The 57,671-nt window shown below is 64.4% G+C and carries 48 protein-coding genes (2 of these 48 running past the window's edge); 21 read left to right on the forward strand and 27 right to left on the reverse strand.

Features of this window, described 5'->3' with window-relative positions; all coding sequences use genetic code 11:
- Positions 1-739, forward strand: partial view of an SDR family NAD(P)-dependent oxidoreductase gene (locus tag ACZY0X_RS04630; RefSeq protein ID WP_463768409.1) — the 3' portion only. 62 nt of this gene lie to the left of the window's left edge; 739 of the gene's 801 nt are visible here — the last part of the coding sequence; its start codon lies beyond the left edge, outside the window; it ends in the stop codon at positions 737-739.
- Positions 740-868: 129 nt separating this feature from the next.
- On the opposite strand, the gene ACZY0X_RS04635 is transcribed toward ACZY0X_RS04630, so the two are convergent.
- The 6 genes from ACZY0X_RS04635 to ACZY0X_RS04660 form a co-directional block, all read right to left on the reverse strand.
- Positions 869-2,464 (reverse strand): PucR family transcriptional regulator, encoded by a 1,596-nt coding sequence (locus ACZY0X_RS04635; protein ID WP_463768411.1) that lies wholly within the window; start codon positions 2,462-2,464, stop codon positions 869-871.
- Positions 2,465-2,604: 140 nt separating this feature from the next.
- Positions 2,605-3,621, reverse strand: a complete 1,017-nt coding sequence (locus ACZY0X_RS04640; RefSeq protein ID WP_463768412.1) for a ferritin family protein — start codon at positions 3,619-3,621, stop codon at positions 2,605-2,607.
- 60 nt (positions 3,622-3,681) lie between these two features.
- Positions 3,682-3,987, reverse strand: coding sequence for an MmoB/DmpM family protein (locus ACZY0X_RS04645; protein ID WP_463768413.1), 306 nt, complete (start codon positions 3,985-3,987; stop codon positions 3,682-3,684).
- Between the two features lie 57 nt (positions 3,988-4,044).
- Complete coding sequence (locus ACZY0X_RS04650) at positions 4,045-4,386, reverse strand: Rieske 2Fe-2S domain-containing protein (protein ID WP_463768414.1); 342 nt, start codon at positions 4,384-4,386, stop codon at positions 4,045-4,047.
- 82 nt (positions 4,387-4,468) lie between these two features.
- Positions 4,469-4,741, reverse strand: coding sequence for a toluene-4-monooxygenase system B family protein (locus ACZY0X_RS04655; RefSeq protein ID WP_463768415.1), 273 nt, complete (start codon positions 4,739-4,741; stop codon positions 4,469-4,471).
- Between the two features lie 80 nt (positions 4,742-4,821).
- A complete protein-coding gene (locus tag ACZY0X_RS04660; protein ID WP_463768416.1) occupies positions 4,822-6,330 on the reverse strand; it encodes a YHS domain-containing protein in 1,509 nt (502 codons plus the stop codon).
- A 755-nt stretch (positions 6,331-7,085) separates the two neighbouring features.
- On the opposite strand from ACZY0X_RS04660, the gene ACZY0X_RS04665 reads away from it, so the two are divergent.
- From ACZY0X_RS04665 to ACZY0X_RS04675, 3 genes are all read left to right on the forward strand, one after another.
- Positions 7,086-8,600, forward strand: a complete 1,515-nt coding sequence (locus ACZY0X_RS04665; protein WP_463768417.1) for a purine-cytosine permease family protein — start codon at positions 7,086-7,088, stop codon at positions 8,598-8,600.
- A gap of 89 nt (positions 8,601-8,689) precedes the next feature.
- Entirely contained in the window at positions 8,690-10,126 is a 1,437-nt protein-coding gene (locus ACZY0X_RS04670) for an NAD-dependent succinate-semialdehyde dehydrogenase (RefSeq protein WP_463768418.1), read from the forward strand.
- 395 nt (positions 10,127-10,521) lie between these two features.
- A complete protein-coding gene (locus ACZY0X_RS04675; RefSeq protein ID WP_463768419.1) occupies positions 10,522-10,857 on the forward strand; it encodes a WhiB family transcriptional regulator in 336 nt (111 codons plus the stop codon).
- Positions 10,858-10,946: 89 nt separating this feature from the next.
- Here ACZY0X_RS04675 and ACZY0X_RS04680 read toward each other — a convergent pair whose 3' ends face one another.
- From ACZY0X_RS04680 to ACZY0X_RS04715, 8 genes are all read right to left on the reverse strand, one after another.
- Positions 10,947-14,345 (reverse strand): molybdopterin-dependent oxidoreductase, encoded by a 3,399-nt coding sequence (locus ACZY0X_RS04680; protein WP_463768420.1) that lies wholly within the window; start codon positions 14,343-14,345, stop codon positions 10,947-10,949.
- Positions 14,346-14,387: 42 nt separating this feature from the next.
- Positions 14,388-15,500 carry an ABC transporter substrate-binding protein gene (locus tag ACZY0X_RS04685; protein WP_463768421.1) on the reverse strand — a complete coding sequence of 371 codons (1,113 nt, stop codon included), beginning with the start codon at positions 15,498-15,500 and terminating at the stop codon, positions 14,388-14,390.
- A 254-nt stretch (positions 15,501-15,754) separates the two neighbouring features.
- Positions 15,755-16,981: an MFS transporter gene (locus ACZY0X_RS04690; RefSeq protein WP_463768422.1), complete on the reverse strand. Its 1,227-nt coding sequence runs from the start codon at positions 16,979-16,981 to the stop codon at positions 15,755-15,757.
- 413 nt (positions 16,982-17,394) lie between these two features.
- Positions 17,395-19,410 (reverse strand): hydantoinase B/oxoprolinase family protein, encoded by a 2,016-nt coding sequence (locus tag ACZY0X_RS04695; protein WP_463768423.1) that lies wholly within the window; start codon positions 19,408-19,410, stop codon positions 17,395-17,397.
- Complete coding sequence (locus tag ACZY0X_RS04700; RefSeq protein WP_463768424.1) at positions 19,407-21,443, reverse strand: hydantoinase/oxoprolinase family protein; 2,037 nt, start codon at positions 21,441-21,443, stop codon at positions 19,407-19,409. The genes ACZY0X_RS04695 and ACZY0X_RS04700 overlap by 4 nt, the downstream gene beginning before the upstream one ends.
- A 211-nt stretch (positions 21,444-21,654) precedes the next feature.
- Positions 21,655-22,674, reverse strand: a complete 1,020-nt coding sequence (locus tag ACZY0X_RS04705) for a TAXI family TRAP transporter solute-binding subunit (RefSeq protein ID WP_463768425.1) — start codon at positions 22,672-22,674, stop codon at positions 21,655-21,657.
- Positions 22,671-24,662: a TRAP transporter permease gene (locus ACZY0X_RS04710; protein ID WP_463768426.1), complete on the reverse strand. Its 1,992-nt coding sequence runs from the start codon at positions 24,660-24,662 to the stop codon at positions 22,671-22,673. The genes ACZY0X_RS04705 and ACZY0X_RS04710 overlap by 4 nt, the downstream gene beginning before the upstream one ends.
- A gap of 109 nt (positions 24,663-24,771) precedes the next feature.
- Positions 24,772-28,221, reverse strand: coding sequence for an indolepyruvate ferredoxin oxidoreductase family protein (locus ACZY0X_RS04715; protein WP_463768428.1), 3,450 nt, complete (start codon positions 28,219-28,221; stop codon positions 24,772-24,774).
- A 142-nt stretch (positions 28,222-28,363) separates the two neighbouring features.
- On the opposite strand from ACZY0X_RS04715, the gene ACZY0X_RS04720 reads away from it, so the two are divergent.
- Entirely contained in the window at positions 28,364-28,837 is a 474-nt protein-coding gene (locus ACZY0X_RS04720; protein ID WP_241401482.1) for an Lrp/AsnC family transcriptional regulator, read from the forward strand.
- A gap of 3 nt (positions 28,838-28,840) precedes the next feature.
- Here the strand turns inward: ACZY0X_RS04720 and ACZY0X_RS04725 are convergent, their stop codons facing one another.
- The gene (locus ACZY0X_RS04725) at positions 28,841-29,707 is read right to left on the reverse strand and encodes a LysR family transcriptional regulator ArgP (protein ID WP_463768430.1); all 867 of its coding nucleotides are present in this window, start codon (positions 29,705-29,707) and stop codon (positions 28,841-28,843) included.
- 49 nt (positions 29,708-29,756) lie between these two features.
- Positions 29,757-30,296, reverse strand: coding sequence for a TetR/AcrR family transcriptional regulator (locus ACZY0X_RS04730; protein WP_463768431.1), 540 nt, complete (start codon positions 30,294-30,296; stop codon positions 29,757-29,759).
- 77 nt (positions 30,297-30,373) lie between these two features.
- Between ACZY0X_RS04730 and ACZY0X_RS04735 the strand changes: the two genes are divergently transcribed.
- On the forward strand, positions 30,374-31,603 hold the full coding sequence (locus ACZY0X_RS04735; RefSeq protein ID WP_463768432.1) for an MFS transporter: 1,230 nt from the start codon (positions 30,374-30,376) through the stop codon (positions 31,601-31,603).
- A 3-nt stretch (positions 31,604-31,606) separates the two neighbouring features.
- On the opposite strand, the gene ACZY0X_RS04740 is transcribed toward ACZY0X_RS04735, so the two are convergent.
- On the reverse strand, positions 31,607-32,242 hold the full coding sequence (locus tag ACZY0X_RS04740; protein WP_463768434.1) for a TetR/AcrR family transcriptional regulator: 636 nt from the start codon (positions 32,240-32,242) through the stop codon (positions 31,607-31,609).
- 160 nt (positions 32,243-32,402) lie between these two features.
- Between ACZY0X_RS04740 and ACZY0X_RS04745 the strand changes: the two genes are divergently transcribed.
- The gene (locus tag ACZY0X_RS04745) at positions 32,403-32,900 is read left to right on the forward strand and encodes a hypothetical protein (protein ID WP_463768435.1); all 498 of its coding nucleotides are present in this window, start codon (positions 32,403-32,405) and stop codon (positions 32,898-32,900) included.
- A 4-nt stretch (positions 32,901-32,904) separates the two neighbouring features.
- Here the strand turns inward: ACZY0X_RS04745 and ACZY0X_RS04750 are convergent, their stop codons facing one another.
- Positions 32,905-33,564: a hypothetical protein gene (locus ACZY0X_RS04750; RefSeq protein ID WP_463768436.1), complete on the reverse strand. Its 660-nt coding sequence runs from the start codon at positions 33,562-33,564 to the stop codon at positions 32,905-32,907.
- 82 nt (positions 33,565-33,646) lie between these two features.
- Here ACZY0X_RS04750 and ACZY0X_RS04755 point away from each other — a divergent pair, with 82 nt between their 5' ends.
- Positions 33,647-35,059 carry an NCS2 family permease gene (locus tag ACZY0X_RS04755; RefSeq protein ID WP_463768438.1) on the forward strand — a complete coding sequence of 471 codons (1,413 nt, stop codon included), beginning with the start codon at positions 33,647-33,649 and terminating at the stop codon, positions 35,057-35,059.
- A gap of 24 nt (positions 35,060-35,083) precedes the next feature.
- Here the strand turns inward: ACZY0X_RS04755 and ACZY0X_RS04760 are convergent, their stop codons facing one another.
- Positions 35,084-37,432 carry a glycoside hydrolase family 65 protein gene (locus ACZY0X_RS04760; RefSeq protein ID WP_463768439.1) on the reverse strand — a complete coding sequence of 783 codons (2,349 nt, stop codon included), beginning with the start codon at positions 37,430-37,432 and terminating at the stop codon, positions 35,084-35,086.
- Positions 37,429-38,184 (reverse strand): beta-phosphoglucomutase family hydrolase, encoded by a 756-nt coding sequence (locus ACZY0X_RS04765; protein WP_463768440.1) that lies wholly within the window; start codon positions 38,182-38,184, stop codon positions 37,429-37,431. The genes ACZY0X_RS04760 and ACZY0X_RS04765 overlap by 4 nt, the downstream gene beginning before the upstream one ends.
- A gap of 104 nt (positions 38,185-38,288) precedes the next feature.
- Between ACZY0X_RS04765 and ACZY0X_RS04770 the strand changes: the two genes are divergently transcribed.
- Positions 38,289-39,323, forward strand: coding sequence for a CobW family GTP-binding protein (locus ACZY0X_RS04770; RefSeq protein ID WP_463768441.1), 1,035 nt, complete (start codon positions 38,289-38,291; stop codon positions 39,321-39,323).
- A gap of 43 nt (positions 39,324-39,366) precedes the next feature.
- Positions 39,367-40,311 carry a DUF808 domain-containing protein gene (locus tag ACZY0X_RS04775; RefSeq protein ID WP_463768442.1) on the forward strand — a complete coding sequence of 315 codons (945 nt, stop codon included), beginning with the start codon at positions 39,367-39,369 and terminating at the stop codon, positions 40,309-40,311.
- A 10-nt stretch (positions 40,312-40,321) separates the two neighbouring features.
- On the opposite strand, the gene ACZY0X_RS04780 is transcribed toward ACZY0X_RS04775, so the two are convergent.
- Positions 40,322-41,464 (reverse strand): helix-turn-helix domain-containing protein, encoded by a 1,143-nt coding sequence (locus ACZY0X_RS04780; RefSeq protein WP_463768443.1) that lies wholly within the window; start codon positions 41,462-41,464, stop codon positions 40,322-40,324.
- 209 nt (positions 41,465-41,673) lie between these two features.
- Between ACZY0X_RS04780 and hydA the strand changes: the two genes are divergently transcribed.
- The 6 genes from hydA (at position 41,674) to ACZY0X_RS04810 (ending at position 48,745) form a co-directional block, all read left to right on the forward strand.
- Entirely contained in the window at positions 41,674-43,092 is a 1,419-nt protein-coding gene (gene hydA / locus ACZY0X_RS04785) for a dihydropyrimidinase (protein ID WP_463768444.1), read from the forward strand.
- A gap of 73 nt (positions 43,093-43,165) precedes the next feature.
- Positions 43,166-44,485 (forward strand): M20 family metallo-hydrolase, encoded by a 1,320-nt coding sequence (locus ACZY0X_RS04790; RefSeq protein WP_463768445.1) that lies wholly within the window; start codon positions 43,166-43,168, stop codon positions 44,483-44,485.
- A gap of 54 nt (positions 44,486-44,539) precedes the next feature.
- Positions 44,540-45,328 (forward strand): SDR family NAD(P)-dependent oxidoreductase, encoded by a 789-nt coding sequence (locus tag ACZY0X_RS04795; RefSeq protein ID WP_463768446.1) that lies wholly within the window; start codon positions 44,540-44,542, stop codon positions 45,326-45,328.
- A 25-nt stretch (positions 45,329-45,353) separates the two neighbouring features.
- Positions 45,354-46,073, forward strand: a complete 720-nt coding sequence (locus ACZY0X_RS04800; RefSeq protein ID WP_463768448.1) for a maleate cis-trans isomerase family protein — start codon at positions 45,354-45,356, stop codon at positions 46,071-46,073.
- Between the two features lie 3 nt (positions 46,074-46,076).
- On the forward strand, positions 46,077-47,216 hold the full coding sequence (locus ACZY0X_RS04805) for a PucR family transcriptional regulator (RefSeq protein ID WP_463768450.1): 1,140 nt from the start codon (positions 46,077-46,079) through the stop codon (positions 47,214-47,216).
- Between the two features lie 143 nt (positions 47,217-47,359).
- Positions 47,360-48,745: an MFS transporter gene (locus ACZY0X_RS04810; RefSeq protein ID WP_463768451.1), complete on the forward strand. Its 1,386-nt coding sequence runs from the start codon at positions 47,360-47,362 to the stop codon at positions 48,743-48,745.
- A gap of 73 nt (positions 48,746-48,818) precedes the next feature.
- Here ACZY0X_RS04810 and ACZY0X_RS04815 read toward each other — a convergent pair whose 3' ends face one another.
- On the reverse strand, positions 48,819-49,307 hold the full coding sequence (locus ACZY0X_RS04815; protein WP_463768452.1) for a hypothetical protein: 489 nt from the start codon (positions 49,305-49,307) through the stop codon (positions 48,819-48,821).
- A 189-nt stretch (positions 49,308-49,496) separates the two neighbouring features.
- On the opposite strand from ACZY0X_RS04815, the gene ACZY0X_RS04820 reads away from it, so the two are divergent.
- Positions 49,497-50,330, forward strand: a complete 834-nt coding sequence (locus ACZY0X_RS04820) for a class I SAM-dependent methyltransferase (RefSeq protein WP_463768774.1) — start codon at positions 49,497-49,499, stop codon at positions 50,328-50,330.
- Positions 50,331-50,344: 14 nt separating this feature from the next.
- Here ACZY0X_RS04820 and ACZY0X_RS04825 read toward each other — a convergent pair whose 3' ends face one another.
- The gene (locus tag ACZY0X_RS04825) at positions 50,345-51,319 is read right to left on the reverse strand and encodes an SDR family NAD(P)-dependent oxidoreductase (RefSeq protein WP_463768453.1); all 975 of its coding nucleotides are present in this window, start codon (positions 51,317-51,319) and stop codon (positions 50,345-50,347) included.
- Between the two features lie 222 nt (positions 51,320-51,541).
- Between ACZY0X_RS04825 and ACZY0X_RS04830 the strand changes: the two genes are divergently transcribed.
- A complete protein-coding gene (locus tag ACZY0X_RS04830) occupies positions 51,542-52,513 on the forward strand; it encodes a helix-turn-helix domain-containing protein (RefSeq protein ID WP_463768455.1) in 972 nt (323 codons plus the stop codon).
- Here ACZY0X_RS04830 and ACZY0X_RS04835 read toward each other — a convergent pair.
- Positions 52,504-53,262 carry an SDR family oxidoreductase gene (locus ACZY0X_RS04835; RefSeq protein ID WP_463768457.1) on the reverse strand — a complete coding sequence of 253 codons (759 nt, stop codon included), beginning with the start codon at positions 53,260-53,262 and terminating at the stop codon, positions 52,504-52,506. The genes ACZY0X_RS04830 and ACZY0X_RS04835 overlap by 10 nt on opposite strands.
- A gap of 184 nt (positions 53,263-53,446) precedes the next feature.
- Between ACZY0X_RS04835 and ACZY0X_RS04840 the strand changes: the two genes are divergently transcribed.
- The 3 genes from ACZY0X_RS04840 to ACZY0X_RS04850 are packed head-to-tail and all read left to right on the forward strand — an operon-like array spanning position 53,447 to position 55,388.
- Complete coding sequence (locus tag ACZY0X_RS04840; RefSeq protein ID WP_463768458.1) at positions 53,447-53,875, forward strand: cupin domain-containing protein; 429 nt, start codon at positions 53,447-53,449, stop codon at positions 53,873-53,875.
- A 15-nt stretch (positions 53,876-53,890) separates the two neighbouring features.
- Positions 53,891-54,781, forward strand: coding sequence for a hypothetical protein (locus ACZY0X_RS04845; RefSeq protein WP_463768460.1), 891 nt, complete (start codon positions 53,891-53,893; stop codon positions 54,779-54,781).
- 7 nt (positions 54,782-54,788) lie between these two features.
- Positions 54,789-55,388, forward strand: a complete 600-nt coding sequence (locus tag ACZY0X_RS04850) for a class I SAM-dependent methyltransferase (protein ID WP_463768775.1) — start codon at positions 54,789-54,791, stop codon at positions 55,386-55,388.
- An 18-nt stretch (positions 55,389-55,406) separates the two neighbouring features.
- On the opposite strand, the gene ACZY0X_RS04855 is transcribed toward ACZY0X_RS04850, so the two are convergent.
- The 3 genes from ACZY0X_RS04855 to ACZY0X_RS04865 all read right to left on the reverse strand — a co-directional run.
- Positions 55,407-55,793: a limonene-1,2-epoxide hydrolase family protein gene (locus tag ACZY0X_RS04855; RefSeq protein ID WP_463768461.1), complete on the reverse strand. Its 387-nt coding sequence runs from the start codon at positions 55,791-55,793 to the stop codon at positions 55,407-55,409.
- A 63-nt stretch (positions 55,794-55,856) separates the two neighbouring features.
- A complete protein-coding gene (locus ACZY0X_RS04860; RefSeq protein ID WP_463768462.1) occupies positions 55,857-57,065 on the reverse strand; it encodes a cytochrome P450 in 1,209 nt (402 codons plus the stop codon).
- Positions 57,066-57,106: 41 nt separating this feature from the next.
- Positions 57,107-57,671, reverse strand: the 3' portion of a protein-coding gene (locus ACZY0X_RS04865; RefSeq protein WP_463768463.1) for an SDR family oxidoreductase. 188 nt of this gene lie beyond the right edge of the window; the window shows 565 of its 753 coding nt (coding positions 189-753); the start codon falls outside the window, past its right edge — the gene reads right to left on this strand; the stop codon is at positions 57,107-57,109.

Here is a 57,671-nt window from a genome sequence, read left to right on the forward strand (position 1 = left end):
CACGGTGCGACGGCTGCTGGCCGAGGGCGCGACGGTGGTGGGCATCGATCTCGCATCCGACGCACCCGACACAGGTGCGGACGAGCGGTTCACCTATCGACGTGTTGATGTACTCGACGGTGACGGTGTCGGCGCCGCAGTGGCCGCCGTGGTTGCGCTCGCCGGTCGACTCGACGGTGTCGTGCACTCTGCCGGCGTGGCTGGCGGTGGCCCCATGCACCTGTTGCCAGACACCGAGTGGGACAGAGTGATCGCCATCAACCTCAAGGGCACGTTCATCGTCAACCGTGCGGCGTTGAGCCAGATGATGCAGCAGGACCGGGTCGCCGGTGAGCGGGGCGCCATCGTCAATCTGTCCAGTATCGAGGGCCTGGAGGGCACCGCGGGCGGCAGCTCGTACAACGCCTCCAAGGGTGGCGTCGTGCTGCTCACCAAGAACGCCGCCATCGACTACGGGCCGAGCGGGATCCGAGCCAATGCCATCTGCCCCGGTTTCATCGAGACGCCGCTGCTCGACTCGGTCGTCGGACTGCCGGGTATGGAGCACGCCCGCGAGGGGCTCCGCCACGAGCACAAGCTTCGCCGCTTCGGCCTGCCCGACGAGGTAGCCGCCGTCGCGGTGTTCCTGCTCTCGCCCGACGCGAGTTTCGTGAGTGGCCAGGCGATCGCGGTGGACGGCGGCTACACCGCAGGACGCGATCACCACATCACCGAGATGATGGGTCTGGGCGAGCAGTAGGCGTAGCCCGGCGGCGCCCATGACCCAGCTCAACGGGTGGCGCATTGTCGGCATGACACAAATGGCGCGCACCCGCAGTGCACTGGCGACACGCAAAATAGCTGCCCACAACGCCAATCCCCCCTGAAGCTACCGTTGCGCTGGCCGGCTGTCGATACGCGCGGCACCCTTTCGCCCGCGTTCGGCAACTTGTAGAGCCAGGTAGACATCGACAATGGTCGGCAATTCACGCAGCGATCCGCCGATAAGTTCCTCAGCACGGCCAATTCTGTAGCGCACCGAGTTCGGATGAATGTTGAGCGCTTGCGCCGTGTCGTTGACGCTCAGATGGTTCTCCAGGTAAACAACGAGGGTCTCCAGGATGGGCTCGCTGCCCTCGATCTTGGCAAGCAGGTCCAAGGACCGACGCTGAAGCTGATCTTCGTCACCGGTGCTAATGGCAACGTCGGCGATCGCGAATTCTTCGAACCGCTGGACCGCGGGAGCAGCACTGCCCCGCGATAATGCGCGGGTCAGCGCAAGCCGTGCATCACGGTAGCTGTTGACGACGTCTGGCAGGGACGCGACTTTACGGCCCACTCCCCCGCAGACCGCGAGATCTCGGGTTCCTAGCACCGATACGCATTCGTCAACAGGTTGCGTGTCCGGTGCCTGGAGAAGAACGACAACGACACCATCAATGGCAGCGACGAGGTGCGGGGCTGAAGAGTTCGCGATCAAAGCGCGCACGTTCTGCAGCACGTCTCGCAACTGCTTGTTGTGCAACTCCGAGTCCAGGCGCCGCTCTTTCCACTCCGGCAGGGCAATCGCTGCGACGTAGCAGGGCCTGTGCGGCCTGAATCCGTGTGGACGTACCTGATCCCACCCGAATTGGCGGCCCGCGTTGGACACCAAGCGAATCAGTACGTCTGCTCGTTGCTGCGCCTCCTCGTTCGCGGCGGCTCGTCTACTCATCGCGATGACGCTCAGCAACTGCTCGACCGTCTCCACCAATGGAGATACGAGTTCGTCCGAAGTCGGCGTGCCTCGTTTCGCCAACACGATCCAACGATGTGTGTCCTCAGGGCCACGAATGGGCGACGCGACGACGTGCCACTGGCCAACCATGAAGTGCTGTCGGCCTCGCAACTCCTTGTCAATGCGTTGCCAGATGACTTCGGTCGGTCCATCCCCCGTCACTGCGAGCAATCGCCCGTCCGGGTAGTACAGAATGACCGTGCTGTGTACAACTGAGCCCAGTCGACGCAAGAGGGACTCAGTTGAGTCCGGAGCTGTGACTGCCGAGATCAGGCTTGACTGAAGCGCGAGCAGTCGTTGGTACAGACGTAGATCCGCACGCGCAACTCGTTCGTTGACGGCCTCTTTGATCCCTCTCAGGGACGCTCCCGTGGGCGCCGTTAGCAGCGGAAAGTCGACAGTCTCCGCAGCCGCCTTCAGCGATTCCCACGCCAGTGACCGATCCTCATCGGCCGCGGCGAGAACAATGCCGGCTACGCCTGCAGATTGCGCGGCGTGCATGAGCTGTAGTGCGCCCTCGGTCTCGTTCTGACCGCTGAGGTCGCCACTGGTCAACACCAGGAACGAGCGGTGCTCGCCCGAGGGCTGCTGACCGATCTCCAACACAGCCGCCCCTGAGACCTCGGCGCTGTCGAGTCCGCTGCCCCCTGCGCACAGCTGGAGGCCGAGATCGTTCTGCCGCAAGATGTCTGCCACTGTGAGTGTCATCTGCTCCCCAGTGCCGCGGTGACGTGCGGAAGTTGTTGACACTAGCAGTGACAACAACTTCCGTCTCAAGAATCGTATGTCCCCAAGCTGGACCGGCCAGTTGCAACGGCCGGTCCAGTTCAGGGGCCCAGAACGGCGTTCTACCTAATCGTCACTGTGTTCTGCTGAAACAGCGACTCCCGGTGCTCCGCGAGGTTCTGCGTGAGCAGCCTGTGGTCGAGATCGGGTACAAGTGCTCGGCAGTAGGCTTCGACTGCGACGTCACCCAACGGTGCCCATTTGTCGAACCAGCCCCGCACCGTTGCCCGGTTCTCCTCGCCATACTCGGCAGAGTCGAAGGCGTAGGCGAGCAAGGCCTCCGACCATCGCTTGGTCCGATCACTGTCAACCAACTGGGCCCGTGCCAAAAGCGCCAGCAGCGTGTCGCCCTCAGCCTGGGCAGTGACGGAGAGCGACCGCAGCACGGCAGTGTCTATCGCCGGCTTGACGATCAGATTCAGCACCACGAACTGTTCGGCCCAGTCCCAGGTGATCAGGGTGCACTCCATTAGCTCCCGAAAGCCCTGCCACGCACTGTCATTCTCCCAGACCGCGCGCTCCTGCTTGCCGAAGTCACGGTCTGGATGGTGCGCGCGGAGCTCTGCGGTTCGGTAGGCCACGCGTGACACCCAGCGCAGCTGATCACCCGATTCGAAGATGAAGCAATTCTCGATGGTGCTGGCCGGGGACAACGCTGCCAGGTAGGCTGCCGACATCTGCACGGTGTGATACAGATACTTCGCCGGAGTATAGTGACGCGCTAGTTTGCCGACCCATTCAGCACTCAAGCCGCTGTCGTGCTCGTTGCCACTGTGGTCGTCAAGTAGACCGTCGACATGTGACTCTTGCCCGTCCTGGATCATGTTGTAAGTGCGGTACACCATTTGGTCTGGGTCCCTAAAGCCGTCCCAGTCCTCGTGCCGCAACGGGCTGTTGTTCCGGTACTCGATGTACCACTTACTCAACGGAATGTCGGGGCCCATCGCCCAAGGCGTATCGTCGTCTGTGCTCCACAGTAGATTGGTGGACACGATCTCGTACTCAGTTGGGCGGCGACGGTTGTTCGCCAAATGGCTCCAGGTCCTGAGTGGCTTAAGAGCTTTCTCGTCGGTCGTCATTGACGCTCCTTAGTTTAGTTTATGAGGTAAACGGGAGACTTCCCGTTTGTCTCAGGTCGATCATTGCTTAATGAAGTACCAGCGAATCTGATCGTCGCGAGTATCGATTTGGCCTGAGTAGCCGGTCAGCCAGACTTCGAGTTCCTGCATCTCGAATTTCCGGCCGAGCATTCGCTCCATTGTCTCTCGCCGGATGATCAGGCCCCCTTCCGCCTCTACTCGCAGGTAGGTACGATGATCTTCAACCAGGACCTCCTTCTCCGGGTTGTCCTCGATGATCGCGTCTACCGCGACAGCGGCAATCTCGCCTCCGCGTAGGAGCGGCCCAGCGAGCTTTCCTGCTGCGCTAACGGGCGCTTTTATCATTGGACTTGCCTTTCATGAACACATTTTGACCATTAATGGCCGTTGGCAACAACACATTCAGGCGTGGGAATAGAAGGGTGCAACATCGTCGACCGATATATAGATCATCCCGTCTCGCTCCTCGACTGGATACCGGGCGAGCTTGGCATCGTCTGGGTTGATGCTGCGACCGCTGTCCACATCGAACTCCCACAAGTGCGCCGAACAAATCAGCGAGCATCCGTCGAACTCGCCGTACTCGAGTAAGATCTGTTGATGGGGACATTCGGCCTGGACGGCGCGCACTGCTTCATCATTCATGCGTAGCAGCAGGATCCGAGTGTCCTCGACGTGAACGACCCGCATCTCCCCGGCCCACAGTTCGTGTGAGCCGCACACTGGGACAAAGCGTGATGTCATCGGCTGCTCCTTAACACACCTATCTCCTGAGCCACCCGGGTTGCTCGCGAATGGTTGCGCGAGCAACCCGAGGCTGCGCTCCCTATTCCTCTGAGACGTAAATATCGATCTGCTGGAAATGCCTCAGCTGAGCCTCTTTCACGGTCATCCCGCGAGGGAAGGGTTCGGCATCGTCACCGTCGGTGGTCAACCGCACCCGCAGACTTGCCCCCGGCTTCGGGTGCCGGGCTTGGTACCCCACCGCGGGCGCCAAGCACGCCACAACGACCTCATCCATCGTGAAATCGGTGTCCACGTCAATGATGCGCGTGTGAAAGTCCCGCTCCAAGCGGCCAATCACGGCAAGAGCACCCATTTCTACCTCCGGTCCTTGGGTGCGGCAAGCACCTCTAGTTCGATATGCGGACAATCTGTTAGCCGCCACATGCTGACTCCCTAATGGCTAACGGCTGGGAGCGCCGACAAATCGTAGGCCTTCGCCCACTCCAGATCGTGGGCATCGCGCCCACCGTCACTGATGACTCCAGAACCCATGTAGCGCAAGATGTTCTCGGGAGTGTTCGGTGAGATCTCGCCGTTGTACATCCGGTCAGCGATCGTGTTGAAGGTCTTGTACCGGTCGGGTTCGAGCTCGAAGATCCACTTACAGACCGTGCTGCAGAAGCTGTACAGACGGCCTTCATGGTCAAGTTGGTACGCCCGCGCCTTCCACAATGTGCCACCCTTGTTCGAGATCGGGATCTGGCACATGTTGCACATGGCCGGCATCCCGACGGCCTCGGTCCGTTCCGGGTGGCCGGATTGAACATTCTCGATGATGACGTCCCAGTACTGCCCAAAGGTATCGCCCCATCCTGGGTACTTCTCCTCCAGCCAAGCGCGTTCAGCCTTGCCGACATTGCCAGTCGGGTTCCACCACAACGTGTTTCGCCATGCCCATGTCGCTGCGGCCTGGCAATGATGATGAGTTTCGACGTCCTCGAGAAAGATGTCCCAGTACCACGGGCGCTCGAGTCCGAGATCGAGCAGCTGCCGCTCGAACTGCACACCGACGAACTCGGCCATGTACTCCTTGAACGACCGATCCCGCTTCTCCAGCGGGATCCAGTAGTCCATCGGAATCCCTGTCAGCATTGCGAACAATCGATGGATCCGCCAGAACGCGATGTCGACGGCCTGCTGAGCCTCGGCCTTACGGCCGTTGCGCACCATAATCTCCAAAAGCGGAGTAGCAATCTGGGCGTGTCGGGCCTCGTCGGATTGGATGCTTGTGATCAGGTTCGAAAATGTGAAGTCGCCCATGTTCGCCGCGTCTGCAGATAGCCCGATCATCTGGACATTAGTGAGACCGGTTTCGAAGCAGAAGTTAAGCATCACCGAGGTTGTCACTACGTCGCGCGTCATCATCACATCATCGAGCGCATGCCGGCCGACGAGTGTCGCCCAGTTCTTAGTATGGTGCGCCTGGTGCGCCCAGTCGAATTGCCTGTCCAGCGACGTCAGTTGGTGTGGAAAGTACAGCTGAATCTGCCCGTGACGCAACTCATCAAGCATCCCGAATGTCGCCATGTTGCGCATGCCGGGTGCCTTTGCAAACCGCGTCATACGTGCATCAGACTGGCACGCCGCATACTCGGAGAGCGCAATGTTGCCGTAGTGATTTTTGAGTATGCTCATATAAGCTGGATCGGCATTCTCATAATAGTTTGATCGCGCTAGCGCAGCCTTGACGGAGTAAGCTCCGGCGTCTTTCTCGCGCTGCACGTTGACGTACTCTCGATACGAGACCTTATACGGCTCATCAAACGTTTCCCACTCCGAGAGTGGAATTCCATACGGGTCGCTGTGATCCGGCGGGAAGAGTTCGTCCTCGGATACGTAGCAGGGGGTCCAGTTTGTATCCCGCGCTATGTCATACCACGCTGAACGCTCAAGTAGAGTCATCCTGTTTCACTCCTATTCTTTCTTTGTTGCAGAGTTTCTTTTCGTCCCGATATGGACTGCAACGGCCGTCGCCTCATTCAAGAGCCACGTTCACCGTGTACGTCAGGAAAAAGCGTTCGGTGATCTTGGCGATTTCAAGAAGCACCCGAGCTGGCAATCACCTTGGCTTCGACGCCCCTCAATTCTCATCAGCTGACTGCCCTGAGAGCAATAGGAGGAACTAAAATCCGCCTGGCAAGATATTGTTAGAATTCCCACGGAGTTTCTCCTCGCCGTCAGCAACTGCCAGGCAGGATGTATCACCGCCGCTAGGCGGTCACAGCCTTGTAGATCTTATGAATTCGTGGCTCGCGATTGTGTGTGCCTACATGGAAGCCCTGCGCAGGACTCCACCAGCAGCCAATTTGTGGAAGACACAAGGCACGTCCACGCGATTTGTCGAAATTGAGGGTTGCCCACACTCCCCAAATTGTGGAAATAATTCAGCGCGCGTCAGTTCAATAACCTAGCGCGCCCCGACTCCGATGTGTGAACTCCTGATGTGCAGGCCGGAGCGATCGCGGGCGACTGATTCTCCCATTCAACGGTGAACAACAATGGAGGTTCGCATGTCTGAACAGGCTCGAGCGAGGGACATAGCCCCGCTCCAAGTGTCCTTTCAGGACGACCCAAACGTCCTTCGGAGCGCGTCCACCGAGGACTATGCACTCCACGCGGCGCCCATGACGTGGAGATCTGGCCGGGTGTCGCTAATGATGGCTTGGTACGCATTCGCCAGCGCCATGTTCTGGCTAATCGTGGGCGCAACGGTTTCCCTGAGCGTGGGCACCATCAACACCCTGATTGGCCTGGTGCTGTCGGTGTGCGTCTACAGCCTGATTGGAACGAGGATCAGCCGTCAGGCAGCGCGGACAGGGATTTCGAGCGCATTGTTCTCCCGCGCGCTATTCGGCTACCTCGGTGCCGCGGTGGCGCCCTTCATCATCGGTGCGACAGCCCTCTACTACGCGGTCTTCGAGGGTTCCATCGTCGCAGCGGTATTTCACCAGTACACCGGGGTTGGTTCTGTCGAGATCTGGTACGCGATCGTGGCGGCCTACAGCGTGCCCATCGTGATCGGCGGCGTGCGCACGTGGCTCGACAAGATCAACGGCTTCCTGCTGCCCTTCTACTACATCGGGCTCACCGTGGCCGTGGTGTGGACAATCGTCAAGTACGGCTACAGCAACGACTGGCTCACCGCGCCACCGGTCCACCAAATGGATCTGCATGCACCTGGATGGGTCTTTGCGTTCACCGCCTACATGGGCATCTGGATCATGATCCCCTTCACATGGGATTACGCCCGACTCGCCAAGACCGACGACGCCACGTTCCACAGCCGTTACACCTTCGGCCCGCTGTTCTACGTCTTGACCCTGGTCGTCAATGCAGTCGTGGGAATCTTCCTCGCGCACAGCCTCGCCACAACCGGCGCATTAAGTGAGCTCTCCGCCGTCCAAGCCATTATCGGGCTGACCGGCATCTTCGGTGTGGCCCTGGTCTGGGTCAGCCAGACACGCATCAACACCGCGAACTACTACCTAGCCAGCATCAATGCTGAGAGCTTCTTCGCACGTGTGTTCCGACTCCATCTGCCCCGGCGAGTCTGGGTCGTGATTGTCGGTGTGGCGGCATTCTGCCTGATGCTCACCGACGCAGTCTCCTACTTGCTCAAGGCCCTCCAATGGCAGGGCGTAGTAGTGGTCGCCTGGGTCGCTATCGCGCTGTGCTACTTCGCTTTCGCCCGCCGCGACAAGCGCAGCGCCGAGCACTTCGAGTTCCGCCCAGGACGCGTCCCAGCATTCAATGTCATCGGTCTGGTCGCGTGGCTCTGCGCGTCGGTGACTGGCATCGTCCTCGTGCAGACCACCGGCACCTTCGGGGCAACTTGGTCGGCCCCAATCACGTTCGTCATTGCCGCCGTCATCTACTCCGGTGGCCGGCTCCTGACAGGAGAACGACACGTCGTGCTCAATCGCCCGCACGACCCACGCGCGGAGGTCGACAATCCCTGGGAAGCAAGGATCCTGTGCGCGTCGTGCTCACGCTCGTACATCGCACAGGAAATGGACCGCAATCCCGCATCTGCAGATCTGTCGCCGATCTGCGCCGAGTGCGGCAGCAACGACCGCGACTACCTACTCGCCTCATACGCCGAAGCTCGCAGCCTCAACACTGCGGCACGAACGGCACAGGGCGACCTGATCATTGCCGAACCACAGCCATGACCGCAACGACAGAGAAGAGCCAAGACATGGAATCCGTGACGATCTCGACCACACCTGTGGACGTGAAGCTACCCGACGGATGGCAGACAATGTCTGTCCCACGTGGCCTGCTGGTCGGCGGATTGTGGCAGGAGACGCGATCGTCCGCCGAGTTCAAGGTCGAGGATCCCGCGACCGGTACGCTGATCGCCACGGTCGCCGATGCTGGACCCGATGACGCAACGGACTTGGTCGATGCGGCAGCGACTGCCTTCGCCGACTGGTCGGACACCCCACCGCGGCGCCGATCAGAGATCCTGCGGTCAGCATTCGACGAGCTGATCACGCGCACAGAGGAATTTGCGATGCTGATCACCTTGGAGATGGGCAAGCCTCTGGCTGAATCGCGCGCAGAAGTCCGCTACGCAGCCGATTTTCTGCTTTGGTACGCCGAGGAGGCGGTCCGAGCAACAGGGATGTCACGGGACGCGCCTAACGGCGCAGCGCTACACCTGACCCTCCAGCAGCCCGTCGGGCCGACACTTCTCGTCACACCATGGAACTTCCCACTCGCTATGGCGACCCGGAAGATCGGACCCGCACTCGCGGCGGGCTGCACAGTGATTCTCAAGCCGGCCGAGGAAACACCACTCACTGCCCTGTTGTTCGCCGATCTCCTCAACGACGTGGGTGTGCCACCCGGTGTCGTCAACGTCGTGACCACCACCCGGCCTGCCGAAGTGGTCAAACGCATTCTCGACGACGGGCGTATCCGCAAGCTCTCCTTCACCGGGTCGACCGCGGTCGGTCGGCTGCTATTGGCGAACGCTGCATCCGGAATTCTGCGCTGTTCAATGGAATTGGGAGGGAACGCCCCATTCCTTGTATTCCCCGATGCGGATCTAGACGCAGCCATCGACGGAGCGATCACGGCAAAGCTGCGCAACGGCGGTCAGAGCTGCGTTGCTGCCAACCGATTCCTCGTTCACCGCTCGGTCGCAAGCGAGTTCGTGTCAGGTCTCAGCGAGCGTCTTCGCGCGCAGGTCGTCGGTCCCGGCATCGACCCGGCGACCACCCTGGGGCCCATGATCAACTTGAAGCAGCGCGATCGGGCGGTGCGTCTGGTGCATGAGGCGATCGAGCAAGGTGCAGACCCCATCGTGATGCAGGACCCGACGGAGGGCAGTGCATTCCTGCACCCGGTTCTCCTGACCGCAGTGCGACACGACGCCAGCGTCGTCCAAGAGGAAATCTTCGGACCCGTTGCACCGGTCGTGCTCTTCGACACCGAAGAAGAAGCGCTGCGACTCGCCTCGGACACTGATGCGGGTCTCGTCGGGTTCGTGTACTCCACCAAGGTAGACGTCCTCATGCGGGCGGCCCGGTCGCTGCAATGCGGAATGGTTGGACTCAACCGCGGACTGGTGTCGGATGCCGCGGCCCCCTTCGGCGGTGTCAAGCACTCCGGACTCGGTCGCGAGGGAAGTGAACTCGGGCTGCTGGAATACATGGAGACAAAGTATGTCTCGCTTCCAACTCCGTGTTGAACAGAGATTTGGAAAAGGAGCCACGGGGTGAACCGGGACCGAGCTTCACTCGCAGAACCAACGACCAGGCAAGTTGGCACTGGCGTGCTGAGTGGCCGTGACCCGGCCCACGACGTGTCCGCCGTTGGACATCCCTGCCACTGGCCAGTCGAAAGAGGGCTCGACGATTTCGATTGGGAGATTATTGATTTCGTCTTACGCTGGGCTCCCTACGGTGGACCGCCACGCGACGAGATACTGCCAACCTTTGGCATACTGAGTTACGAGCTACCAGAACGCGTGTGCGAGATCGTCTACCGCGGATCGCGCACAAATCTCACAGCCGGTGAGCACGCTGCGTTCGTGAAGGCGCTGGCAGCAGTCGGTCGACGTCCGGCGCTGCAGCGGAAACCCCAATGAGCAACTCCGGGGTGCCCGTCGGCGACACCGCCTCTCTCGGCGACCGGCGATTCACCGTGCTCAGATTTCGCGGTGGTACGTCTTTGGCGGGCTGGTCATGGCAGCTCAGAGCGAACTGCCGAGGCCTGCCCTCAGTGGTCTTCTTCCCCCCCGACGGGGAACGAGGGAACGAGCGTGCCCGACGTGAGCACCGCGCCAAACGCATCTGCGGCGACTGCCCAGTCAGCACCGAATGTCTGATGCACGCCCTCGCATGGCCTGAGCCATATGGCATTTGGGCAGGGACAACGCCGGTCGAACGCGGGCATAGCCGAGTAAGAAAGGAGGCATGAAGAGGGACTGTTGTTCAGTGGGCGATCCGGTGACGGTGTACCGACGTAGGGTTCCTAGAAGCACCTTGCCGGCGTCGCGCATAACTGATTCACAAGTCCAACACGACGTCCGACGTCGGTATCGCTTGGCAGGTGAGACACTGGTCAGTGGGTAGATCGTCTGGGGTGGACACCAAATGCGCGACGGTTCCGTGAAGGATCGTGGTGACGCAGCTTTCGCACTGACCGACCCGACACCCATTGGGTGGTTTCAGTCCCGATTGCTCTGCGATATTCAGGAGTGTCCCGTCGCTGGCCTGCCACCGAGCGCTGGCTCCAGTCCTGGCGAATGTGACGGTCGCCGCCGCAATTGAATCGATGTCGATCGCGGCAGTCGTGGCGTGAAATTTCTCGGCGAAGATGCTGAAGCGGTGGGCACCGCGTTGCACCAGTTCCGTGGTTACCTGATCCAGCATCGGTTCTGGACCGCAGAGGTAGAAGCGGGCATTGCGGTCGATGAGCTCCTGCTTGACATGCTGGGAGCCAAAGCGCCCGCGGCGAATACCGGCGGGCACATCGTCGTCGGGTTGGCTGTAATAGGTCTCCACCATCACGTTGGGCAGTACGCCCTGCAGGTAGGCAATGCGTTCTCGCATGGCGTGCCCTGCCCGGTCTCGATTGCCGTAGAAGAGCGCGACTTCAGGGGTGGCCTCGTTGTGATCGTGGAGCGTCTCCAGGTAGCTCAAGAACGGAGTGATCCCGATACCCGCGGCGATCAGAACGATCGGATTGTCATGGACGACGGGGATCGCAAACAGACCTGACGGCGGCCCGGAACGCACCACCGTCCCGCGATGGAATTGCTGGTGCACCGCCGAGGAGAACCGTCCGCCAGGCACTTTCCGGACTGCGATCTCGTATCCGCGCCTGCCAGCGTCGATCGCCGGGCCGGTCAAGGAGTAGCTGCGGGTGACCTCCGGGTCGCCATCGTGACTGACGGTGAGGTGTTGGCCAGGTAGAAAGTCAGGCAGGGGGTGCCCGTCAGTGGGCTCGAGCCGCAGCGCGAGGGTATCGGTGGCGACGATGCGCGTGTCAACGACCACCAAGTCGCGGGTCTGCGATGGCCCCCAAGGGCGTTGCGGTTCAGGGTGCACGTCACAGGGGGTCGAGCGCAATGGGATAGAACCGCTGATCGGGTCGCGGCGGTCATCGGTGACTAGCAGGTTGTAGTTCGGACCATCTCCTGTCAGGTGGGGGTAGCCGGGCAATCCCAGATCCGGTGCGTTCTGCCACCAGCCATACTCGGCGACCACGATGTCGGGACGCAGGAATGCATCGAACCGGGCCTTCATCCGCACACTTGCGCTCGCGGTGCTGATACGCACGTACTGACCGTCTTCAATCCCCCGGCGGACCGCGAGGTCGGGGTGAAGGTCAACGAGCGGTTCAGGACTGCGACGACGCAGCGACGACAGCGCTCGATGTTGGCTATGGCAGAAGTAGCCGTTCTTCGCGCACGTGAGGGTGAGCGGGTAGTCGACATCGAATTGGGGCGGCTCGGCGACAGGAACAGGGTGGTAATTGTGTTCGGCGAGACGTTCACTGTAGAACTCGACGCGACGGGTGGGCGTGGCGAAGCCTGCGACTGTGTGATCGTCGTGTTCTGTGGCGTAGGCGCGGAAGCGACGCTGCAGCGGTATGTCCACCCCGGCGGACTGCGTGCGGAGCTGCTCAACCGTCAGACCGAGAGGCTCCAGCTGGTAGTTGCGGGCAGCGTCGATGTCGCCACCGAAGAATTCCCCTGCGTGCCCGAGCCTGGACGCCAACTCGAACACCACCTCGGTGTCCGATCGGGAGCCGCCTACCGGATCCACCAGACGAGGACGAAGTTGAACTCTCTGTTGGGCGGCGGCGCTGGTCTCGAAGCCGACCTTCAGCGCCTCGTGTTCAAACGGACTGTTCACCGGCAGCAGCAGATCGGCGTAGCGCGAGGTCGGGTTCTCGAACAGGTCGAAGTGGACATGGAAGTCCAGCGCCCGCAGCGCCGTTGCGGTGCGCCGCGGGTCAGGCTGTGACAGCAGCATGTTCGTGCCGAACGACACCAGTGCGCGCACGCGATAGGGATTCCCCTCTAGTGCGGATCGACAGAAGTCGCGCGCGTTGATCCAGCCCTGCGCCGGTGGGCCAAGGGGAAACTCATCGATGCCGAGCGCGCGACTGCGTTGCTGCGGGGTGATCTGGTCGGGGGACGTCACAGTGTTCACGGGTGGGGTCGGGAACACGCGGTTGCCTCCGGGCGCATCGAAACTCCCGGTGAGTGCATACAACGTCGCGATAGCGCGCTCGGTCTGCGTGGCGTCGGAGTGTTGGCCCACGCCAGACCACGCGGCATAGCACACCGAGGTGGCCTCGGCAAGATCGTCGGCCACCGCACTGATTTCGGCCGGCGGTACTCCGCACACCTCGGCGGCACGTGCCAGTGGCCACACCGAGCACGCTCGCTGATAGTGCGCGAAAGCTGGCGCGCATCGGATTCTGCCGGACCGCGTGGCAACAACCCGATCTCCGGTCAAGGCGAATCGGCTCGCATCGGGGGCAACGTAGTTGGTGTCGTAAGGCACCGCCGCGGACGTCTGCTCATCCCAGCACACAAACCCGCGCTGATCGGGCCACATGTCCTGGGCGCGCAGGAAACGGCCGGTGTCGTAGCGCACCAGTAACGGGGCATTGGACCATCGACGGACGAACTGCTCGTCGTAGCCTTGGCGGTCCAAGAGGAGCTTCGCCAGCGATAGCGCCAGTGCGCCGTCGGTGCCCGGGCGCAGGGCCAGCCAGTGATCGGCGCTCAATGCGCTGGTGGCGCGGCGCGGATCTATGACCGCCAGACGTGCGCCTCGCGCTTGCGCCTCAGCGAGGGCCGTTGACCGCGCTAGCCACGTTTTTGCGGGGTTGTGTCCCCACAGCACCGCCATGTCGGCGGCCGCGTAGTCCGGTGTCGGCAGCCCGACTCCGAAGGTGAATTGGTGGGCAACGTCCTTGTGCCAGTTGCATATCTCGGTCGCATACAGGGTGTTCGGGCTTCCGAAGATCCGTATGAAGCGCTCTATCCAGTCGATTGAATCCGAGATCGGACTGCCGCTCGGGGTCGTGACCGAGAACGCCACCGCTTCTGCGCCATCCTCGGTTCGGATGGTGTCCAGGCGTTCGACAACCTCGGACATCGCCTCGTCCCAGCTAATCTCCTGCCAGCGCGGGTCTGGATCGTCCTTCGGCGTTGTGCGTCGTAGCGGCTGCGTTAGCCGAGCCGATGAGTACACCAATTCCGGCGCCGCCCTGCCCTTCGGGCACAGCGCTGCACCCGTCGGGTGGTTGGGGTCAGGCCGTACGCCCTGCAGCACTCCAGCATCGTTGATGCTGTATATCGCACCGCAGCGAGAGCGACACAGTGTGCAGTAGCCGTGAACGTCTTTCATTACGTGCAGCTTTCGCGTATCGGCGCTTGATCCCATGAACTGATCGGTCTGTAGGGAGCCCTGGAGCGCCTAAGTGGTCTAGGTCGTGGCTGCGGAGCGAAGGATCCGAAACCGATCGAGTGATGCCGGGTCCCGATCAACGACTTGGACTGGCGCCCAATCCCATTGCCAAACGCTGATACCCGGCATCCGGGAGAACTGGATCTGCCCTCGTGCGCCTTCGACTGCAACGCGCGACCAAAAGTCGGCAGTGCGCGCCCCATCCTCGGTGTGAGAACGCAGCACACCGGCGATGACGGTGACCGTGTCGTATCCCTCGAAGGCGACGAAGGAGGGCTGTGCGGCTAGCTGCTTACGGAGCGCCGACTCGACTCGCTCACCCATCGGGGGGAGGTGGTCGGGTAGGTAGCGCAAGAACGGGATCGCCGCGCCGTCGGTGCCCAGCAACGTCGCCCATTCGGCGAACTCCGGTTGCCCGGCCGGAGCACCAATCATGATCTCGGCGAGACGCGGGTCGCGGCGGACAGACCTGACGATCGACACTGCCGGCTCCGGGTAGCCGACCAGAAGAAGGAGGGCCGTCGCGTGAATGTTCACGAGCTCGTCGCACACGGCCGCGGGGGTGAGCGCTCGCATTTCGAGTTCGATGACGGTACCGCCGCGTGGAGCGAGGTAGTCCCGCAGAATGCGGACCCCAGATGCCCAGTAGACGCTCGGCTCAACTGCTACTGCGATGCGCCTATGGCCCGCATTGAGGAGGAAGTCTGCGTAAATCTGCCAACCGTGGGACTGCGCCGGAGAGAGGCGCGCGACCCATTCCGTTGGTTGTTCGGTGAGCGCGTCGAGCACCGCTGAAGAACAGAGGAACGGCAGGCCTAGTGCGTCGGCCCTGGCGGCAGCGGCACGAGCCACGACGCTGTGATATTCCCCCGCCAACGCAGCCACACCCAGGCCAGCCAGTTCGTCTACGGCCGCCGCGGCCCTCTTTGGATCAGCCGCGGTGTCTCGGACCACCAGCTCGACTGGTCTTCCGACGATCCCGCCGGCCTCATTGACTTCGCGAACAGCCAACTCGAGCCCAGCGAGCAAGTGCTGGCCGGCCTCGACCCAGCCGGGCCGAGCCAGCGGGACGAGAGCACCGATCTGGACCGCGGGTCCGTCAGGCCCCTCCACCCCAGGTGGCGTCCTCATGGACTGCCTCCTCCCGTAGGACGACTCGATCGCAGTGCGCCCGGTGGTACTCGCATTCGCCAAGCTGGATGCGGCCAGGACGGCGGGCCCAGCGCCCGTGCCGCGGCGCCTCCGCCGATGAATCGGCGGCGCGATGTCCGGTTCGCCCCGACACTGGCAAGGATCCGAGGAGCGATCCGATCGGGCATAGCGAAAGTGCCTTTCGTCGAGATGGAGGAGGGGAGCTGTGGGGATCTCAGGCGCGCCTCAGTGCTCTAGGACGATGTGTTGACCTCGGAATCGGGGCGAGATGACGGTTCTGGTTCGGCGTATCCAGTACGAGGGAGGAACAACGTCACGACACCCGACATGCCAAAGAAGACGGCGCAGACGATCAACCCGCCGGAGAACCCTATCGATGACGCGAGTCCTGCCAACGCAAACGGCGCAAAGGCGGAGATTCCACGCCCAACGTTGAAACAGAAGCCCGCACCAGTGGCGCGTACGTGAGTTGGGAATAGCTCGCCCAAGTAGGACCCGAACAGCCCAAAGAAGGCGGTGAAGAACGCAAATGCGGGTCCAAGCCACAACAGAGCCGTTTGGTGACTGGTCATCGCATACACGGGAAGAGTCACGGCGACACCCAGAAGCGACATGAAGATGGCGGTGCGTCTACCCAGGCGATCAGCGATAACACCAAAAATATGGTAACCAACGAACATTCCGATATTCAGTACAGCTATGAAGGTAGCGACAGATGCCGGGGCCAGGCCTCGTTCAGCGGTCAGGTAGGTCGGTAGCCATGTCGAGGCGCCCCAGTATCCCGTCAGAGCTAGCCCAGCCATTGCAGTGCCCAGGATCGTCGTTCGCCTTAGCGGACCATTCAGGATGTACGCCACAGACACGGGCTTGTCGTTGTCGCCGCGGGCAGCCCGATGATCAGCCCAGACAGACGATTCTTCGAAGCACACCACAACAATTAGCACTGGCAGGATCACCGAGATGCCAGCGACGAGGAACATGAGTCGCCAGTCCGGAAGAAGGAACCCGGACAACACCGCCGCAAGTGCACCGCCGACTGGAAATGAACTCAGGACAAAGGCCGATGCTCGTCCGCGGCTCTCGCTCGGCCACGTTTCCACGACGTATGCGGAGACGACACCCCACACGCCGCCAAGTCCTAACCCAGCGAGAAACCGCAGCACCAGGAATACCTCGAAGTTGGGAACGACAGAGAGGGCCGCAGTGAGCAGTCCAAACGTGGCGAGCGAGCCAATGAGCGCGGTCTTCCTACCGAAGTTGTCGGCAACGTAGCCCGCGACAACACTGCTGACGCCGATGCCCAGGAGCGTCGCAGTGGCGAGCAGGCCTGCCTGTGTGACACTGATGCCCATGTCATGGCGGATTGCGGGCAACGCCATTGCTAGCAAGAGGATCTCGAGAGCATCGAAGAGGTAGGCGAGGAAACACCCACCGAGAATCACCCATCGGCTGCGATGCATCAAACACTCCTCCTCTTGCCTCGAGGCCGTGGCGGCCGCTGTGCGGACGTCCAGCGCAGGAACACCTTGTAGAATCATGTCCATCCAAGTGGCACAGGGCAATTGGAGATACTGAAGGCCTTCCGACACGATATTGTCAGAACTCTCAGCCAGTTGATGGCGATCAGGCAACATATGATGGCACCAAAGAATGTCACTAGACAGTGAGATGGTTTGTTACGCTGCGCCTTCTGTCGAACCGATGGCATGCTGGGCGGGTATCCGCACAGCCGAACCCCGGATTGCAATCAAGGCAAGGGACGACTTGGACTGACGCCCAGAGCAATTGCTATACGTCGATACCCGACGGGTACGGGAGCACTAGATCTCGCAGCGGGCGCCTTCGGTCGACGTGCGATGAGGTGTTCAAGACGCTACGAAGCAGCGCAGCCGTCTGTGTCACCCCAGTAGGCGTCGCATCGGTTCAGCACGATACGGCGGAACTGATTGGTCGTTTCCGGGAGTAGTTCGCCTGTGCCCCAGTCGGCGATCACCCCGAACTGCCGCACGAGGTCATAGATCGTCAACTCGCCATCGGCATACGACGCTGCGATGTCGCCGGGGTCCACCGTCAACCGTTCACTGCGTACTGCCCGAATCCGCTCCCGCTCGATCGTCGTCGCTGCCTCATCGACCATCATCACGTCAGGGTTCGCTGCAGAGACAAGAACCACCACGCCGTAGTCCCGGCGGGCACGGTGCACCGAGACATACTCATCCACGACATCTGCCAGGACTGCTTCGGGATCTCGTGCGAGGGGGTCACCGAAACCACCGCCTCCCGCCGACGGTCTCTCCAGTGAGTCGCCAGGCCCCACCGGGATCCGCGACGCCAGCGACCCGATGTAGCGCTCGCCGGGCGAGCGTGGGTTCATCCACAACCCGTGCGGACAGCTCGGCGAGCCACCATGGGTACCGGGGATTACAGAACGTGCTCGATCCGAGCAATACGAAAGGGTCGCATTCTCACAGTCCGTCAGTGTCACCTCCTTGACCAGCCCGAGGCCACCACGGAACTCGCCGGGCCCGCCGGAGTCCGTGCGTAGCTCGCACCGCCCCGTCAGAATTGGCGACGACCTCTCCTGCATCTCGATGGACTGCAACGCATGGCCGACACCGAAGATCGATGCGGTCGCGTTGGAGCCGTCCTTACCGTTCCGTCCACCCCAACCGCCCGCCATCCAGTCGTAGAACATGAATTGTCGCGGGTGCGCACGCCGCAGGTCATATCCGCCAAGCAGCAGATACTCGAGATTGAACGACGTCCCGATCGCCCTGCTCGGCATGATCTCCGACCAGATCTGGAAGATCGCGCTCACGATCTTCTCGTACGGGCCCGCGTAGAAGCCAGTGACAGCCGTGGGCCACGACGCGTTGACCACCGTCCCAGCCGGACCGAAGTCGACAAGAATCGGCCGGTAGAAACCCGAGTTGAGCGGAACGTCGGGGAAGAAGGTCTTCGTCCCAGCAACGACCGCCGAGTAGGTTCCGCCGAACGCTGAGTTCAGAAAGTTGCCAATCGCCGGATGTGACCCGCTGAGGTCGTAGTACGCACGATCGCCAGAGATCCGTAGGCCGACTTTGATGGGTACCAACGCTTCTCCGCCACGCGGGTCGACGTCGATGTAGTCCACCGCTTCCCATTGTCCATCCGGCAGCTCGGCGAGACGCCGACGCAGGACTCGCTCGACATATGCCTGTGATTCCGCGAACGCGGTCACGACAGCATCCGGCCCGTATCGATCAACGAGCCGCAGAACCTCGCGTTCACACACCCGGGTTGCCTCGGCCTGCGCGAGCAAATCGCCTTCCGCGTCCTCCGGAGAGCGTGTGTTGGACGCAATGAATCGGCACACGTCGGTGAGGTATCGCCCGTTCGAACAGATACGCACAGGGGTGATTCGCAATCCCTCCCCGAAATGCTCGACTGCACTCGGATCAAAAGAGCCAGACGCGGCGCCGCCGATGTCTGCCCAATGGCCGCTGCACTGCGCGATGGCGATGAGGATTCCGAGATGGAAGACCGGCCGCAACACGCGCACATCATTGAAGTGCGTCCCACCTACATATGGATCGTTGACCACGAACACGTCACCTTCGTGGATATCCCCGCGAAAGTGGTCGAGCACAGCCTTCGCTGTGAGGTGCAACGTACCGACCTGCACGGCCACGTCTTGGCTTCCCTGGGCGACGGTATCGCCGTTGGCGTCGCAGATCGCGCCGGCGAAGTCACGCGCATGGATCACGAAAGAGTGCGCACTACGAAGAAGCTGCTCCGCCATGAGGTCCACGGCGGTGACGAACGCGTTCCGCAGGACTTCACTCGTGATGGGGTCAAGGTCAGGAGGGTTGTCCCTAGGCGCCGCGGAGCCATCGGCGTGATCTGTCACGACGCCGCTGCCGTTTGCGGGGTGATGTGCAAGTTCAGCATCTCGTCGACGACTGCGGCCGAGCCCGGAGGCAGCAGCGTCGTGGAGTCGGGCTGCGCGATAACAGCGGGACCCACGAACTCGGCACCAGGAAACAGCCCAGCACGATCAAACACGGGCGTCTCGTGACACGTGCCCTCATGAGTGAAGCGGACCGGCCGACGAGACACCGGCACGAGCGGCCCTACCCCATGCGTGGAAGGAGCGATGTTGGGCTTGTCGATGACACCGAAGGCCGTCACCGCAAGCTGATAGACCTCGACGTCCGCATCCTCCTGGCAGAACCCGAACTCGCGACGGTGCTGCTCGTGGAAGAGCGCAGCCAGCCCGTCGAGGCCGACCACTGGGCCGTCAATCGCGATCGGGAGCGCACGCGACTGGCCGCTGTAGCGCATCTCGATGAGCCGTTGCAGGCTCATCCGCGCCGGCGCGACGTGGTCCTCCCGCAAACTGGCGCGTGACCTAGCCTCCAGCTCGAGAAACATCGACTCGACCTCATAAGGGTCCGCCGACCGGATATCGCGGATGAACATCGCGCTGTGGTCGTGGCGGGTGTCCACCAACAAGCAGCCCAGCGCTGAGGTCGCTCCGGGATAGGCAGGCACCACGACCTCGGGAACTCCCAGATCGCGGGCGAGTTCCACGGCGTACAGCGGACCGCCGCCGCCAAACGCGACGAGCGCGAAATCACGCGGGTCATGGCCTCGGCGCACCGACAAGAGTCGAAGGGCGTCCGCCATTGCGGCCGAGGCAACCCGCAGAATGCCGTCAGCAGCTTCGTCAACCGAGCAACCGAGCCTCGCCGCGATATCCGACACGGCGGCGACGGCAAGGGCGGGTTCCAGGATTCGTGAGCCGCCGGCAAGAGAGGTCCCAATACGGCCGAGGCACAGCTGCGCGTCGGTTACCGTTGCGGCCGTACCCCCGAGGCCGTAGCAGGCCGGCCCCGGAAGAGCGCCTGCCGACACCGGACCAACCCGGAGAGCGCCACCATCGTCAACCCACGCGATCGAGCCTCCGCCGGCACCAATCGTCAGTACCTCAAGGCTGGGGAAGCAGATGGGATGGCCATAGTCGACGTGCCAATTCCGCACGATCCGTGACTCCCCCGCGACCACAATGGACAGATCAGCACTGGTCCCGCCGATGTCGAGACCCATCGAGTTGTCAAAACCACAAGAGAGCGCAATGTGCTTGCTCGCGATGGCTCCCGCCGCGACACCGGAGGAAGCGAGTCGCCCGGCAAACTGTTGAGCAGCAACCCCCGTCATCACGCCCCCGCCACCGTGCAGAAAGTGCATGCGGCCGCTGTACCCGCGCTCGTTGAGTCGACGCTCGAGGTTGAGGGTGTAGCGCTGGATCAACGGAGACAACAGCGCGTTGACGACGGTTGTCGAAAAGCGCTCATGCTCTGTGATCTCGGGAAGCACCATGCTGGAGGTCGAGATCGCGACGTGTGGGAGCGCGGCACTGACTAGCTCTGCCATCTCGCGTTCGTGCGCGGGATTGGCGTACGAGTTAATAAAACAGATCGCGACCGTCTCCACCGCACGCCGCCGGAGCACCTCAATCACAGCTTCGGCGTCGATGCAGCTTAGCGGCGTAATCACACGTCCAGTTGAGTCAATTCGCTCACCAACTACAAGACGGTCCCTGCGCGCCACATAGGGCGGAGCAACGTCGTCGTAGGCATCCCATAGGTCATCCTTCGTACCGCTGCCGATCTCAATGACGTCCCTGAAGCCCCGCGTGGTGATGAGCGCGGCACGTGGAAACGAGCGATTGAGCAACGCATTGGTGGCCACAGTCGTGCCATGGGCGAAGAAGTCGACGGTCGAGAGATCAAACTCCGCCTCTGCAATCCCCTGCAAGACTCCGTCAATTGGGTCTTTCGTGGTGGGAACCTTGGTGACCCGCAGACTGTTGTCGTCCGTATCCACGACACAGACATCGGTGAAGGTACCTCCGACATCGACCGCAACTCGACGAGTCACCGTGCACCTCCTTATGGCTTGGGGCGGTTACGCAGCCGACGCCGAGCATGGTTATCCCGCAATCCAAATTCTGATTTGCGAGTCAATTCGGTGCAATAGGAGGAACTGAAAGCTTCCTGAGGTGATGTTGTCAGAACTCCAGCCTGAGCGGGAACTTTGTGGCCTACAACCGATCTGCATAACACGTCGCGCCGTCAGGAGCGACACAACGCTACTGCGACGGCGTCAGCGTCTTGAGTGCGTAGTCGGCACCACGGTTGAGTGGCACCGGGTCGGTGTCGCGCGCGTCCTCGAGCTTGATGCCCTTGGCAGCCCCGACCACCTGCGCAAGCTCTGGCTGACGGTCGAACAGGGTCTTGGTCAGAACGCAGGCCAGGTTCGCGTCCAGATCGTCGCGGACCAGCAGCAGGTTCGGCACCACGATGGTCTTGGTGTCGGCGGGCAGCCCATAGGTGGCCGCAGGGATCACGCCCTCCTCATAGACCGGACTCAGCTCGGCCATCTTGTCCAGCTGCGGCATGATGTCCACGAACGCAACGTCATTGCGCGCCGTGGTCATCAAGTCGGTGATACCCGGTGTCGGCAGCCCGCCCGACCAGAACAGCGCGTCGATCGACCCGTCCTTCATCCCGTCGACGGTCTTGGTGAGGTCCAACCGCTGCGCGGAGACATCGGTTGCCGGGTTCAGCCCCGCCGACTCCAGCAGCCGGTGGGCGATGACCTCGGTACCCGATCCCGGCGAACCGGTCGACACCCGCTTGCCACGCATGTCGGCGATCGTGGCGATGCCGCTGCCCTTGCGGGCGATCACCTGGGTGTAGTTGGGGTAGATGCGTGAAAGGGCTTGTACGGGTTGCTTCTTCCCGTCGAAGCTGCCCTTGCCCTCCACCGCGTCGGCAGCGGTGTCGGCGAGCGAGAACGCCACCTGGTAGGTGCCGCCGACGAGCTGCTGGACGTTCTGCACCGAGGCACCCGTCTCGGCGGCGGTCGCCTTCACCTTGCCCTCGGTGGCGGACGAGATCTGTTCGGCGTAGGCGTTTCCCAGCGAGAAGTACACCCCCGTCGAGTTCCCCGTCGCAATGCTCACCCGGGTGTCGGCGCCGACCTCGCACGTCACCTCGCCACCCGAGTCGGCGTTGGGGGCATCCTGCCTGCCACCGCAGCCCGTGACCGCCGCTCCCGTAAGAGCAAGCGCCGCAAGAACGCTGACCGCGCTCCGTCCTCTGGTCATGTCCGTCTCCTCTTCTCGATGATGGTGTACGCGACCGCGATGAGCAGACACGCCGATCCCGCCACGATGGTGGCGGGGTCAAGGAACAGCAACAGCAGGGCGGCAGCCCCGGCGAGCAGCCGCGGAACCAGACTCGCGGCCCCGACACCGAGCACCCACCCGCCGATGGCGAACGACAGCGCGACGATGCCGGCGCACGCGGCGGCGGCGGCCCACAGCACCCCGAGCACCGGCCCCCGCGCCAGCAGGTACTCACCGGGTTCGGTCAGGACGAAGGCGATCGGGACCAGGAAGGCCGGCGCGGCGTAGCGCAGCGCCTGCCACATCGTCGGGATCGCGCGGCCGCCGGTGACCGCTGACGCGCCGACGGCGGCCAGCGCGGTGGGCGGGGTGACCTCCGAGAGCACCGAGTAGTAGAAGACGAACATCGCGGCGGCCGGGGCGGGGACGTCGAGCGCCAGCAGTGCCGGACCGATGATCACCCAGCCGATGACGAACGATGCCGTCACGGGTATCGCCAGACCGAGAAGTGCCAGCGCGACCGCGGCGAAGACCGCCGTCAGGGCCAGCATGGCCGTGCGGTTATCGGTGATGGCGTCGACACCGCCGACCAGCACCGACGAGAACTGGGCGCCGAGCCCGGTCTTGGTGGTCATCGCCGTGATCACCCCGGCGGCGGCACAGACGGCGACAACGGGCAGGACCCCGCGGACACCGGCGCTCAGCGCGTCGAACAGTCGCCGCGGGGTGAGCCGGAAGCGGCGATCCAGGAAGGACAGCAGGAAGGCCAGCGCCGTGGCATAGACCACGGCCCGGGTGGCCGACATCCCCAGCGCGAGCAGAACGACGATCGCGATCAACGATGAGAAGTGATACCCGAAGCGGCCCAGCAGTTTCCACGGCGACTCCGTGTCGAGATGCGCGGCGCGCATGCCGAAGCGCCGGGCGTCGATCTCCACGGCCAGCAGGATGCCCAGGTAGTAGAGGACCGTCGGGATCATCGCCCAGCCGAGCACCGTCAGGTAGGAGACCTCGAGGTACTCGGCGACGATGAACGCCGCGGCTCCGAGCGTCGGCGGGGACAGCAGGGCGCCGACTCCGGCCGCGGCCAGCACGCCGCCGGCCCGTTCGGGGGTGTAGCCGCCCTGGCGCATGATCGGCCAGGTGACCGCGCCGACGCTGACCGCCGTCGCCGTACCGGACCCCGAGACGGTGCCGAGCAGGAAGCCCGACGCCACCGCCGTGCGGCCCGCCGCGCTACGCGAGCGCCGGAACGTGGCGACCGAGAGGTCAACGAAGAACTTGGCACCGCCGGAGAGTTCGAGCACGGCACCGTAGATGGTGAACAGCACGATATAGGTGGCCGCGACGTCCAGGGGCGTGCCGAAGAAGCCACTGCCCGAGTTGTACAGGGCATCCACGATCTGATCGAAGTCCAGCCCGGCGTGCGCGACTGCCCAGCCCTGCGGAAGCAGACCGCCGTAGTAGCCGTAGGCGAGGAACGCCCCGCACACGATGGGCAGCGCCCACCCCGTGGTCCGCCGGCACGCCTCGAGGATGAGGACGAGCAGCAGCGCACCCATGACGACGTCGATCGGTTCGAGCAGACCCTGCCGATCCAGGAACGCGTTGTAACCGCCGCCCCCCGATCCGATGTGCCACGGCAGGATCGGATAGAGGCAGACGACGAGGGTGAGCACGGCCAGCGTCCAGTCGAGAACGCCAAGCCGCTCGTCGGGGTCGAGCCGCCCCAACCCGGATCGGTAGACCAGGTAGACCAGTGGCAGCGACCCGGCGAGGAACACGATCAGGTAGTACTGGCTGCCCTGGGACAGCGGCCGGAACACCTGCCAGATGGTCAGGACCGCAACGGCGAACGCGGCGATGGCAACCAGGTGGCCAGTCCAGCCGCCCAGTTCGCGGCCCGGCTTCTCCTGGTCGTCGACCTGCGGTGGCGCCAGCGCTTCGGTCGTCGGGCTCTGGTTCATATGGGCAAGACGTTAAGCCGAGGCAAGACCTGTTCGGCGCCGAATGTGAAAATGGCGACGCAAAATGCGGGTGCGGCGTCGCCAGATTCACAACCGGGGGCAACGGCGGCTAGGGCGTGATCCCCAGTTCGCGCAACCGGTCGTGGTAGGCCGCGACGTTGCCGAGTTTGATGCCCTCGTAGCCGCGCACCATGTCAGGCAATCCCGCCACCTCCACCGCGTGGTCGAAGTTGGTCTCGTTGAGGCCGGCGGCCAGCCGGGTGACGATATCGGTGTACTCGGCGAGCAGTGCACGTTCGACCCTGCGGACGTGCGCGTAGCCGAACGGGTCGAACTTGGTGCCGCGCAGCCGTTTCCCCTTCGCGAGCAGGCGCAGCGCACCGTGGCTGCGCGGGCCCAGCCCGATCTTCTTCTTGCGCCCCATGGAGCGCAGCGTGGGCGGGTGGAGCTTGTAGGTGAGGTTCTCGCCACCGGGAAGTTCGGCCTGCACGTGGGCGACGAACTGCGGATCGGTCAGGAACCGCGCCACCTCGTACTCGTCCTTGTATGCGGTGAGCTTGTAGAGGTTCCGAGCAACCGCCTCGGTGAAGTCGGTGCGATCGGAAACCGCGCGCTCGGCGGTCCAAATCGACTGCAGCGTAGTCACGTATCGACGCGCGATCTTCTCGTTCTGGAAGCCGACGAGGTGGGCCGCGCGGCCCGCGATGAGATCACCGACCGGCCCGGTGAACGTGGTGTCATCCAGCAGGTGCGCCGGCGGGGACGGCTGCCCGACGCTCGCGGGTGAGACCACGTCGTCGAAGCGGGCCGGGTCGGCGACCGCGAGGCGTCCCCATCGGAACGCGGCGATGTTGGCCTGCACCGCCACCCCGTTGATCTCGATGGCCTCCTCGATTGATCCGGCCGGAAGTCGCAGTGCACCGGCCTGATAGGCGGCACCGATGAGCAGGAAGTTGGCCGCGGCGGTGTTGCCGAACAAGCTCTGCGCGGCGGCCAGCGCGTCGAACGAGTGCACCTGGTGCGACACGTGGCCCAGCCGATGCAGCAGGTACGACGTCTCCGGGTAGGCGACCGACTTGTCGTAGACCATGTCGCCGGTCGGCGTCTTGCTGGTCGATGCGACGGAGACCGTCCTGCCGGCGTCGCCGTACTCCAGGTTCTTGGTGTCGGTGGCGGCCAACAGGTCGAAGGCCACGATGCAGTCCGCGCTGCCCGGGGTGAGCCGGTTGGCGGGATCGAGCGTGCCCGCGGCGAACCGCAGGTGCGATACGACGGGGCCGGCCTTCTGACTGAGGCCCGTTTGGTCGAGGCTCTCGACGTCGTAGCCGGCGCGCAGCGCCGCGGTGGCCAGGACCTGGTTGACCGTGACGATGCCGGTGCCGCCGATGCCCGCGAGGAAGACGTTGTGGGTGTTCGTGATCGACTCTGCCGCGACGTCGGGCAGACGCGGCGGTTTCGGGGCCTTCCGGGTGCGCGACTTCTTGGAGGGGTTGACCTCGACGGTGACGAACGACGGGCAGTCGCCGTCGAGACAGCTGTAGTCGGTGTTGCACGACGTCTGGTCGATCCGCGTCTTACGGCCGAACTCGGTGTCCACCGGTTGCACCGACAGACAGTTGGACTTCACACCGCAGTCGCCGCAGCCCTCACAGACCGCCTCGTTGATCAGCACTCGGGTGGTGCGGGTGGGCAGGGTGCCGCGCTTGCGTTGCCGGCGCGCGTCGGCGGCACAGTGCTGGTCATAGATCAAGACCGTGACACCCTTGACGTCGCGCAGCCGTTTCTGTGCCTCGTCGAGGCGGTCACGGTGCCAGAGAATGGTGCCCTTGGCCATCGCTCGCTTGTTGTGCCGGTGCGGCTCGTCGGCACAGACGATGATCTGCTTGACACCCTCGGCCATCAGCTTGTGTGTGAGTTTGTCGACGGTGAGCGCGCCCTCGGCGTCCTGCGCGCCGGTCATGGCCACTACCTCGTTGTAGAGCAGCTTGTAGGTGATGTTCACCCCCGCCGCGACGCAGGCCTGCACCGCGAGTTGACCGGAGTGGAAGAACGTTCCGTCGCCGATGTTCTGGAACAGGTGCCCGACGTCGGTGAAGGGTGCCTGGCCGATCCACTGGGTGCCCTCGCCGCCCATTTGGGTGATTCCGGCGACGGCGCTGTCCTCACGGCCCGACATCGTCACCATGATGTGGCAGCCGATGCCGCCGCCTGCCAAGGATCCCTCAGGAACCGCGGTCGAGCGATTGTGCGGGCACCCGCTGCAGAAGTAGGCGGCGCGCTTGGCGGGCAGCACCTCGAGCGACAGTGCCGGTGGCGGCGCCTTCCTGAGGTCGAGTCGATGGCTCAGGACGCGTCGCAGTGGTGCCAGCAGGCGCCCGGCGGTGAGTTCGCCACCGTTGGGGATCAGCGGCCGCCCCGTCGAGTCCTTCTTTCCAATGATTCGCGGTGCTCCAGTTGCACCGTAGAGGATCTCGCGCACCTGGGTCTCGACGAAGGCGGTCTTGTCCTCGACGACGAGGATCTCCTCGAGACCATCGGCGAAGGTGTTCACGATGTCGGGTCCGAGTGGGGTGGGCATCCCGATCCGCAGCAGCCTGACGCCGGCACAATGCAGCGCGGCGTCGTCGACCCCGAGATCGTGCAGCGCCTGGCGCACCGAGTCGAATGTCGTTCCCGTGGCCGCGATGCCGATGGTTGCGTTCGGCGGGTCGACCTCGAGCACGTCGAGGCCGTTGACGGCGCCATACGCGCGCACGACGTCCGCGCGGGGGCCGTAGAGATCGGCCTCGGCGAGCAGACTGTCGGCGGGGGCAGCCATCGGCCGCTGACGGTAGACGAACGGCCGGCCGTCGAACTGCACCTGCGGGACGACGATGTCGACGGCCACGTCGGAGGAGTCCATAGACCAGGCACCGTCGGCGACGTCGGCGACGATCTTCAGCGCCACAACGCATCCCGATGCACGTGAGAGCGCCACACCGTGCATGGCCATCGTGACGACCTCACGCGCGTTGCGCGGGAACAGCACGGGAATCCCGAGCGCGGCCAACGACCGCTCGCTGACCGCGGGCACCGTGGAGGACTTGGACGCCGGGTCATCACCGACGAGCAACAGCATGCCGCCGCGCGGATTGGCGCCGAACATGTTGGCGTGCCGGAGCGCGTCCGTCGCCCGATCGAGCCCCGGCCCCTTGCCGTACCAGACACCCACGACCCCATCGTGAGTCGGCGATCCCATGGGGAGGTCGGCCTGACTGCCCCATACCGAGGTGGCCGCCAACTCCTCGTTGAGTCCGGGGATGAAGGTAATGTCGTGTGCCTGCAGAACCTCGGGCATACCGGCCAGCATCCGGTCCACCCCACCGAGCGGACTGCCCTGGTATCCCGACACGAACGTCGCCACGCGAAGGCCCGCACGCTCGTCACGGACGTGCTGTTCGATCAGCGCACGCGCGATCGCCTGCACACCGGTGAGCACCACCGGGCCGGATCCGGGACGGTAGCGATCGCCCAGCTCGTAGGGCTGCCGATCGGGCCGGCGGATGTCGAGATCGGTCATACCTCGGACTCACCATCTCTGCGCGTACTGGGCGTATTGCTACTTCAATGGTGGCATCGATATACAGAGTGCGCCACCGACCCCGATGCTCTTGAGCATGTTGCCCATATTTAGCCAAGTGTGACGTGCGATACTGTGCGACATGACGAGGCTTGACCGCACCGATGCCCGAATCCTCCTGGCGCTGTGTGACGCGCCCCGCGCAACCGGGGTGCAGCTGGCCTCGATGCTGAATCTCGCGCGCAACACCGTGCAGTCGCGGCTGGCGCGGTGGGATCAGGACAAGGTCCTGGCGCCCATCGACCGCTGCGTGTCACCGCGCGATCTGGGGTATCCACTCAAGGCATTCATCACCGCAGTGGTCGACCAGCACCAGCTCGAGGACGTCCTCGCCGCGCTGCAGACCATCGCGCAGGTCACCCAGGTCACCGGGCTCTCCGGGGCGGCCGACCTGTTGATCGCGGTGGCCGCCACCGACGCCGACGACCTGTATCGCCTGGCCGGTCTGGTCCTCGCGGTCCCCGGGGTTCAGCGCACGACGATGTCGGTGGCGATGCACGAGGTCGTTGCGTACCGCACCCGACCATTGCTGGAGCAGCTGGCGCGGGGGCAGTGAGGCTCAGCTCCTGAGCCGGCCCCGAGCGGCGTCGCGCACCGCCTCGGTGATCGTCGAGACCAACGGACTGTCGAGCTTCCAGCACTGCCAGTACAGCGGCACGTCGAGGTGCAGCTCGGAGATCCTGGCCAGATCCTTGGTCGAATCCGCCAACTGTTCGGGAAACATCCCCCACCCGAGACCGCAGCGAACCGCCGCACCGAACCCCTCCGCGGTCGGCACGAAGTGGGTCGGCGGGGTCAGCTGACGACGAAACAGCTTGCGGAGAAACATATCCTGCAGAGCGTCGTCTCGGTTCCAGGCGATGGACGGCGCCTGCGCGGCTGCCCGGGCAGTGAATCCGTCCGGCAGGTACCGCTGCACGAAGGCCGTGGCCGCCGCCGGGATATAGCGCATGACACCCAATGACTGGACCCGGCATCCCGGCACGGCGGCGCGCTCCGTGGTCACCGCACCCATCACGGTGCCCTCACGCAGCAGACGCGCAGAGTGATCCTGATCCTCGATCCGGACGTCGAACAGCACGGAGTCCAGCCGCTCGAACACCGATGAGAACCATGTCGCCATCGAATCGGCGTTGACAGCCAACGCGATTCGGGCCGAGGTGGTGTCGCCGCCCCCGAGTTCGGCCAGCGCCTCGGCCTCCAACAGGGCCGATTGCGCCGCGAGCCGCAACAGGGGCACACCCGCGGCCGTCACGGTGCAGGGCCGCTCGCGTCGCACCAGCACCTGACCCACGCGTTGCTCGAGCGCCTTGACCCGCTGACTCACCGCAGACGGTGTGACGTGCAGCGTCGCCGCCGCCGCGTCGAACGATCCCGTCTCGACGACGGCCGCCAGGGCCGCCAACTGCTGACTGTCCAGCGCCACATTAGGAAGCCTAATGCTGCACCCAACGCATTAGCGGGGCTACGCCCAGTCAGTGCGAATCGACACTGACTATCCGATCGATCACCGCGAGCAACCCGGCCTCGTCGTCATCACTGTCGGTGCGATCGTCGAGCGCGCTGTGGAGGGCGGTGTAGTACAAGCCGTCACCGATCAGCTTTACCGCGCGAGCGACGTCAAGGTCACCGAGCGCCTCGTGGAGGATCCGCAACCACGTGCCCGATATGTCTTCGAGAACTTCCCGTGCTCGGGTATCGCCACCCTGCCGCAATCTGGCGACCGCCACCAGCGCGCGATCCAGTGGTGTGCCCGCATAACGCGACGTTCTGATGTAGTAGCGCGCGGGCCCGTCGGGTGCGGTGCGCATTTGGTCGACGTCTTCGACTGCCAAGGCCAGCACCCGGTCGTACAGCGCCTCGGCCAGCCGGTCTTTCGACGGGAAGTGATACAGCACCCCCCCTTTCGACACACCCGCCTTGGCTGCGACAGCTTCCACCGTGGCGTGCCGCTCGCCGTCGGCGGCCAGCACATCCTCGTACGCGTCGAGAATTCGCTGCCGCGAAGAAGTCATTTGCCCAGCCTACGACAGGAGAGCAATACTGTACCGTCTGGACGGTACAGTCCAGCCGTACCGGAAGGACTTCCTCAATGGCGGGCTATCGCGACCTGGTCCGAGTACCGGGCGTGTTGAATGTGACCGCCTCACAACTGTTCGCCCGCCTGCCCTTGGGCATGCTCAACCTCGCGATATTGCTGCACGTGCAGTCCAGTTCCGGCTCCTACGCTGTCGCTGGCGCGGTGGTGGCCTGCGTCAGCGTGGGGGAAGCGGTCGCCATGCCGATCACCGCCCGCCTGGCCGGGCGGTTCGGCATGACTCCGATTCTGCTGGTGGCAGCCGTGGCCAATGGGGTCAGCATGTTGGCGCTTGCATTCGCCCATCCAACGTCGATAGTCCTCATGGGAATGGGCGTCCTCATCGGAGCCTCGGTGCCACCGCTGATACCGGTGTGCCGCGCGCTCTATCCGCTGATGGTGCCTCGCGAGGGCGTGCGGGTGCTATTCGCACTCGACACCACAGCGCAGGAACTAATCTGGGTCGTCGGCCCCGTTGCGGCGACGATTCTCGCCTCCGCGGTGTCCACTGCCGCCCCGTTGGTCCTGTCCGCCGGTGTCACGATAGTCGGAACGGGCTGGTTCCTATGGAGCGCAAGGAGTTTCAAACCGCGAGTCGGACAAAGTACATCGGCCTTCGGCAAGGTCCTGGCTAGCCGGGCAGTTCTACTCGCCATGGTCGCCAGCTTGGCGCTAGTCGCATCGTTCATGGCCCTCGAGGTTGGCATCGTCGCTACGTTTGGCGACAGCGGTGTCATGGCAGGTGCCGCGATCGCCGTGGCGAGCGTCGGATCTCTGATCGGTGGGCTCACTTTCGGTCATCGGCGGATCGGCGTGGTCGGCGTGGTGGTGGCTCTCGCACTGGTTGGTGTCGGCGTGGCGTTGTTCGGAGTCGTCGAACATCTTGCGCTCCAATTCGGCGCACTGTTCGTCTCCGGATTGGGTTTCGCCCCGGCGATGTCGGTCCTGTACATCATGGTGTCGCACGAGATTGCCGAACACGCGGCGTCGGAGGCTTTCGGATGGCTCACCAGTGCGGCCCTCGCCGGTGGCGCCATCGGCACGGCCATCGCGGGGGTGGCGACAGACGTCTACGGCCCAGATGGGGCGGTCGCCGTCGCTGTCGTACTCGCGGTCTTCGCCGCAGTCAGCCCACTTATCGCGCGGGCCACAGGGCCTCTGCGAGGCCTGTCGAACGACACCGTGAAGAAAGCAGACACCGCGGGTGACGTGTGCATGGCGAACACCAATCCCGCTGACAAGTAACGCCTATCTCGTTTCGGGCTTCACATAGAGGATGATCGCCTCGCGAAGCCCGGCCAGGGCGTCGTCGACATCGACGCGGGAACCGTATGTGCGCTCGGCATGGAGACCGCGCAGCGCAGCCGGCAGCAACGCACTGACCCGACGGGCGCGACCGGGATCGACGATGACTCCATCGAAGATCCTGCGAAACTCCTTGAGCAGGGCGTCATCCAGCACATCAAGTGCCTTCGCGGTCTGCGGAAAGTTCCGTTCGAGTTCGGTGTGATCCCGGGCCAGAGCGCCGCGAAGGGTCGACACGACGGCGTTGTACGGCGAGTCGAAAGCCCTCCAGAGAAGATCGACGACTTCGGCGACGCGCTCCTCCACCGAATCAGCCGAGGGGCGAGCCCACACCCGCGGACCGGCGGTGTCAAAGATGTGCAAAATGGTTGCAGCCCAGAATCCGTCGGCATCTCCGAACTGATACTGAACGGTCCCCCACGTGACCTCAGCCTCCTTGGCGATCAATTTGACGCTCACCGCGTCGGGCCCGCCGTCGGCCAGCATTCGCAGCGCGACATCAAGGACATGCTTGCGCGACGACTCCCCGCGCCGGTTGGGGCGCCGGCCATCCCTGAGCTTGCCTTGCGGTGCGGTCACCGGCTCATCGTATCCCGCAAGTTTTCTCTTGCGGTTTTCATTAATGTCTTTATTATACTTCTAGCGCGCTAGCTGGGACAGCAGTGAGAACGTCTGCACATCAACCGAAGCACTGCCACATCGAACAGGACGGGAACAGCCCTGAGTCGAGGAGGTCTCTATGATTAATCGAGCGCCAACCAGGCACGCCAACTACCAGCTCCTCGTCGCAGCCGTCGATGTCGGTGACCTGATCCTGTCCGCGGGTGGCTGGATGTGTGATCGGATCCAGGCCGGTTGGGACGTCAGCGTGACAATCACCGAACCTCGCGATATGCGTGCGCTGCAGATCCTCGGGGTCACCGCGCTGGTCACCGACGACGGACTCGAGGCAATGGGGAACGGACGAGGGACGGCGGCAGTCGCCTTCGCACCGGCCATCTTTGAGACCAACCAGACGATTCGCAGCGCGGTGCTCAACGCGCTGAATCACGGTTGCGCTGAGGTCATCGTCTGGGGACCGACCATACCCAGCGAACTCCACAGTCGCGTCGAGCGACAGCCGTATCGACTCAGCGGCGCGGCCCGGGCATTCAAGGCGCACGCGCTGGCTGCGGCGTCGATTCCGACCGGTGACGTCGCACCCACTGAGGAACTCTTCGGCGCCTGGCCGAGGTAGCGTCCTACCCGCCGAGTTCGCCCGCGATACCGCGCTCGAGGCTGGCACGTGTGGTCTCCGGCAGCACGACGAGACCGTCGAGTTCGACGTCGGCGAGGGTCAGCGACTGCGCGCGTTCCTGCACTGTCGCCGACGGGTCCGCCGCCACCCGAAGCAGGCTCTGCGCGCGGGCGATGCGCTGCTGGGCCTCCCGGGTGAAGTCGCTGCGTCGAAGCCGGATGGCCTCGACCTCGGCCGCGTTGAAGGTCGTCACGTAGTCCTGCACCGCCGCCAGGTAATCACCGGCCGACTCCCGGTCGTCGAGCAGATCCTCCGCTCGGACCGGGCGCAGCAGGTCGGCCCGCAGCTTGGCCTTGTGGAAGGCCATCACCTGGGGCGCGCTCAGATCGGTCATCAGAGGGAAGTCGAGAAGCTTCGCCGCGTCCAGTTCATAGTCCAGCCAGCGCGCCTCCGTGCGGTCATGCTGCTCGACCGTGCGGGTGATGGTGCGCCACTGGGTGGCCTGATCGGCGGAGCGCCGGGCAGCGGGGACACCCTCCTCCGCCTGGCCGCCGGGCTCGCCGGCACCTCCGACGCGGCGAAACGTCCGCCACCCGGCGTACAGCACCCCGGCCAAGGGCACGAGGATGAGCAACAGCTCGGCCAGTCGGAACAACAACCCCACCACACAAGCATGCCACTGCGGACGAACTGGGCTCCGAACGCAAAGACAGGAAAGAATCGTTCGCCGAACTTAGGGTCGAGGCATGAACCGGCTGGATCGCTTCTTCGAGATCTCCGCGCGCCAGTCGACGGTCGCCGCAGAACTCCGCGGTGGTGTGGTCACGTTCATCGCGATGGCCTACATCATCGTGCTGAACCCGATCATCCTGTCCAGCGCCCCAGATGTCGCCGGGAACAGCCTGGAGTTCGAACAGGTCTCGGCGGTCACGTCGCTGGCGGCAGGCGTGATGACGATCGTGTTCGGTGTGATCGCGCGGCTGCCGTTCGCGTTCGCCGCCGGGCTCGGCATCAACTCGTTCCTCGCGACGACGGTGGTCGGCTCACTCACCTGGCCCGAGGCGATGGGCCTCGTCGTCATCAACGGCCTCATTATCGTGATCCTCGCTGCCACTGGGCTACGCAGACTCGTATTCGACGCAGTGCCAATGCAACTCAAGCTCGCGATCAGCGCGGGAATCGGGCTGTTCATCCTGTTCATCGGGCTCGTCGACGCGGGCTTCATCAGCTCCACCGGCCTTCCGTCACCACCGGTCGGGCTGGGCGCCGGCGGTGTCGGCTCGATCACCACCGTGCCGACCCTGGTCTTCGTGTTCACGCTGCTGGCGACCGGCATCCTCGTCGTGCGCAAGGTGCGCGGCGGCATTCTCATCGGACTGATCTCGGGCACCGTCATCGCGGTCGTGATCGAGGCGATCTGGCACCTCGGGCCCGCGGCCGAGCGTCCCGGCGGCTGGAGCCTGTCGGTGCCCACGCTGTCCGGGTCGCCCTTCGCGGTGCCCGACCTGTCCCTGGTCGGCGAGTTCAGCTTCGCCAGCTTCGGCCGGATCGGCATCCTCGCCGCGGTCATGCTGGTGTTCACGCTGGTGTTCGCGAACTTCTTCGACGCGATGGGCGTATTCACCGGCGCGTCCCGCGAGGCCGGGCTGTCCGACGAACACGGAAACTTCCCGCGGCTGCGCGCGTCATTGATCGTGGAGGGTGCGGGCGCGGTGGTAGGCGGCGCGACATCGTCCTCGTCGAACACCGTGTTCGTCGAATCGGGCGCGGGCATCGAGGAGGGTGCCCGCACGGGCCTCGCCAACCTGGTGACGGGAGCCCTATTCCTCGCCGCCATGTTCATCTCACCCCTCGCGTCGATCGTGCCGACCGAGGTGGCCGCCGCGGCATTGGTCATCGTCGGAGCGTTGATGGTGTCGCAGTTGCGCCACATCGACATCTCCGAGTTCTCCGTGGCGCTGCCTGTGGTGCTGACCGTCGCGGTGATGCCGTTCAGCTACTCGATCGCCAACGGTATCGGCGTCGGCTTCATCGCGTGGGTCGTAATGCGTTCCGCGGCAGGCAAGGTACGCGAGATCAGTCCGCTGCTGTGGATCGTCGCGGTGGGTTTCGTCGTGTACTTCGCGCGCGGCGGCATCGAGTCACTGATCGGGATGTGAGGCCGCCGCACCGGCGAACTGGCCTCAGCGTCCATGCCACGGTTCCCGTCCCGGTGGTTGCGGCGGTGGCGGCAGCAGCGCGACACGAGGTATGAGCGGCAGTGTCGTCGGAGTGTGGGTAGTCAAGTCCACGTGACGGTTTCCGTGCCTGATGGTCATCGCGCCTTCGGGGCCATCCCGCAGGGTGTAGGTCACCTCATTGTGGTCGACATCGATGAGCAGCCGAAAGTTCCGCCAGCGGAGCCTGAACCGCAACCGCGAGATACCCTCCGGCAACGCCGGATTCAGCATCAGCTCGCCCTCGTCGTCGCGCATCCCACCGAAACCCGCCACCAGTGCGGTCCACGCTCCGGCGAGTGAGGCCATGTGCAGTCCGTCGCGGGTGTTGTGGTGCAGGTCCCGCAGATCGATCAACGCGGCCTCGTAGGCGTAGTCGTGCGCCAGCTCCAGGTGTCCCACCTCTGCGCACAGCACTGCCTGCGTGCACGCCGACAGCGACGAATCGCGGGTGGTGCGTCGCTCGTAGTAGTCGACGTTGCGCGCCTTCTGTTCCTGCGAGAACGCGTGGCCCTGCCAGTGCATCGCGAGCACCAGGTCCGCCTGCTTGATCACCTGAGCCGGGTACAGCCGCACGTACGCCTCGTGGAGCAGCAGCGGATACACGGTGTTGTCCTTGAAGTTCCATTCCCGCCGCGTGGTGAACCCCTTGCACTGTTCGTGTACGCCCAGTTCCACGTCGTACGGGATGTGCACTGCCGCAGCAGCATCCCACCACGTCGCCATCTCCTCGGTCGTGACACCGAGTTCACTCGCCTCGTTCGGATGGCGCTCGCAGGCCTCTGCCGCGATGTGCAGGTTGTGCGCGGCCATCAGGTTGGTGAATACGTTGTCACGCACCACCGCGGTGTACTCGTCAGGGCCGGTCACCCCGTCCAGATGCCACACTCCGTGGCGGTCGTGGTGCCCCAGCGATATCCACAGCCGGGCGGTCTCGATCAGGACGGAGAGGCCGCATTCCCTCTCGAGAGTCTCATCGCCCGTCACCACGCGGTAGCGCTCGAAGGCCATCGCGATATCGGCGTTGACGTGCCACGCCGCGGTCCCCGCGGGCCAGTAGGCCGAACACTCCTCCCCCGCAATGGTCCGCCACGGGAACGCGGCACCGGCCAGGTCGAGTTCTGCGGCACGCGCGCGGGCGAGATCGAGGGTGGACGCCCGCCACCGCAGCGCGTCGGCGGCGGCGTCCGGGGCCGTGTAGGTCAGCAGCGGCAGCACGAATCCCTCAGTGTCCCAGAAGGCGTGGCCGTCATAGCCGGTGCCGGTCAGCCCCTTGCCCGGGATCGCGCGACGCTCAGCCCGCGCGCTGGCCTGGAGCACGTGGAAGAGCCCGAACCGCACCGCCTGCTGACAATCGGGGTCCCCCTCCACCTCGACGTCAGCACTGTCCCAGAAGTCGTCAAGATAGGCACGCTGCGCATCCAGAAGCCCCTGCCACCCCGTGTAGCGCGCCCCCGCGATGGCACCCGCGACCTGATCGCGCAGCGCGGGTCGCGAGCGCAGGCTCGACCACCCGTACGCGAGGTACTTCACGATCCGCAGCTTCTGACCCGGCCGCAGCCCGCAGATGACGGTCGTGCGCGCCCAGTCCTCGCCGACGTCGGTGTCGACCTCCACGCGCCCGGGCACCTCCACCAGGTGGTCCGCGGCAGCTGCCATCGTGAGCCCGCTGGCCCGCGTCCGATGTATCAACATCGCACCGCGGTCCGCCATCTCGTGCGCCACCGCCTCCAGGGGTGCGCTGAGCACCGCCGCGACACGGGGATCACCGGACGCGTCTGGCTGGTCCTCGTTGGCGACGAGTTCGGACTGCACCGTCACCCGGGTGAACTGGTCGATGGCCTCGACCACGTACTCGATGGCGGCGACGCTGCGCTGGGTGAGCGACACCAGCCGAGTAGAGGTCACCAGCACCTCCTTGCCCGCCGGTGACCGCCATCGGGTGCGTCTGCCCAGCGTGCCGGCACGCATGTCGAGCACCCGCTCGTGTTCGATCAACTCGCCGTACCGCACGTCGAACGGTTCGTCGTCGACCAGCAACCGCACCAGCTTCCCGTTGGTGACGTCGATCAGCGATTGACCGTCCTCGGGGTAGCCGAAACCCGCCTCGGCGTATGGCAGTGGGCGGGTCTCGTAGAACGAGTTGAGATAGGTGCCGGGCAGACCGTGCGGCTCCCCCTCATCGAGGTTGCCCCGCAGCCCGATGTGGCCGTTCGACAGTGCGAAAACCGATTCGGATTGTGCGAGCAGGTCGAGATTCAGGGTCGTCTCGCGGATGTGCCAGGGCTCGACGGGATATGCGTCGTGGCCGTTCACGTCGTCCCGATCAGCTCGGCGAGATCGGACACCACGACGTCGGCGCCGTTGCGCCGCAGCGCCTCTGCGTGACCGACCCGGTCCACGCCGACGACCACACCGAAGTGGCCCGCCCGCCCGGCCTGCACACCGGCGATCGCGTCCTCGAAGACCGCCGCCTGTTTCGGCGGCACGTCGAGCAGCTGAGCGGCCCGCAGGAACGAGTCGGGTGCGGGCTTGCCTGCAATGTTTTCGTCGCGCATCGTCAGCGCATCGACGCGGTGCGCGACGAGGCTGTCCAGTCCGGTGATCCGCAGCACCTCGCGGGTGTTGGCGCTCGAGGAGACCACCGCCACCGACAGCCCGGCGTCGTGCACCGCCTCGAGATACTTCCTGGACCCCTCGAACACCTCGACGCCCTCACCGTGCAGCACCTCTTGAAACAGCGCGTTCTTGCGATTGCCCAGGCCGTACACCGTGTCGGCACCGGGGTCGTCGGCTGGCGCACCGTCGGGCAGGGTGATGTCGCGGCTCGCGAGGAACGCCCGCACCCCGTCCTCACGCTTCTTGCCATCGACGTAGTCGCGGTAGTCGCGGTCAGCGTCGAACGGGCGCACGGGCTCGCCTCGGCTCTTCGCACGTGCGGTCAGGTAGTCGTCGAACATGGCCTTCCACGCCTTGCGGTGCACGCTCGCGGTGTCAGTGAGCACACCATCCAGGTCGAAGAGGCAGGCCCGGATGTCCTCGGGTAGACCCAACACTGTCCTACTCATTCCCTGGTACCCACTCACTTCCCAATCGCAGCAGCTTCACCGAACCCCCATACCCATTTCGGGCGATTTTCAGGTGTCGGGCGGCGCTCCTAGACTCATCGCTCATGAGAGCGATACCGGTCATCGCGTTGACCGGGTACCTCGGTGCGGGCAAGACGAGCCTGCTCAACCACGTCCTGCGGGCACCGGGCGCACGGATCGGGGTCGTCATCAACGACTTCGGCGAACTCAACGTGGACGCCGCGCTGGTGACCGGGCAGGTCGATGAGGCCGCGTCGATCACGGGCGGGTGCATCTGTTGCCTACCCGACGACGGCGGACTGGACGAGGCACTCGCCAAGCTCGCCGACCCCAAGCTGGACCTCGACGCCATCATCGTCGAGGCCAGCGGGTTGGCCGATCCCATCGCCATCTCCCGGATCATCCGCTTCAGCGGTGTCGAAGGCATCCGGCACGGGGGCGTCGTCGAGGTGATCGATGCCGCCACACATTTCGACACCGTCGACCGCGGGACCAATCCACCCGCCCGATACGGCGCGGCGTCACTGGTCGTGGTCAACAAACTCGACCAGATTCCCGAGGCCGATCGCGCCGCGTCACTCGAGCGCATCGAACTCCGCGTGCGGGAACGCAATCCGGACGTCCACGTGGTCGGGGCGATCGGGGCGAAGATCGACCCCACCCTGCTCTATGACGTGGCCGACGCAGCGGAGGGCTCCGGCCAGCTGTCATTCCGGGAACTGCTGATCGACGCCCCACACCCCGACCACGGCGACCACCACCACAACGAGCACGTTCATGCCGCAGCCGTCACCGCCACCAGCGACGGCTGCGTGGACCCCGGCGCGCTGCTCGACCTGCTCGAGGCGCCGCCCGCCGGGGTGTACCGGCTCAAGGGCACCGTCGCCGTCCACTACCGCGCCCGGGCGCGCACCTACGTGGTCAACGTGGTCGGCACGTCGGTGCACATCGCGGCCGCGCCACCCGCGGCGCGCGCCAACAGCCTCGTCGCGATCGGCACGGATTTCGACGTCGACGCAGTTCGACCCCTGGTAGACGCCGCAATACGTCCGCACGACGGTTCCGCGCCGACGGCCGGTATCCGACGCCTTCAGCGACACCGGCGGCTCAGCGTGTGACGCCAGGGCTGCAGGTAGCCTTCGGAGTCATGGTGGCGACCCGATGAGTGCTGGACTGTTCGGACTTCTCGACGATGTCGCGGCGCTCGCGCGTCTCGCGGCGGCCTCGGTCGACGATATCGGTGCGGCCGCGGGACGGGCGACGGCCAAGGCCGCGGGCGTCGTGATCGACGACACCGCCGTCACGCCGCAGTACGTGCACGGCATCACCGCTGACCGCGAGCTTCCGATGATCAAGCGGATCGCGATCGGATCGCTGCGCAACAAGCTGCTGTTCATCCTGCCCGCGGCGTTGCTGCTCAGCCAGTTCGTGCCGTGGCTGCTGACACCGATCCTCATGCTCGGCGCGACCTACCTGTGCTACGAGGGCGCCGAGAAGGTGTGGGGCCGTATCCGTGGGCATGACAGCCACGCCGCGCCCACCGCCGCCGTCGGCGAGGACGCCGAGAAGCAGATGACGGCCGGCGCCATCCGCACCGACTTCATCCTGTCCGCCGAGATCATGGTGATTGCACTCAACGAGGTGGCCGACCAGTCCTTCTGGCCGCGTCTCATCATCCTGATCGTCGTCGCCCTGGTCATCACGATCGCCGTTTACGGTGTGGTCGCCGTGATCGTGAAGATGGACGACGTCGGCCTGAGCCTGGCGCAACGCTCGTCGACGTTCGCGCAGAAGACAGGCCGGGGCCTGGTCTCCGGAATGCCCAAGGTGCTGGCTGCACTGTCGACCATCGGCACCGTCGCGATGCTGTGGGTCGGTGGCCACATCCTGTTGACCGGAACGAACACTCTCGGCTGGCGCGGGCCGTACGCCCTGGTCCACCACGGCGAGGAGTACGTCCACCACGCCACCGACCAATACGGTGTCGGCGGCGTGCTGGCCTGGCTGGTCAACACCGGCGCGTCCGCGGTGATCGGATTGGTGGTCGGTGCGATCGTCGTGGCCATCGTGAGCGTGCTGCCGTTCGGCAAGAAGGCCGCGCACTAAGGGTTTTCGGCTAGGCCGGCAGCAGGCACAACTGAACCATCGCCAACGAGCGCGGGCTGCGCAAGGTGATGCCGGTGGCCTCCTCGAACCTGCGGATCCGGTTCATGACCGTGTTGCGGTGGCAGTAGAGCGCGGACGCTGTGTCGGCGACTGAACCAGTGTCGGCGAACACCTGGATCGTCTCGACAATCAACTCGTAGTCGTGCAGGTCGTGGAGTGGACCGAGAACGTACCCGCGCAGGTCCTCGATCACTTCCGAGAGCTGAGTTATCGACAGCTGGGCCCAGGAGCGACGCAGTGTGGTCGCCTTGGTGTCCAGATCGACAAGCATTCGGACCGTCGTCGCAGCACGATGCACCTCTGACAGCGGGACCGATCGTGGTGCGACGGCTCCTTCGAGGCCGGGTAGCAGATCCGCCACCACTGACTCATCGTCGGTCCAGCGGCCGTCCGCGGCCACCAGGATGAGAGTCACACCGCGGTTGACGTAGTCCAGCGCCGCGTGGTGTCGGCTGAGCAGACGTCGTGTGACACTGCGTCCAGCCTCCTCACCGGCAACTCCGATCACCCAGTACGTGGCCGCCTCATCGAGGCCCAGGATCTGGGTGGCACGACGAACGCTGGTCGGTGTCGGCTCTCCGGAGAACACGTCGGACAGGCTTTGCTGTTGTTCCAGCGTGCTCGTCCGTGCCATCGCCAGCCGCTGGTCCACATAGCCTCGCTGCACTCTGATCGCGAAGTCGTCGACGGCCTTCCAGAGCACGTCGACATGCAGCGTCAGCACCGTCATGTCATCGTCACCGGCCAGCCTCAGCAGGGCCGACCACGCGACGAGGAAGTCCGTGCGCACCGCCGCGGTGAGGTTCTCCAACGCGATGCCCTGGGTGGCGCGCAAGGCCCCGACCGCGGCGGGAAAGTCCGCCAGTTCGGGGGTCATCGGCCGGTCCAGGAGGGTCGCCAGAAGATAGCGGAACGCCAGTCGCGCGGCCTCGAGCAAATCCTCTTCCGCGGGCACGCTGTCATAGAACCGGGCACCCCGGTCGATCTGCACGAGGTATTCAGCGGCGAGGTCGTCGTCGGTGTCGTCGAGCTTCTCCAGCAGCCACCGCCAGCGAAGCCGGGTGTCGTCGCGGCGACCGGACAGATTGCGCATCACCCGGCAGGCTACTGCACTCCTGAACGGTGTGTAGGGCGTGCGACCGGGACCAGACCTGGGCGACGTCTGGTCACCGATGCCCAATTCGGCCCACGAAACCCGGGCGCATACCGCCCCCCGGTGTGCTCATGCACAATTTGCACGGGTCAACCGGTTGCACCGTGGCTATGGGTTCGATCACCTTGCCGCCCATACGATCAGTTGCCATGACCACGACGTACATCCGCGGCGGCACTGTCGTCTCACCCACAGGTTGCCAGGCGCTCGACGTACTCATCGACGGTGAGCGCATCGCCGCTCTGGTCGCTCCGGAGCTGGCTCCCTTCGGCGATCCCCAGCAGACATTCGATCGCGTTCTGGACGCCTCCGGCAAGTACGTCATCCCCGGCGGCGTCGACGCCCATACCCACATGGAGATGCCGTTCGGCGGCACCGTCGCCTCCGACACCTTCGAGACCGGCACCCGCGCGGCCGCACACGGCGGCACCACCACGATCATCGACTTCGCGATCCAGCGGCAAGGCGAGCGGGTTCAGGACACCTTGGCTGCCTGGCATTCGAAGGCCGCAGGCAACTGTGCCATCGACTACGGCTTTCATCAGATCTTGGGCGGCGTGGACGCCGACGCTCTCAAGGCGATGGATGAGCTGGTCGATGAGGGCGTGACGAGCTTCAAGCTCTTCATGGCTTATCCGGGGGTGTACTACTCCGACGACGGACAGATCCTGCGGGCCATGCAGCAGTGCGCCAGCAACGGCGCTTTGACGATGATGCATGCCGAGAACGGCATCGCCATCGATCAGCTGGTGGCTCAGCACATCGACCGTGGTGAGACCTCGCCGTACTACCACGGCGTATCACGGCCGTGGGAGCTGGAAGAGGAGGCCACCCACCGCGCCATCATGCTGGCGCGGGTCACCGGTGCCCCGCTGTACGTGGTGCACGTTTCGGCCAAGCAAGCGATGGAACAGATCGCCACGGCCCGCGGCACCGGGGCCAACGTCTTCGCCGAGACCTGTCCGCAGTATCTGTACCTGTCGCTGGAGGAGCAGCTGGGAGCCGCTGGGTTCGAAGGCGCCAAGTGGGTGTGTTCCACACCGTTGCGCTCCCGCGAGGAGCACCATCAGGACGAACTGTGGCGCTACATCCGCACCGGGGACGTGGCGACGGTGTCCACCGATCACTGCCCGTTCTGTTTCAAGGGGCAAAAGGACATGGGGCTTGACGACTTCTCCAAGATCCCCAACGGGATGGCCGGCGTCGAACACCGCATCGACCTGATGTACCAGGGCGTTGTCAACGGCAACATCAGCCTGCAGCGGTGGGTCGACGTCTGCGCAACCACCCCTGCGCGCATGTTCGGGCTCTATCCCCGCAAGGGCATCATCTCCCCGGGGGCCGATGCCGACGTCGTGATCTATGACCCCAACGCGCACACCTCGATTGGCTTCGAGAAGACCCACCACTCGAATGTCGATCACTCCACCTGGGAGGGCTTCGAGATCGACGGCGGCGTGCAAACCGTGCTGTCGCGCGGCAACGTCATAGTCGATCGTGGTCAATACCTCGGCCGAAAAGGCCACGGCGCCTACCTCAAACGCGGACTCTCGCAATATCTGATCTGAGCCCCGATCGACCACATCTGCACAACCTGATCCCGAGCGGGATCATGCAATCCATCATGTCTGGAGGCAAGTCATGACCGCGCGAGCCAACAAGGCCAATTTGCGCATCACCCTCGACTCGACTCGCGACCGCGAGTTCCTGGACTCGTGGGCCGAACTGGAGGTAATCGGGGCAACCCCGGCCGGCGGCGTGGAGCGACAAGCCGCCACCGCCGAAGACGGCCAGATGCGTGAGTGGTTCTCACAGTGGCTGCGCGAACGGGGATTCACCGTCGAAGTCGACAGGGTGGGAAACCTGTTTGGACTATTGGAATTTCAGGCTGGTGCAGCGTACGTTCTGGTCGGCTCACACCTCGACAGTCAACCCCGCGGCGGCCGGTTCGACGGCGCCTACGGCGTGCTGGCCGGCGCCGCCGCGGCTGACCGGATTCGCCGTCAAGTCGCCGAATCCGGTGTGACACCGCGCTACAACATCGCCGTCGTGGACTGGTTCAACGAGGAGGGCTCACGGTTCAAGCCGTCCCTGATGGGCAGCGCTGTGTTCACCGGCGCAGCAGATCTCGAGGAGACGCTCAACATCACCGATCACGATGGTGTCACCGTCCGTGAGGCTTTGACCGCCATCGACAGCATCGGTGAACGAGACGTGTTCGGAGCCGGCGAGGACGCGCGGCGGCTGGCGGCCTATGCCGAGATCCATATCGAACAGGGTCGCGAGCTGGAGAAGGACAACGTCGCCATCGGGTTGGTGGACCGCACGTGGGCCGCCAACAAGTACGAATTGAATGTCATTGGAGCCCAGGGACATACCGGGGCGACAGCGATCGACGACCGTCAGGATGCACTGCTGGGCGCGTCGCTGATCGTGGTGGCGCTGCGCGACATCGCCGACCAGTTCGGAGATGAACTGCACACCAGCTGTGGGCAGATGACCGTGTTGCCCAACTCGCCAGTGGTGGTACCGCGCGAGGTCCACATGCACCTGGACCTGCGTTCCGATAACGATGAACTGCTTGCAGCCGCCGACGCAGCGCTGCGAAAGCGTATCGCCGAGGCCGAGATCCGCGCCAAAGTCAAGGTCGAGCACCGAAAGGCCCACGTCTGGCCCGGCCACCACTATCAGCCGCAGGGGGTGGAGTTGGCGCGCACTGTTGCCGATGACCTCGGCGTGTCGAGCATGCTCGTGCAGACCCGAGCTGGCCACGACTCGACGAACATGAAGGAAATCGTCCCATCGGTGATGTTGTTCGTCCCTAGCGTGGACGGGATCTCGCACGCCGAGGCCGAATACACCGCGGACGAGGATCTGTGCACCGGCGTGGATCTTCTCACCGAGACGCTGGCCCGCATGCTCGATGGCGCGCTCGATTCGGCTACAGCCGACCGGCCTTGATCCGACGAATACCACTGAACCTCAACAAACCTCATATCTCGACAGGAGAAAACTATGGACCTCGGACTGCAGGGAATGCGGGCACTGATCTCCGGCGCCAGCGACGGCATCGGGCTGGCAACCGCTGAGTTGCTGGCTGAAGAAGGGGCCGACGTGGCCCTGGTGGCCCGCCGCGGCGATGCGCTGAAGGACGCCTGCGCCTCGATCTCGGCCAAGACCGGTGTCAAAGCTGTGTCCGTTGCCGCAGATCTGAGCGACAAGACCGTCTTCGACTCGGTGATCACCAACGTCGTCGACGAACTCGGCGGCCTGGACATCCTGATCAACAACGCCGGCGCGTCATCCTTCGGCGGCTTCGGTGATCTCACCGACGAGCAATGGGTCGCTGACATCAACCTCAAGCTGTTCGGTTTCATCCGCATGACGCGCGCGGCATTGCCGCACCTGCTCAAGAACGGCAACGGGCGCATCGTCAATGTCGCGGGCAACTCCGGTAAGCAGGCGCTGGAGTACCACATGCCGGGAGCCGCCGCCAATGCCGCGATCCTGAACTTCAGCAAGTCGCTGTCGCTGCAGGTCGGCGGTCAGGGTGTCATGATCAACACGGTGTGCCCGGGCCCGGTCCGGACCGCGCGACTGGTCAAGCAGTTCGCCGCCAACGCCAAGGACTGGGATTGCACACCCGAGGAGGCCGAAGAGCGCTACCTGGAGAACCTCCCGCTGTCCTACATCCCCAGCGCACGCGATATCGCCTACTCGGTTGTGTTCTTGGCCTCGCCGCGGGCCGCCTACCTCAACGGAACCACTATCACCAATGACGGCGGAATCACCCGTGCCGTCTGAGCATTCGCACGGCACTGGGCCGCGGGTGACACGCATCGGAATGATCGTGCCGTCGTCGAACACCTGCCTGGAGCCCACGACGTACCAGATGCTGGACGGGCGGTCCGACGTGAGTGTCCACTTCACCCGCGTCCAGGTCGGCCGGGTTGGACTCGACGGTGCCTCGGATGCCCAGTTCGACACGGCCGGAATGGAATCGGCCGCGGCCCTGCTGGCCACCGCCGACGTCGACGTGATCGCGTGGAACGGTACCGCGGGGTCGTGGCTGGGTACGGCCCATGACCGCGCGATCACCGACGCCATTACCGCTGCGACCGGCGTGCGGGCTCTCACCAGCACCCAGGCCTACATGGCAGTGTTCGGCGCGCTGGGCGTGCGCCGCCTCGGCATTGTCACCCCCTACCCCGACGATATGAACGCCAGAATCGGCGAGTGCTACGGCGAGGAGGGCATCAGCGTTACGGCAGCACACGGCTTCGGTCTCACTGAGACCACCGATATCGCCCGGATTCGACCCGAGGAGTTACTGGCACCCACGCGGCAGGTCGCACACAGCAAGCCTGACGCGATCGCCTACGTGTGCACCAATCTGCACGGCGCCAACGCAGTCGAGGCAGCCGAAGCCGAAACCACGCTGCCCGTACTGGATTCGGTGGCGGTGACCCTCGCGGCGTGCCTAGCGACGGTGGGGGCCGATCCCTTGAACCCCCGATGGGGGTCTCATCTTGCGGGGCCGTTGGGTTGACGAGTGCAACACTTGCCGGAACTTGACGAATCCCACCGGCGGTGGCAGATCCTCCTTGAGAAACTCGCCGTCATTGACGAACAACTCGCGGCCGAGTATCTCGAGCGCATCGAGGGTGGTGCACGCTACTACGACAGCGTTCCTGATCCGAACGACCTGAAAGACAGTGCTCGAGACGCATTTCGGTACCTTCTCGGACGCCTCCTGAAGAGACCCCTTTCGGACGAGCTCATCGCGTTCCCGACAGCGGTCGGGGCTCTACGCGCGCGTCAGGGTATTGCGTTGGAGAATCTGAGCGCCGCGGTCCGAAGCGACTTCCTGGTCGCATGGTCGGCGTTGCTACGCATGGCCGATGACACCGATATGCGCGTACTCGCCATGCACGTCGGTCAACTCTGGAAAGTGGTCGACGACTTCGCCGGCGCGGTCCAACAGGGCTACCTGGATCAGCGGCTGCAAATTGCGCGCAACAACATCATCGAACAGCAGCAGAGCCTGTCCGACTTGCTGTCCGACGAGCCGAGCCCCACCACGGTGCGTCGCGCGGCTGAGGTCCTGGGTCTCGACGAGACGGCCGCCTACTGGGTCGTGGGGCTCGCCGCCGAGGGAGTCCCCTCGACGGCGATCCCACGACTCGTTGGTGTCGACGTTGCGGCATTGCATCACACGAGTACGGGAGTCACGCTGATCCTGCTGCCCGCACACCGCCGCTGGCCCGATGACGAGACCTTGGCAGCCGACGTTCTGTCTGGAGTTATCGGAGCAGTGGCGCCACGAACTGTTCAGCTACAGAATGTCTTCCGGTCAGCATCGACTGTCCGGATGCTCACCCAGCTGGGTGTCGAGGCGACGACTCTTCGCCGTTCTTGGTCGAAGTTGTCGATTTCACAACTGTGCACGGTGATCGACGACCTTCGCAGTTACGTGGATACACCTCTGGCGGCGATGAACGATCGCGCCCTCGTCGTCGAGACCATACTGGCATTCGCCGAGAGCGGGTCGGTCTCGACCACGGCCGCCAAGCTGTACTGCCACCGCAACACAGTGCTCAATCGACTCCGGAAGTTCGAGGAGGCCACCGGGATCAGTCTTCGGACACCTCGGTCGCACGCCATGGTGCAACTGTGTCTGCTGCGGCCATGAGTTGGTCGCTCGCACGGAGCAAACCTGCCTCGATTGTGCAGGCGCACACTGTGCGAGCTGGATCACGTTGCACCAGGACTATGGGTACAGCCACATCGCGGCTCTAGCATTTTCGCTATGACCGGCAACTATCAGAGGACTACATGAGCCAATCAGTTCCTGCCGCAGCCACTGACACTGCGAGCGCGAAATCGCGTCGTCGGAGAACGATCGTCGCGAGCATGGTCGGCACCACCATCGAGTGGTACGACTTCAACATCTACGGCGCAGTCGCCGCCCTGGTGTTCAGCAAGATCTTCTTTCCCGACGTAGATCCGGCGGCAGGAACACTGTTGGCGCTCGCCACATTCGGAGTCGGGTTCGCTGCCCGCCCCATTGGTGGAATCATCTTCGGGCACATCGGTGACCGGGTTGGGCGCAAGGCAGCCCTGATTGCGACCATCATGATGATGGGCCTCGCAACAGTGGCCATTGGGCTGCTGCCCACCTACGACTCCATCGGCATCCTGGCGCCCATCCTGTTGGTGGTGTGTCGCCTGTTCCAAGGCATCGGCCTGGGCGGTGAATGGGGCGGTGCAGTGCTGATGGTGGTGGAGCAGGACGAATCCTCGGATAGTCGGGGACGTGCCGGCAGCTGGATGCAGTCCGCCTCACCAATGGGCTTCCTCTTGGCCACGGCCACTCTGGCGGCAGTGAGCGGGCTCATGACCGACGAACAGTTCTTGGCCTGGGGCTGGCGCATCCCGTTCCTGCTCAGTGCGCCACTGGTGTTGGTAGGCCTACTGATTCGAGTGAAGATCATCGAGTCCACCGTCTTCACTCGGAATCAGCAGAACCTCAAGGAGAAGGACACCAAGGCCCCGATCCTGCAGGTGCTGCGCCACGCACCGAAGATGATCCTGCTGGTCGTGTTTCTCGGGCTTGGCCAACAGGTCGCCTACTTCGTGATCAATGTGTTCTCGTTGTCCTACATAACACAGCACACCGATATCTCGAAGGCCACGGTGCTCAACGCCGTCGCCGTTGGCGCTGTCGCGCAGCTCTTGTCGATTCTGTACTTCGGACGACTCAGCGATCGGGTGGGACGGCGTATTCCATTCCTCATCGGCGGCGTCGGGATGGCGGTGTGGGCTTTCGCGGTGTATCCGCTGATGGGTACCGGCAACTTCGCACTCATGGCGCTCTCGGTATCGGTCGCGATGGTGTTCCAGGGCGCAATGTACGGCGTCCTCGCGGCCTTCATCGCCGAGCTGTTCGACACCAGTTACCGTTACACCGGCGTCTCGCTGGGTTACATGCTCATCGGCGTCATCGGTGGAGGATTCGCGCCGTTGATCGCCTCGGCGCTGCTGGACGCCACCGGCTCGGTGACCTCGGTCGCGATATACATCTCGGCATCATCGGTGCTGACGCTGATCGCCGTGTACTTCGCGCCGGAGACCTCGAAGCGCAATCTCAACAACATCCTCGACAACGGCACCACCGATCCCGCTCCTCGGCACGGCGAGAGTGTGGCGCACACCGGGTAGGGACCCAGCCGATTGCAGCCCTCATCTGCCCGTTGTCTGGCCAGCCATGGTCAGGCAACGGGCACATGTGTGACTACGAGCCCCCGCCCTCTTCTGCAGGTAGCGGCGGCGGCAGCGGCGTGGTCGGCGCGGACTTGGTCGACGGCGTACTCGTCGCGCCTGCCCCGTGGAAGTCGATCCACGGTTCCTCCCTGATCACCTTCTCGCCCGCGCTGATGATCAACGACTTCGCCGCCACCGTGTACTCGACACCGTTGTTCTCGGCGATGAACGCGCCATCGTCGGATCGAGTGGCGGACAGAATCAGCTTGGCGCCGTCACGGAGCCGCACGCCCCGGTACTGGTACTCACCTTCGGAGGACTTGCAGACCGCGACGCGCGAGTCGGCGGTGCTACCGAACTCCACCACGGTGTTCGGCTCGGCGCACCGTGCGGTGGAGTCGACGTAGCCCAATTCGTCGGTGGCTGGTGCGGCCGCGGCCGACGGCACCCCGATCGTGAGAAGCGCCGCGCACGCCGCAACCGAAGCACACAGGCGAGGGGACATTCCGAAGGAAGGCATCAAAGACACCTGACCACGTTCGTCATATCTACGCGACCGTTGATGCTGAAATTCGTCTGATTCGTTGCCTGCCCGACACACGGACGGCCGCGCCAAGGCCGTCGACACCGCCCCCAAAAGTCGTTTGAGATATGTCTGATCAAACCAATACCCTGCAATCAGAATGCACTCCGATCGAACGGGATGACGATGCACGAGACGGAGGCAATTGCCGCCAACCGGGCCAATTGGGACGACCGCGCCGATGCTCACGCGCGTTCCGAGATGTACGACGTTGCAGGATTTTTGGCCGATCCCGCAGATATCTCCACCGTGGTGCAGAACGACCTGTCGGTCCTAGCTCCCCATCTGCCAGAGGCCGGTGTCCGGGATCGCTCGCTACTGCACCTGCAGTGCCACATCGGGACCGACACCATCTCCTGGGCACGGCTCGGGGCGGTCGACGTACATGGGCTCGATTTGTCGCCCAACTCTCTGCGCCACGCGGCCCGCATCGCCGGGGCCGACTCGCGCGACATCACCTGGGTGGAGGGCGATGCCCGGTTCGCGTCGACGCTGATCGATCGCCACTTCGACATCGTCGTCACCAGCGCCGGAACCATTGTGTGGCTACCGGAACTCGGCGATTGGGCGCAGTCGATCCACGATCTTCTGGAGCCAGGCGGGGTGTTCCTGATCCGCGACGATCACCCCATCCTCGGCGCGATGGATTTCGAACCGTGGGATATCACCGATGACTACCTCAGCGGTGGCGGCGTCCGCAGCTACGAGGACTCGGGCAGCTACACCGACAACTCGGCCGGACAGATTGTGCATACCGCCAATCACGAGTGGCGCCATGACCTGGGCGAGGTCGTCGGTTCACTCCTGCAGGCCGGTCTCGAGATCGTGGCTCTGCGGGAACTGCCCTACATGGACTGGCGCGCCTTCCCCGAATTGGTCTCGTGTGCGCAGGGATGGGCACTGCCGCCCGGTTCACCGAGCATTCCGCTGAACTTCGCGATCGTCGCCCGACGTCGGTAGGGATCGGACGGGGACTAGTCGGTTTCCTGGAGGCCGGCGTCGATCATGGCCTGCATCTGGTCGCGGCCGACCGGGCCGAGGGCACCGCCAAGCGCCTCGGCGAGGATCTCGAAGGTGTCGGGATATGACAGCCCCGCGATCCGATCGGCAAGTTCGTCGACTGTCCACTGCTCGGCATCCTTGGTCACACTGCCCCCATGTGACCACCCGTGGCCGACAGTCACCGCAGGCCCGCGCACGGCCAGTACCTGGCCCGTGAGCGCGCAGCGCGTGCTGGCCAGGTATGCGGCCACAGGTGCGACCACAGCAGGCGAGTAGGGGTCGTATTCTCCGGCCGGCGGGAGATCCTGAATACCCGGCACCGGCAGCGTCATCCGCGTCCGAATCATCGATGGTGCAAGGCAATTCACCCGAACACCCAAGGATCCCAATTCCAGCGCCTGCACGATAGTCATCGCCGCGACCCCGGCATTGGCCGCGGCGTAGTTCGACTGGCCTGGCAGCGGGTTGAACAACCCCGACCCAGACACCGTGTTCACGATCGCTCGATCGACGTGCGTGTCACGGCGGTGTTGGTGACGCCAGTATCGGGCCGCGGCGGCGCTGACGTTGAAGGTTCCCTTCAGTTTGACGTCGCACACGGTGTCGAAGTCCTCGGAGGTCATGAAATAGATCGCTCGATTGCGTTCAATCGCGGCATTGTTCACCACGACGTGCAGGTCGCCGAAGGCCTGCACAGCGGTGTCGACCATGCGCTGGGCGCCCGACGGTTCGGTGACGGAGTCGGTGTTGGCGACTGCCTCGCCGCCATTGGCGCGAATCTCGTCGACGACGGCGGCGGCAACATCGCGGTCACCGCCCGTGCCGTCGAGGTCTACGCCCACATCGTTGACGACGACTCGGGCACCTTGGGCGGCGAAGAACAGGGCTTCAGGGCGATGGCCCCGAACAAGTGCAAGCGGCCATGTCGCGCGCCTTGGACATCGCACTGCACCGCCACGCGCGCGGCTGAAGCCGGGGGCGGCGTAATGCCGTGTGACAGACCGTTTGCCGCGTGCACCCCCGCGGCGAGGGATACCAGTTGGCGAAACGCGGGGTGGCGACGCGTCCGCGCCCAGATCGAGGGTCGTTGATACAACATCCCTCGATCGTGGCCGGGACGTGACAAAAGCGGTAGTGGCCCCAGTGACACTCTTCGATAAGATAGTGACATGCACTCGGTGGCGATCCTGGCCTACGACGGGATGTCCGGATTCGAGTCCGGCCTGGCTGCGGAGATCTTCGGGATCACCGAACTCTCCCCCATGTTCTCCTCAGGCATCTCGCGCCCCTGGTACTCGGTCAAGCTGTGCGCCGAGACACCCGAGGTTCGGATGCTGGGCGGCGCGACCGTGCATACCCCCTACGGGCTGGCTGATCTAGCGGAAGCCGACACGGTGATCATCCCGAGCGTGCGCGATGTCAACGAGCCGACATCGCCGGGACTCATCGAGGCGATCCGGACGGCACACGCGCGACAGTCGCGGCTGGTGTCCATCTGCTCGGGTGCGTTCGCGCTGGCCGCCGCCGGACTCCTCGATGGCCGGTCTGCCACGACGCACTGGGTCTACGTGGATCTGCTCCAAGCGCGCTATCCCGACGTCAACGTCGATCCCACTCCGCTCTACATCGATGGCGGAGACGTGCTCACCAGCGCGGGATGCGCTGCGGGTCTGGATCTGTGCCTGCACATCGTGCGTACCGACCATGGCGCGCGTATCGCGAACGACGTGGCACGGAGGCTGGTGATCTCGCCGCACCGCGCCGGTGGGCAGGCCCAGTACATCGAGACACCAGTACCCGAGCCCACGACGGACGGCGCTATCGCGGCAGGCATGGAGTGGGCGCTGGCGAACCTCGACGCGCCGATCACTCTCGACGACATGGCCAGGAAGTCCCTGATGTCCCGCCGTACCTATCTACGGCAGTTCGCCGATGCCACCGGAACCACGCCGATCAAATGGCTTATCGGGCAACGCATCCAGGCCAGCATGGAACTTCTCGAGTCCTCCACGCTGTCGATCGAGCAGATCGCCACGCGAGTCGGCTTCGAGTCCCCGGTGACGTATCGACATCACTTCGTCCGCAGGTGCAAGACCACACCCACCGAGTACCGCAGCTGCTTCGCGGGCGGTCACGCCTGAGCGACTGACGAATCCCAGTCCTCGAGCCGGGTGTCGAAGATCGTCGCATCCTCACGTGGAGTGAGGCTGTGCTCGCTGATCTCGGCGCCGAAGTACCGGGCGCTCGGATCCGCCAGCACCGTCCGGGGATCGTTGCGCGACGCCAGGGTCGTGCGGACCAGTTCATCGAGGCGGAACCGCTGGGGCCCGGCGACCTCGGTGATGCGATTCAGCGGGGTGTTGACCGCCGTGATCGCCACGGCCTCGGCGACGTCGGCCGCCGCCATCGGCTGGATGTAGACGGGCGCCAACCGCAAGGTGTCACCGTCTGTGGCCTCGTCGGTGATACCCCAAAGGAACTCGAAGAACTGCGTCGCATGAACAATCGAGTACGGGACGCGCGCCTTCGCGATCAGCGCCTCCTGGGCCAGCTTCGCGCGGAAGTAGCCGCTTCCCGCCGCAGCGAGGTCCTCGGTGCCCACGACCGATAGCGCGACGTGATGTCCGACCCCGGCCGCGGCCTCCGCGGCAAGTAGGTTGGCCGTCGAGGTCTGGAAGAACTGCAGCGCCGCATCGCCTTCCAGCGACGGCGAATTCGAGACATCCACCACCACCGCGGCGTTGCTCAGGGCCTCGGCGAGCCCCTCGCCGGTCAGGGTGTTCACACCGGTGTTCGGTGCTGCCGCGATGGCATCGTGTCCGTGCTCATCAAGAAGAGCCACGAGCTTGGATCCCACGAGTCCCGTACCTCCGATGACAACGATCTTCACAGCCAGCCCCTCAATGATTGCGCCGCACGGCCTCCGTGGCCGTCCAGTCACGAGCAAGGACCGCACAGAATCCCAATTCGTGACAATCCCATCGGAATTGACCGCAGGTGTCACAAAACGCGGATCCGTCTTGTCCTACTGGAGAGGAGCGCGAATAGCGATAGCCCGCACCGAAGGAGCCGACATGCCCGACAACACACAACCAGGCAGCAGCACCTGGGAGTCAGCGTTCACCGTCGTACAGGAGGTGATGCCGCCCCTCATCCCCCAAGGCGCCCACGCGATGACCGTCGTCCTCGAGTATGGCCCCGGTGATCCGGGCGCCCCGCCGCACCGCCATCCGGGCGGCCCGGCCTTTGGCTACGTGGTGGAGGGCGAGATGTTGTTCGAACTGGAGGGCGAGGCGCCTCGCGTCGTCAAAGCCGGAGAGGCCTTCTGGGAACCGGGCGGCGACGTCATCCACTACTCGGACGGCAACGCCCGCGACGACGTCAAGGTCCGTTTCGTCGTCACGATGTTGTGTGACCCGGGTCAGCCCATGCTCACGCTTGTCGACGACGACGAACTCGAGGCACGTCGAGACCGTCGCGTGCCAGCATCGAACGCCCAGTAGTCGAGGAACGTGGCGATGTCGAAGATTCTGTTGCAGACCACGATTCACAAGAGTCCCGACGATTGGGACATCAGCCGCTTCTCCCTGCTTGCCGGCGAGTTGCGGGCCAGGGGGCACGACGTGACCGCCCGCAACCGGGAGGACGTCGACCAGGATCCGATCTTGATTCGCATCGACGAACTCGACTTTGATCAGCTGTGGTTGATGGCGGTTGACTGTGGTGACGGGCTCACCGCCGCCGAGGCAGATGCCATCACACGGTTCCGCGAGAAGGGCGGCGGCGTGCTGACCGCCCGCGATCACCAGGACCTGGGCTGCTGCCTGGTCCGGCTCGGCTCACTGGGCGCGGTCAACCAGTTCCATGACGAGAGCGTGGATCCGGCGACTATGTGCGATGACCAGGACACCCCGGAGATTTCATGGCCGAACTACCACTCGGGGGCCAACGGCGACTACCAGCCGGTGCTGATCAGCGGGTCGGCTCACCCACTGCTGCGGACCACCCGGACGCCGAGCGGTCGAATCGAGTGGTTCCCAGCACATCCGCACGAGGGTTTGGTGTCGCCGGATGGCCCATTCGCCACGGCCCTCGCCCAGGGCCGAAGCACCGCCACCGGCAGGCACTTCAACCTCGCGGTGCTGCTGGACGGTGAAACCGGACCGGATGGCAGACCGATGGGCCGCGCGCTCGCCGCATCGACGTTTCACCACTTTGCCGACTACAACTGGGATCTGACCTCCGGCGCCCCCTCGTTCGTCACCGAACCACCGGGCACGCAGATCCAGGAGGACCCGATCCACCTCGACGTCTTCAAGGACTACGTCGGCAACATCGTGGACTGGCTGCATCCGACGGATGGCCATCGCGCGTCGTCCTCGGTGACGGGAATGCGCGCTACCGTGTGAGAGGAGCATCGGCCAGCCCCAGCCCGAACTGGCCGCGCTCATCGCCGACGGCAGGGTGCGCAGCGCGGTTCTCGACGCCGGCTGCGGACACGCCGAACTCTCACTTGAGCTGGCCAGCCAGGGCTATCAGGTGGTCGGGCTGGACTTCAGCCCGACCGCGGTGGCAGCGGCCGCGGCGGCCGCCGCCGAGCGAGGCCTTACCTCGGCGAGCTTCGCGCAAGCCGACATCGCCGACTTCGGCGGATATGACGACAGGTTCTCCACGGTCATCGACAGCGGGCTGTTTCATTCGTTGCCCGTCGAGCGTCGAGCGGACTACCTGCGGTGCATAGCGCGGGCCGCCGCTCCTGGCGCAGCGCTCTACATCTTGTCCTTCAACTCCGAGGTCGGCGGTGATGGACAGCAACGCGGGCCCCGCGGCGTCTCCGAAGACGAGTTCCGCGAGGCGGTGGGCGCCCACTGGGTGGTGGACGACGTGCGTCCCGCCGTCCTGTACGGCAACGCCACCGCTGTCCCCGAGGGGACGGACGCGCCGAACATGACGCGTTTCGTCGACGGGGATCACCTGAGGATGCCGGGATTCCTGCTCAGCGCCCACAAGCGCTAGAGGTGTGCCGGAAGGAGATCAGGCCTCTTTCGGCGGATAGTAATACTCACGCCAGGCGGTGATCTTCTCGTCTTGGACCTCGTACGCACCCATGACGGGCCAGCTCTTCTGTTTTCCGTCCACGATCCAATGATCGAAACGCTCCATCAGCACGACATCCCCGTCGACGGCGAGATACCGGACCTCCAGGTCCACGCACTTCCCGCCAGCGAAGAACACCTTCATCATCTCGTGGATCGCCTCACGCCCAACCAGTTTCGGCCAATCAGGACCGATGTCGAAGGTCGCCTCCTCGGCGAAGTGACTGATGATCTCGTCGACATCGTTGTGGCCCCATGCGGCGATCTCGGCGCGCACGATCTGTTCAGCGGTCATTGTCTTCCCGTCAGCCTGCGATGACACCATATTTGCTCTCCTTCGATGAAGCGTGAGTGGGACCCGAGTTGCTGTGCTGCGTCGCTGATCTGGTCATGACACCACCAGCGGTAGGTGCTCCCAGCCACGGACGGTGGACGTGGGAGACAGACTTGCGGCCGCGAGGTCGACATCCCATTCCGGGAAGCGGGTCAGCATCTCCTCGAGTGCGATTCGGCCCTCGAGTCGGGTCAGCGCCGCACCCAGGCAGAAGTGCGCGCCCACCCCGAAGGTCAGCGGCGAGGGGACCTTGCGATGGATGTCGAAGCGGTCGGGGTCGCTGTAGACGCGGTCGTCCCGATTGGCCGCGCCTGCGACGAAGAGAATGGCGCTGCCGGCCGGCACGATCTGCTCGTGGAACTCCGCGTCGACCGCGACGTAGCGCCCGATGTGTGGAGCTGGCGTCTCGTACCGCAGAATCTCCTCGACGGCGTTCGGGATCAGGGAGTGGTCCGCTGCGAGTTCACGACGCTGGTCGGGGTGTTCAGCCAGTACCTTCGCCGTCCAGCCGATCAGCCGGGTGGTGGTTTCGTTGCCGGCGCCGGCGACCACCTGGACATAGGCGAGGATCTCGTCGCGGGTCAGTCGCCGGCGGGTGCCCGTCTCGTCGGTGAACTCGAGGTGCAGCAACTCGCTCATGATGTCATCGGACGGGTTGTCCACCCGCCAGTCGAGGTACTCGGCGAACACTCCGCCCCGAACCAGGGTGTCCTGCTTGAACTTCATGGCCTTGCCGGGCGTCACCCGCAGGTTCGCATCGCTGCGGTCGCGGATCTGCTCTTGATCCTGCTCCGGGATGCCCAGCAGCATGCCGATGACGCGCATGGGCATCTGGGCAGCGAACTCGGCGATCAGGTCAAACCGATCGGTGCCGATCAGCGGGTCCAGGCAGGCCGCGGAGAACGCTCGGATCTTCGGTTCCAGCGAGGCCACCGTCTTCGGTGTGAACATCTTCGACACCAGCTTGCGGTGGATGGTGTGTGTCGGCGCATCCTCGTAGATGACCAGCCCGGGTGGCATCTCGATACCTGACTTGATTAGCTCGAGGATGTTGCCGCGGCTCGACTTGAACGTGTCGCGATCGGACAGGCCCTTGGCCACGTCTTCGTGGCGGCTGACCGCGTAGAAGTCGTGTCGCTCGTTGTAGTACAGCGGCGCCTCGTCCCGGAGCCGCCGGAAAGTCGGGTAGGGGTCCCGGTTGATGTCCAGGTCGTACGGGTCGTAGTACACATCGCTGGCGGGCACTACCTGCTGAGTGGACACTTGTCCGCCTCCTTCACTGAGTTCTGCAGGGTCTGATCGGGTCACGCCCCCATACCGCCGTCGACTGCGATCGCCTGGCCCGTCAGAAAGCCTGGGGCGTCATCACAGAGCCACAAGGCGATGTCGGCGATCTCAGATGCCTCGGCGAGACGGCCGATGGGCGCTGCCGAGAGCAGATTCGCGATGATCTCAGGGGACATCGACTGGCGGAACATCGGTGTGTCGACGGTGCCGGGGCAGACAGCGTTGATTCGCAGCCCCTGGCTCGCATACTCGCGTGCGGCGACCCTGGTCAGCCCGACGACACCGTGTTTGGCCGCCGTGTAGGCCGGAACGGTCGGCGCGGCCCGCAATCCCGCGACAGAGGCACAGTTGACGATCGCGCCGCCGCCCGCAGCGATGATCGCGGGGATTTGATATCGCATGCACGACCACGTCCCGGTCAGGTCGACTGCGATCACCCGGTTCCAGTTCTCCATGGTGCACTCGGCCGTCGGTTTGCCGTGCTCACCGTCGACACCCGCGGAGTTGAACGCGCAGTCCAGGCGACCGTACGTTGCCACGGTGTGCGCCACCGCATCGGCGACGGTTGCGTCATCGGTCACA

This window comes from Mycobacterium sp. IDUB_39 (genome assembly GCF_055419205.1).

Coding starts and splice junctions, on each gene's coding strand:
- ACZY0X_RS04635 (WP_463768411.1), bottom strand. CDS start 2,464: ATGACACTCACAGTGGCAGACATCTTGCGGCAGAACGATCTCGGCCTC.
- ACZY0X_RS04640 (WP_463768412.1), bottom strand. CDS start 3,621: ATGACGACCGACGAGAAAGCTCTTAAGCCACTCAGGACCTGGAGCCAT.
- ACZY0X_RS04645 (WP_463768413.1), bottom strand. CDS start 3,987: ATGATAAAAGCGCCCGTTAGCGCAGCAGGAAAGCTCGCTGGGCCGCTC.
- ACZY0X_RS04650 (WP_463768414.1), bottom strand. CDS start 4,386: ATGACATCACGCTTTGTCCCAGTGTGCGGCTCACACGAACTGTGGGCC.
- ACZY0X_RS04655 (WP_463768415.1), bottom strand. CDS start 4,741: ATGGGTGCTCTTGCCGTGATTGGCCGCTTGGAGCGGGACTTTCACACG.
- ACZY0X_RS04660 (WP_463768416.1), bottom strand. CDS start 6,330: ATGACTCTACTTGAGCGTTCAGCGTGGTATGACATAGCGCGGGATACA.
- ACZY0X_RS04665 (WP_463768417.1), top strand. CDS start 7,086: ATGGCTTGGTACGCATTCGCCAGCGCCATGTTCTGGCTAATCGTGGGC.
- ACZY0X_RS04670 (WP_463768418.1), top strand. CDS start 8,690: ATGTCTGTCCCACGTGGCCTGCTGGTCGGCGGATTGTGGCAGGAGACG.
- ACZY0X_RS04675 (WP_463768419.1), top strand. CDS start 10,522: ATGAGCAACTCCGGGGTGCCCGTCGGCGACACCGCCTCTCTCGGCGAC.
- ACZY0X_RS04680 (WP_463768420.1), bottom strand. CDS start 14,345: ATGGGATCAAGCGCCGATACGCGAAAGCTGCACGTAATGAAAGACGTT.
- ACZY0X_RS04685 (WP_463768421.1), bottom strand. CDS start 15,500: ATGAGGACGCCACCTGGGGTGGAGGGGCCTGACGGACCCGCGGTCCAG.
- ACZY0X_RS04690 (WP_463768422.1), bottom strand. CDS start 16,981: ATGCATCGCAGCCGATGGGTGATTCTCGGTGGGTGTTTCCTCGCCTAC.
- ACZY0X_RS04705 (WP_463768425.1), bottom strand. CDS start 22,674: ATGACCAGAGGACGGAGCGCGGTCAGCGTTCTTGCGGCGCTTGCTCTT.
- ACZY0X_RS04710 (WP_463768426.1), bottom strand. CDS start 24,662: ATGAACCAGAGCCCGACGACCGAAGCGCTGGCGCCACCGCAGGTCGAC.
- ACZY0X_RS04715 (WP_463768428.1), bottom strand. CDS start 28,221: ATGACCGATCTCGACATCCGCCGGCCCGATCGGCAGCCCTACGAGCTG.
- ACZY0X_RS04720 (WP_241401482.1), top strand. CDS start 28,364: ATGACGAGGCTTGACCGCACCGATGCCCGAATCCTCCTGGCGCTGTGT.
- ACZY0X_RS04730 (WP_463768431.1), bottom strand. CDS start 30,296: ATGACTTCTTCGCGGCAGCGAATTCTCGACGCGTACGAGGATGTGCTG.
- ACZY0X_RS04735 (WP_463768432.1), top strand. CDS start 30,374: ATGGCGGGCTATCGCGACCTGGTCCGAGTACCGGGCGTGTTGAATGTG.
- ACZY0X_RS04745 (WP_463768435.1), top strand. CDS start 32,403: ATGATTAATCGAGCGCCAACCAGGCACGCCAACTACCAGCTCCTCGTC.
- ACZY0X_RS04755 (WP_463768438.1), top strand. CDS start 33,647: ATGAACCGGCTGGATCGCTTCTTCGAGATCTCCGCGCGCCAGTCGACG.
- ACZY0X_RS04765 (WP_463768440.1), bottom strand. CDS start 38,184: ATGAGTAGGACAGTGTTGGGTCTACCCGAGGACATCCGGGCCTGCCTC.
- ACZY0X_RS04770 (WP_463768441.1), top strand. CDS start 38,289: ATGAGAGCGATACCGGTCATCGCGTTGACCGGGTACCTCGGTGCGGGC.
- ACZY0X_RS04775 (WP_463768442.1), top strand. CDS start 39,367: ATGAGTGCTGGACTGTTCGGACTTCTCGACGATGTCGCGGCGCTCGCG.
- ACZY0X_RS04780 (WP_463768443.1), bottom strand. CDS start 41,464: ATGCGCAATCTGTCCGGTCGCCGCGACGACACCCGGCTTCGCTGGCGG.
- hydA (WP_463768444.1), top strand. CDS start 41,674: ATGACCACGACGTACATCCGCGGCGGCACTGTCGTCTCACCCACAGGT.
- ACZY0X_RS04790 (WP_463768445.1), top strand. CDS start 43,166: ATGACCGCGCGAGCCAACAAGGCCAATTTGCGCATCACCCTCGACTCG.
- ACZY0X_RS04795 (WP_463768446.1), top strand. CDS start 44,540: ATGGACCTCGGACTGCAGGGAATGCGGGCACTGATCTCCGGCGCCAGC.
- ACZY0X_RS04810 (WP_463768451.1), top strand. CDS start 47,360: ATGAGCCAATCAGTTCCTGCCGCAGCCACTGACACTGCGAGCGCGAAA.
- ACZY0X_RS04815 (WP_463768452.1), bottom strand. CDS start 49,307: ATGCCTTCCTTCGGAATGTCCCCTCGCCTGTGTGCTTCGGTTGCGGCG.
- ACZY0X_RS04820 (WP_463768774.1), top strand. CDS start 49,497: ATGCACGAGACGGAGGCAATTGCCGCCAACCGGGCCAATTGGGACGAC.
- ACZY0X_RS04830 (WP_463768455.1), top strand. CDS start 51,542: ATGCACTCGGTGGCGATCCTGGCCTACGACGGGATGTCCGGATTCGAG.
- ACZY0X_RS04840 (WP_463768458.1), top strand. CDS start 53,447: ATGCCCGACAACACACAACCAGGCAGCAGCACCTGGGAGTCAGCGTTC.
- ACZY0X_RS04845 (WP_463768460.1), top strand. CDS start 53,891: ATGTCGAAGATTCTGTTGCAGACCACGATTCACAAGAGTCCCGACGAT.
- ACZY0X_RS04855 (WP_463768461.1), bottom strand. CDS start 55,793: ATGGTGTCATCGCAGGCTGACGGGAAGACAATGACCGCTGAACAGATC.